A 56083-nucleotide genomic window follows, 5' to 3' on the forward strand; every position below is an offset into this window, starting at 1 on the left:
GGTGATCAGCAGTGCTGCTGGTAGCGATCGGCTCGGTCCTGCTCGGTCTCGCCCTGTCCTGGGCGGCCGTACGTCATCTCGCCGACCGGCTGCCGGCGCGCCGTCTGGTCCTGTTCACCGGCCCGCTGGGCGCGCTCTTCGGGGCGTACGTGACCCATGCCGCGCTGGGCCCCGGCCATCTGCTGGGGACGCTGGTGGGCGCCGTGCTGATCGGGGGCGTATCGCTGTCGCTGCTGCTGCTCCCAGCGGGCCGGCGCCGGCTGGCCGGCCGACCGCTCCCCTTCTGACCCGCGCCCGCGCACGGCACGAGCAGCACGCGGAGCCGATCGTCGAATGACGCACGAGGGGGAGGGCGCCAACCGGGCGGACGCGAGTCGGGCGGACGCCAGCCGCACGGACGCTGACCGAGCGGACACCGACCGGGCGGACCGGATGGGTCCGCCCGGTCGTGCCGGTCGCTTACGCGGCGAGGCCGAGGGCGGCCATCCGCTTGGTGTGCGCCTTGGTGATCCTGGTGAACATCGCCCCGACCGCCGCCAGGTCGAAGCCGTCGGCCACCCCGCCGACGAGCATCGTGGAGAGCGCGTCCCGCTCGGCGACGACCCGCTGCGCCTGGGACAGCGCCTCGCCCATCAGCCGTCGCGCCCACAGCGCGAGCCGGCCTCCCAGCCTCGGGTCGGCCTCGATCGCGGCCCGCACCTTCTCGACGGCGAAGTTGCCGTGCCCGGTGTCGTCGAGGACGGCGAGCACCAGCGCCCGGGTGTCCGAGTCGAGGTGGACGGCGACCTCCCGGTAGAAGTCACTGGCGATCGAGTCGCCCACGTACGCCTTGACCAGGCCCTCCAGCCAGTCCGACGGTGCCGTCTGGTGGTGGAAGTCGTCCAGCGCCTTCGCGAACGGCTCCATCGCCGCCGTCGGCTCCTCCTCGATCGCGGTCAGCCGGTCCCGCAGCCGCTCGAAGTGGTGGAACTCCGCGGACGCCATCTTCGCCAGTTCGGCCTTGTCCCCGAGCGTCGGCGCCAGCTTGGCGTCATCGGCGAGCCGCTCGAAGGCGGCCAGCTCGCCGTAGGCGAGCGCCCCGAGCAGGTCCACCACGGCGGCGCGGTACTGGGGGTCGGCGGACGCCGTGGCCCAGTCCTGGGCGGCGATCCCGGTGTGCTGCTCGGGTGCGGCGGCGTCCGCCGCACTCGCCTCGTCGGCGGAGTGGTCAGGGGCTTGGTCAGGCGTCTCCATGAACCGCACAATAGCCGCCCCCACCGGTGTCGTAAGGGGCCGGCGAGCCCGGCCCGCGGCTCGCCCGGGCCGGCGCCCGAACCCTGACGCACCCGGATTCCCGCGATTCCCACAAGATCGGCAGAACACCGGCCGACACAGATGCACGAATCCGGGGTACAGTGGTAATGCGCCTGCTGGGCGTTATGACAGTCGTGTGTCTGACTGCATGACGCGTTCGGCGGGCGATCGCAGTGTTTTGACTGAGGGATGAAGGATTTCGTTTCCTTAAGTGATCCTCGTGATCCTTCTGACCCCATGAGGATGCCCGGTCGGTGGCACGATCGGCTCCGAACCGACCGCCCTCGCCGCGGACCGTGCGCCATCTCGCGTATGTCCGCAGATGAGGGGCCCCCTCAGCGGCACGAGCGCTTCGAGCGACGGCAGTGGTCCCGCGCCATCGGCCAACCCGCGGCCGGCCAGCACTTTGGTGCGACATCCAGGTGCGGTACGACCCCCGTCGCTCGCCTCGCGCCGCGTCTCACAGAAGAGGCAACATCCTGACTACGCAGCACACGACTTTCCGGGATCTCGGAATCCTGGCGGAAACCGCCGAGGCGCTCGAAGCCGTCGGCATCGTGAACCCCTTCCCCATTCAGGAAATGACGCTCCCGGTGGCCCTCTCCGGCACCGACGTCATCGGCCAGGCCAAGACCGGCACGGGCAAGACGCTCGGCTTCGGCCTGCCGCTGCTGGAGCGCGTCACCGTCCCCGCGGACGTCGAGGCCGGCCGGGCGCAGCCCGCTGAGCTGACCGACGCTCCGCAGGCGCTCGTCGTCGTCCCCACCCGCGAGCTGTGCACGCAGGTCACCAACGACCTGCTGACCGCCGGCAAGGTGCGGAACGTGCGAGTGCTCGCCATCTACGGCGGCCGGGCCTACGAGCCGCAGGTCGAGGCGCTCAGGAAGGGCGTCGACGTGATCGTCGGCACGCCCGGGCGCCTGCTCGACCTGGCCGGTCAGAAGAAGCTCGACCTGTCGAAGGTCCGCGCGCTCGTCCTCGACGAGGCCGACGAGATGCTCGACCTGGGCTTCCTGCCCGACGTCGAGAAGATCATCCAGCTGCTGCCGGTGCGCCGGCAGACGATGCTCTTCTCCGCGACGATGCCGGGCGCCGTCATCGGGCTCGCCCGTCGCTACATGTCGCAGCCCACGCACATCCGCGCCACCGCGCCGGACGACGAGGGCGCGACCGTCGCGAACATCACGCAGCGCGTGTACCGCGCGCACTCGATGGACAAGCCCGAGATGGTCTCGCGCATCCTCCAGGCCAAGGGCCGCGGGCTGGCGATGATCTTCTGCCGTACGAAGCGGACCGCGGCGGACATCGCCGAGCAGCTGGCGCGCCGGGGCTTCGCCTCCGGCGCGGTCCACGGCGACCTCGGCCAGGGCGCGCGCGAGCAGGCCCTGCGCGCCTTCCGCAACGGCAAGGTGGACGTTCTCGTCTGCACCGACGTCGCCGCGCGCGGCATCGACGTCGAGGGCGTCACCCACGTCATCAACTACCAGTCGCCCGAGGACGAGAAGACGTACCTGCACCGGATCGGCCGCACCGGCCGCGCCGGGGCTTCGGGTACGGCGGTCACGCTGGTCGACTGGGACGACATCCCGCGCTGGCAGCTGATCAACAAGGCGCTGGACCTGAAGTTCCACGACCCCGTGGAGACGTACTCCACCTCGCCGCACCTCTTCGAGGAGCTGGACATCCCGGCGGGCACCAAGGGCGTCCTGCCGCGGGCCGAGCGCACCCGCGCCGGTCTGGCGGCGGAGGAGCTGGAGGACCTGGGCGAGACCGGTGGTCGCGGACGCAAGTCGGCCGCTGCCGCTCCCGCCGCGGTGACCGAGCGGCCGGCCAGGACGCGGACTCCGCGCCGTCGCCGGCGCACCCGGGGCGGCCAGCCCATGGACGCCGCTGCCGCGCAGGGCGCACCGGAGACCGCGGCCGGGGCGGACGCCCCGGAGGAGTCGGCCGCGGTGCGCACGCCGAGGCGTCGTCGCCGTACGCGCTCCGGCGCGGCCGGTGCGGTGGCGCCGGTGGCAGCGGAGTCCGTCGTCGAGACCGTCGTCGAGACTGCGGTCGAGACGGTCGAGGCCCCGGTGGAAGCCGCGCCGCGCCGTCGCCGTACGCGCACGGTCAAGGCCGAGGTTCCCGCGCCGGCCACGGCGCCGGAGGCCGAGGTCGCGACGGCCGCGGAGATCGTCGAGGTCGCCGAGGTCGCGGAGAAGCCCAAGCGGACCCGCAAGCGCGCGGTCAAGGCGGTCGAGACCGCTGCGGCCCCCGAGGTGACGGTCGTCGCCGAGGCTCCGGCCGAGGTCGCTCACGCGGTCGCGGTCTCGGAGAAGCCCAAGCGCACGCGCAAGAAGGTCACTGCTCCGGCCGTCACCGAGGCCCCTGAGGCCGAGGTCGTCGAGAAGCCGAAGCGGACCCGCAAGAAGGCCGTGGCTCCGGTCGCCGCCACCGCGGACGCCCCGGTCGCCGAGGCCGAGGTCAAGCCGAAGCGGACCCGTGCGCGCAAGACGGCGGCGTCCGTGGACGCCCCGGTCGAGGTCGTTGCCGACGTCGCGGCCGAGGTCGCGGCCGACGTGGTGGAGAAGCCGAAGCGGAAGCGGGCCGTCAAGGCGGTGAAGTCCGCCGCCTCGGTGGAGACCGCCGATGTCGCGGAGAAGCCCAAGCGGACCCGTACCCGCGCCGTGAAGTCGACGGCCACCGCGGCGGACGCCCCGGAGGCCGAGGCGAAGCCGAAGCGGACCCGTACCCGCAAGGCGGCGATCGCCCAGCCCGAGGGCTGATCCGGCGACGCCACCGGCGCACCAGCGCACCACCGACCGGCCCGGTCCCGCTCAGGGACCGGGCCGTCGGCGTTCCGCGCCGGCCCGACGCCCCGCCTCCGTTGGAGCGCCGTTAATCTCGAACGCATGAGCCGCCCATCGACTTTCGTGCCGCCCGCCTGCTCGCGCTCCCGGACCCTGCGCACGGCCCGCGGTGACTTCGCCGTGCTCGACGCCGTCCCCGAGGCGCCCGCGGGCGGCCACCGGGGAGCTGCGCTCCTGGTGCCCGGTTTCACCGGCAGCAAGGAGGACTTCATCGCCCTGCTCCAGCCGCTGACGGACGCCGGGTACCGGATCGTCGCCGTCGACGGGCGGGGGCAGTACGAGAGCACCGGGCCCGCGGATCCGCAGGCGTACGCCCAGGAGGAGCTGGCCCGCGACCTGCTCGCGCAGGCGGCGGCGCTCGCGGACGAGACGGGCGGCGGCCCGGTCCATCTGCTGGGCCACTCCTTGGGCGGCCAGATCTCCCGTGCCGCGGTCCTCATCGACGCGACGCCGTTTCGGACGCTGACCCTGATGTCGTCCGGGCCCGCGCTGATCAGCGAGGACCAGCGGACGAAGGTGCGGTTGCTGAGCGAGGCGCTGGCGTCGATGGACATGGCGCGGGTGTGGGAGGCGATCCAGACCCAGGAGACGCCGCAGGACGTGGACGTGGAGGGGGAAGCGGAGGGGAAGGCGGTCCGCGAGCACCTGCGGCAGCGCTGGCTGCGCCACAACCCCGTACAGCTGATCACGACGGGCCGTCAGCTGTCCGTGGAGCCGGACCGGGTCGCCGAGTTGGCCGCGGTGACGTCGCTGCCCAAGCACGTCCTGAGCGGTGAGCGGGACGAGGTGTGGCCGGTGGCGCTGATCGACGAGATGGCGGTACGGCTCGGCGCGCGCCGTACGGTCGTCGCGGGTGCCGAGCACTCCCCCAACACGGACCGCCCCGCGGAGACCGCTCGCGCGCTCTCCGACTTCTGGACCCACCACTGACCCTGCGCCGTGCCGCGCTTCTTTCGTGCGCCTGGACATGTCCGCCGTGACCCTGCGGGCAGGTTTGGTCGCTGCAGGCCGTGGTGGGCTTGTCGCACAGTTCCCCGGCGCCCCTAAACACCTCTGCCCCGGCCCGCAGGCGAATGACGGGGAGGCACAACAGGGGCGCGGGGAACTGCGCGACCAACCCCCACCGGCCGGTAGGGACCGATACTCCCTCAGGGAAACGGCGGCTCAGTCCAGGGACCAGCACGCCCGCAGGGCAAACGGCGGGCCGGGGCGTGGGCTAGTACTGGGCCTGGAGGTGTTGCCAGAAGCCGTCCCGCAGGGCCCTCCGTAGGGGCGCCTGGCCGCGTAGCGACGTCTTGAGCATCTGTTCCGCCTGGACCAGCAGGTCCTGGTCGACCGGCCCGGGCAGATACGGATGCCCGGGCAGCAGCTCCGCCATCGCCTCCCGGCCCCGCTCCCCCAGCCAGGTCGCCGCGATCTGTGCGCCCACGAAGCGGACCTCTTCGCGCGGGGGCGGCGGGGAGCCGTCGTGCTCGTACGTGGTGACGGCGCGGCGGTTGATGTACGGACGGCAGAAGTCGAGGTCGAAGGTGCGCTGGCTGTCGACCTCCCACAGCAGCGGCTCGGCCTGGTTGCTGCCGTCCGCCGACTCGATGCCCCACAGGTGGACCCGGGCGCCGTAGCCCTGCGCCGCCTCCACCGCCGAGACCAGGTCCTCGTCGCCGCCGACGAGGGCGGCGTCGCTGATGGCGCGGTGGCGGGCGAGCGACTCCAGATCGCCGCGGATCAGGGAGTCCACGCCCTTCTGCTGGTTGTTGGCGTTGAGGTTGCCCAGCCGCACCTTGACGTCGGGCAGTTCGGCGATGGACTGCTGCTCCGTGGTGTGGATGCGGCGGCGGGCGCCGTCGTACCAGTACACCCGCAGCAGTCGGCTGTCGGCGAAGATGCCGCGCGCCTTGTCGATGAACGCCTCGATGAGCCCTTCGGCGTCCAGGTCGAAGCAGCGCCGGTCCTCCGTGCCGGCCACCAGCAGCCCGGCCGCGGCGTACACGTACCCCGCGTCCACGAAGATGGCGTGGGTCGAGGGGGTCCGCGACACCTCGACGAGGACGCGCTGGAGGATCTCGTTGGTTCGGTCCAGCCGGGCTGCGAGGGCTGCGATCTCACTGGTTTCGTTCATACGGCGCCCATTCTCCCCCGACGCGCCCCGGCCCGCCCTGACCCGCCCCCCTGACCTGCACAAACCCCCCCAATACTTCGACACCTAAAAAGTTTCCTTAGCGTAGGGAATAATTGATGCGGCAACCCATGTTGACCATGACTGACTGCATCAGTTCTCCAGCAGGAGGATCAGGACGAAGGGAGAAGCCGTGCGCTTCGAGATCATGCGACTGGACGACGTCGACGGCACCGCCGTGGACAGCACGGTCGTGGACGCCGCCTCCGTCAACCGGATCGTGCAGCAGGCCGCAGCGACGGGCCAGCGCATCTACATCCGCCCAGCCGAAACGCCGGCTTCGTAGCTCGTTCGGAGCACCGAACGTGACCGTGCCCCCGCGGAACTCCGCGGGGGCACGGTCGTGTCCGGGGGCGGTGCCTCAGGCGCCCTGGACCACCTGGGTGACACCGTTGATGATCTGCTGGACGGCGATGGCGGAGAGCATCATGCCCGCGAGCCGGGTCACCAGCACCACGCCGCCGTCCTTGATCACACGGATGATCAGCAGCGAGTAGCGCATGCTCAGCCAGAGCACCGCGTGCATGACCAAGATCGCCGACCAGACCGCGACCTGTTGGCCGGCGGTGTCCGCGTTCTGCACGGCCAGGATCACCGAGACGATCGCACCGGGCCCGGCCAGCAGCGGCATGCCGAGCGGCACCAGCGCGACGTTCACGTCCTTCGTCTGCTTGGGCTCGTCCGTCTTGCCGGTGAGCAGGTCGAGCGCGATCAGCAGCAGGAGCAGTCCGCCCGCGATCATCAGCGCGGGCACGGACACGTGCAGGTAGTCGAGGATCTGCTGACCCACGAGGCCGAAGACGGTGATCACGCCGAAGGCGACGGCGACCGCCTGCCAGGCCATCCGGCGCTGCATCTTGGCGGGGCGCCCGGAGGTCAGCGCGAGGAAGATCGGGGTGATCCCGGGGGGATCCATGATCACGAAAAGGGTCAGGAAGAGGGAGCCGAAGACGGCGGCGTCGAACACGGTGGTGCCTAAGGAGTGCGAAGGGGGATAGGGGGAGGTACTGCAAGACAGCGGGAGCAATCAAGACGAGTTGCACGCCCGCGTGCGTGCGGAACCGAGGAATCGCCGCACCGAGGTGCCGGAGGTTCGGTTCAGCCTGCGCACGGACCGTGCGGAGGGGAGGAGGTGAGGGACGGCGCGGGGCGCGGTCCTACGCGGGGCTCCCACCCGCGCCCGGGACCGGGAACGCGCCCGTGGCCCGGCGCGTGATCTCGCCGTAGATCTCCGGGTCGGTGGTGAACTGCCCTAGGAGGACGTCCTTGCGGCTGCCGTGGTAGTCGCTGGACCCCGTGGTCAGCAGCCCGAGGTCCGCGGCGAGCGCGCGCAGCCGGGCGCGGGTGGGCCCGTCGTGGTCCACGTGGTCGACCTCGATGCCGTCGAGGCCCGCGGCGGCCAGCTCGGCGATGGCCTCTTCGGGGACCGTACGGCCGCGCTTGACGGCCGCCGGGTGGGCGAAGACCGCGACCCCGCCGGCCGCCTTGACCAGGCGCACCGCGGTGAACGGGTCGAGTTCGTGCTTGATGACGTGGGCCCGGCCGCCGTCGGCGATCCACTCTTCGGTGAACGCGTCGGAGACCGTCGCCACCGCGCCGACCTCCACCATCGCGGCGGCGACGTGCGGACGGCCCACGGTGCCGTCGCCGGCGATCCGGGCGACCTGCTCCCACTCGACGGGGACGCCCAGCTCCCGGAGCTTGGCGACCATGGCCTGCGCCCGCGGCACCCGGTCGTCGCGCAGCAGCTCGCGCTCGCGCAGCAGCTCGGGCTCTTCGGGGTCGAAGAGGTACGCCAGCAGGTGCAGGCTCACGCCGTCGAGGGCGCAGGAGATCTCGGCGCCGGTGACCAGGGTGAGCGGGCGGTCCAGGGCGGACAGCGCGGCGGTCGCCTCGGCGTGGCCGCGGGTGGTGTCGTGGTCGGTGAGCGCGACCACGTCGAGCCCCGCGGCGGCGGCGTTGCGCACCAGCTCGGCGGGGGTGTCCGTACCGTCCGACGCCGTGGAGTGGGTGTGCAGGTCGATGCGCACGCGGGACTCCAAGGGTGAGGCGGGTGGGACGGTCGGGACACGGGTCGGTTCAGTGTATCCGCCCCCGTCACCCGTAAGACCGAGTCGGCGCCCGCCCCGGGGCGGGCGCCGGGGAGCCTCCGCACCGCCTCCGGGCGGCCCTAGGAGAGCAGTCTCGGGGAGAGCGCGCCGCAGGGGACGAGTTCGACCTCGTCGCCGGCGTCCCGCAGGTCGGTGAGGACGAGTTCGTCGTACAACAGCAGTCCGGACCGCTCGGGCCAGACGATCGCCCACAGCCACAGCCCGCGCGCCTCGCCCGCGAAGACCGCGCGGTCGTCGGGTGCGGCGCGCACGTGCCACAGGGGGGTGGGGCGGCCGGCGGCGAGTATCTTCGCCTGGGGCGCCCGGTCGAAGTGGATGTGCGGGCCGGGGTCGGGGCCGTCGATGCCGGCGTAGCGCGCCCCGAGGCCCACCCCCAACTCCTCGGCGACCAGCAGCAGTTCACCGATGCCGCCGAGCGGGCCGGGACCGGAGCAGGCGACGGCGGTGGCCCGGCCGCCGCTGCGGTCGTCGCCCGCGTACGCGACGCCGGTGAAGAGCCAGCCGACCGGTAGCGGCCAGGGCATCCAGACGGGCACCCGGGCGCGGTGCACCACGACGCCAAGAGCTTCGACACTGGGCGGGATCACCGGCTGGAGCGGATGCACGGCGCCGTGGACGTCGCACTGCCAGGCGTCGGCGAAGAGTCCGGGCGCCCTGACCCGCCCACCGCACTTCGGGCAACTGGGTTCGCCCCTCATAGGGCACAACGGTCCTACCCGCCCGTCCCCACGTCAAGGACGATCACCCTTTCCGGCGTGTGCGCTTGCGATCGCTCCACACCAGGTGTACGAGCCGGGGTACGGGCTCAGTCCAGCGGCACCGACGCCCGCAGCGGGTCGCGCAGGTCGGTGCCGTGGCTCAGCCAGCGCTCTTGCAGCGCCTGGGCCCCGTGGACGCGCTTCCAGGCGGCCTCGTTCGGCGTCATCGGCAGCAGCGGCAGGAAGCGCACGGCGTCCAGGGGGGCGTCCAACTCCAGGTCGTCCACCAGGCCGCCGGCCTCGCCCACCAGCACCGACGTGAAGGGCGCGCCGGGCCACAGCGCCTCGCCGACGTCGAGGGAGGCTCCGGGGGCCACGACGACTCCTTCGACCTGGGGGGAGGCGGCGAGCACGGCGAGCGGGCGCAGCACCCGGTCGGTCTCCGCGAGCCCCGAGCGCACGGAGAGGACCAACTCGGCGCGCGGGCCCTTGACCGGGTCGGCGACGACCGCGGTGGGGTCGGCCATGGGGTGGGCGGACATGCCGAGCGTGGCGTACCGGACGATGCCACCGCCGGCACCGCCACCACCGGTGCCGTCGCCACCGCTGCCACCACTGCCACCGGTGCCGTCGCCGTGCGCGTCGTCACCACCGCCGCGCACGTCGTCGGCGCGGAAGCGGAGCACTTCGATGCGGTCCGTGCCGAGGAACGTCACCGCCGCGCGCGCGTCCGGCGCACCGAGCGCCGTCAGCAACCGCGCCTCGACCAGAGCGAGAACTTCTGCCATCCGGCGAGCATAAATCGCGTAGGGAACGGGCAAAGACACCTGTTGACCGTCAGTCGGCTGATAGTGTTGGCGGCTGGTCGGGACATCGGCGCGAAGGCGCCGCCCCGAAGGCGGGCACCAGCCCCGCCCTCCGGTCCCGGGCAGCTCGTCTCTCCCCTACGGGGGACCGGCTGGAGGAGGTGGGATCCACGGTGGATCGAAGTCGACCGTGTAGTACCAACCGCTCTTCCGCACGGCATCATCGCCTCTCCCGATGAGCTGACCCACGCACCGCACGTGATCCGCGGCCCCGTCCCGTACGTCCGCACCCGACGTCCGTACCGGGCGTCCCGTGGCGCACCGGCGACCGCACGGCGGAAGAGCACAGCGCCCCGCCTTTCCCCTGCTGTCTTTGCCTGTCTGTAGCGAACGCCGTCACCGCGCCCCCGCGGTGCCGCCCGCTTTGCGGACGTGAGGACCACGTCCCCATTCCGGGCTGTGCCACGCCACGCGCCCCGACGGCCCCTCCGTGAAGGAGCAAGCCGTGTCGATGATCCGTGACCTGCGCGCCGCCGTCCGTCCCTCGCTGCGCAAGAGCAGCGCGCCGTACGGCACGTACGACCCCGCCCACGACCCCTCCGCCTCCACCGCGGTCGTCGACTGCGCCGTCTACCGCGACGGGCGGCGCGTGACGAGCGAGACGTGTCTGACGCCGCGTGAGGCGATGCTGCGGGTGCGCGAGGACGGCGGCTTCGCGTGGATCGGGCTCCACGAGCCGACGGAGGAGGAGTTCGCCGGCATCGCCGCGGAGTTCGGCCTCCACCCGCTGGCCGTCGAGGACGCCGTCCACGCCCACCAGCGACCGAAGCTGGAGCGGTACGACGACACCCTCTTCACCGTCTTCAAGACGGTCCACTACGTGGAGCACGCCGAGCTCACCGCGACCAGCGAGGTCATCGAGACGGGCGAGGTCATGTGCTTCACCGGCCGGGACTTCGTGATCACGGTCCGGCACGGCGGCAAGGGCTCCCTGCGGGCGCTGCGGCACGGGCTCCAGAAGGACGAGGAGCTGCTGGCCAAGGGCCCGTCAGCGGTGCTGCACGCCCTGGCCGACCACGTCGTCGACGGCTACATCGCGGTCGCGGCGGCGATGCAGGACGACATCGACGAGGTCGAGATCGACGTCTTCTCCGCGCCCTCCAAGGGCAGCTCGCGCGGCACGGACGCCGGCCGCATCTACCAACTGAAGCGGGAGGTGCTGGAGTTCAAGCGGGCGGTGACCCCGCTGCTGCGGCCGATGCAGCTGCTCAGCGAGCGGCCGATGCGGCTGATCGACCCGGACATCCAGAAGTACTTCCGCGACGTCGCGGACCACCTCGCCCGCGTCCAGGAAGAAGTGCTGGGCTTCGACGAGCTGCTGAACTCCATCCTCCAGGCGAACCTCGCGCAGGCGACGGTCGCGCAGAACGAGGACATGCGCAAGATCACGTCGTGGGCGGCGATCATCGCCGTGCCGACGGCGGTGTGCGGGATCTACGGCATGAACTTCGACTACATGCCGGAGCTGGGCTGGAAGTACGGCTACCCGATGGTGCTGACGGCGATCGCCGTCATCTGCTTCACCATCCACCGCACGCTGAAGCGGAACGGCTGGCTGTAACCGCAAGGGGCGGCGGTAACGGCTGGCGGTAGGCTGCGGCCATGACACCGACGCAGCCGCAGCGGGCGGACCTGTCCGAGCTGTCCGACCTGGACGTGGCCCTCGCCGAGGAGGCCACCAAGAAGTCCGGGCTGGTGTGGGTACGCGGCGAGGGCGCGGGCGCGGATGCGGGCGCGCAGGAGCGGGCGTTGTGGCACGTCTGGCACGACGGCGCAGCGCACGTCGTGGGCGACGGCCCGCACGAGCAGCCGCTGCCGGGGCTCGTCGCCGGCGGGCGCGCGACCGTGACGGTGCGCAGCAAGGACAAGGGCGGCCGGCTGGTGTCCTGGACCGCGTCCGTACGCGAGCTCGAACCGCGCTCCGAGGAGTGGGAGTCGGCGGTCGCGGAGCTGAGGACGAAGCGGCTGAACGCGACGGACACGGAGGGGTTGCGGGAGGAGTGGGCGCGGGGGTGCCGGGTGCTGCGGCTGGAGGTGGCGGGGGTGGGTGCGGAGCTGCCGACGGGCTCGCTGGCGGAGGCGCCGCGCGCCAGCGCGGCGACGACGCGCGGCCCGCGCCCTGCGCCCCTCCCCAAACTCCTCCGCGGACGCGCCCGCGCCCGCCGCCCCTGACAACCTCGCCGTTCCCCTGCGGGCGCCACTGGTCTCTGCGGGTGCTCTGTGGTTGTTCGCGCAGTTCCGCCCCCTGTGCCCGCAGGGCACAGGGGGCGGAACTGCGTGAAGGGGTCAGTCGATGGACTTGGGGAGCGACTTGCCGTAGTCGACCGTCGCGGACTTCGGGGGCGCCTCCAGCGGGAAGTCCACCCCCCACTGCCCCAGCGTCAGCACACCCCCACCCCCCGCCCTCGCGAACTGCAGCGGATACGGCTCGCCCTCCAGCGAGACGTCCAGCACCCCGCCCGCTCCCTCCCCCGCCGAGACCTGGATCGTGCGGACGCCGCCGATCTTCGTGCGGTCGCCCTTGCTCAGTTCGCCCGTCATCCCGAGGAACCCGTCGAGCAGCGCGTCCTTGTCGGTGAAGCCGCGGAACTGGTCGTACGCCGGATCCCCCTCCGGGACCTTCACGTACTTGCCCTCAAGCTTCTCCACCGCCTCCGCGTCCGACTCGGAGGAGGGCGCCCAGAAGCCGGCGTCGGCCTTGAGGTAGAGGTCGTCGGCGACCCTCAGCAGCTCGAAGGTGTTCTCGCCGGCCGTCACGGACCCGGTGCCGCCGCCGTCCTTCAGCCGCATGTTCAGCTTGTACGTGCCGCCCTTGCTGACCAGCGTGCCCGACAGGCTCACCGACTCGGCCGTGTCCGCCGCCGCGCGCGCCCGGTTCTCGATCTCGGCGGCGGGGAGCTTGCCCAGGCCGTTCGTCCCCTTGTCCGGGTCTTCGCCCTCGCTGCACGACACGAGCCCTGCGGCGAGCCCCGCACTCAGCGCCGCGGCCACGACGGCCCGGCGCGCACGGGAGACGGGCGGGAGAAGAGCCACCTGCGCACTGCCTCTCATCTGCTTCGCATTGCTGCATGAGTACTGCTGGTAAAGGGGGGTGCAGAGCGCAGCGTACCCGTGCCGCGCGAGCGCTTCGGCAGCAGCCGTGCGCAGCCATACGGACGCCGAGCACCGGCGGAACGAAACGGTACGGGCTAGCCTGAAGCCCCCGAAAACAGGGAAAGGGGGCAGCATGGCGGCGAGCACCCCCCGCGTCTTCGTCTCCCACCTCGCCGGCGTGCCCGTCTTCGACCCCAACGGCGACCAGGTCGGCCGGGTCCGCGACCTCGTCGTCATGCTCCGGGTGGGCCGCCGGCCGCCCCGGCTCCTCGGCATGGTGGTGGAGGTGCTGACCCGGCGTCGGATCTTCCTCCCGATGACCCGGGTGACCGGCATCGAGTCCGGCCAGGTCATCACCACGGGCGTGGTGAACGTGCGCCGCTTCGAACAGCGCCCCACCGAGCGCCTGGTCCTCGGCGAACTGCTGGACCGCCGGGTGCACCTGGTGGAGGACGACGAGGAGGTGACCGTCCTCGACGTGTCGGTGCAGCGGCTGCCGGCGCGCCGCGAGTGGGAGGTGGACCGCGTCTTCGTCCGCCGGGGCCGGGGCGGGGCGCTGCGCCGCAAGGGGGAGACGCTGACGGTGGAGTGGTCCGCGGTGAGCGGGTTCCGGTTGGAGGAGGAGGCGCAGGGCGCGGAGAGCCTCGTCGCCACCTTCGAACGGATGCGCCCCGCCGACCTGGCCAACGTGCTGCACCACCTCTCCCCCAAGCGCCGCGGCGAGGTCGCGGCGGCCCTCGACGACGACCGGCTGGCGGACGTGCTGGAGGAACTGCCGGACGACGACCAGATCGAGATCCTGGGCAAGCTCCACCAGGAGCGGGCCGCGGACGTCCTGGAGGCGATGGACCCGGACGACGCGGCCGACCTGCTCTCCGAGCTGCCGGAGGACGACAAGGAACGGCTGCTGCGGCTGATGCGCCCGGACGACGCCGCGGACGTGCGCCGGCTGCTGTCGTACGAGGAGCGCACGGCGGGCGGGCTGATGACGACGGAGCCGATCGTGCTGCGCCCGGACGCCACGATCGCGGACGCGCTCGCCCGGGTGCGCCAGGAGGACCTGTCGCCGGCGCTGGCCGCGCAGGTGTACGTGTGCCGGCCGCCGGACGAGACGCCGACGGGGAAGTACCTGGGCACGGCGCACTTCCAGCGGCTGCTGCGGGACCCCCCGTACACCCTGGTCAGTTCGGTAGTCGACTCGGACCTGCCGCCGCTCGCACCGGACACCCCGCTGCCCGCGGTGACCAGCTACCTCGCCGCGTACAACATGGTCGCCGCGCCGGTCGTCGACGAGAGCGGTTCGCTGCTGGGCGCGGTGACGGTGGACGACGTGCTGGACCACCTGCTGCCGGAGGACTGGCGGGAGACGGAGTTCGAGGAGTCCGCCCTCAACGACGAGGCCCGGCAGACGGACGGGTCATGAGCGGGCGGGACGGGTCATGAGCGGGGACTACGGCCAGGGCGCCGACCGCGACCGCGGGGAGCAGAAGGAGCGGCCGTCGGTGCGCGCCCGCGCCCGTCTCGACCTGCCGCAGGTGCCGCGGCGCACCGTGCTGCCGGAGTACGACCCGGAGGCGTTCGGCCGACTGTCGGAGCGGATCGCCCGCTTCCTCGGCACGGGGCGGTTCATCGTCTGGATGACCGCGGTGATCATCCTGTGGGTGGTGTGGAACGTCTCCGCCCCCGGCTCGCTGCGCTTCGACCCGTACCCCTTCATCTTCCTGACCCTGATGCTCTCGCTCCAGGCGTCGTACGCGGCGCCGCTGATCCTGCTGGCGCAGAACCGCCAGGACCAGCGGGACCGGGTCACCCACGAGCAGGACCGCGAGCAGAACGAGCGCTCCATCGCGGACACCGAATACCTGACGCGGGAGATCGCGTCCCTGCGGATGGGCCTGGGCGAGGTCGCCACCCGCGACTGGATCCGCTCGGAGCTCCAGGATCTGGTGCGCGACCTCGGGGAGTTGCGCGAGTTGGACGAGCGGACGACCGTATTCCCGGGCGAGGCCCCTCCGGAGCGTGACGAAGGCGACCGCTGACGGCCTTTCCGGCGGCGGGAGCCCGCGCCGTACCATCTCCGTATGGCTACGGAAGACGCGGTGCTCGAAGCACTGGCGACGGTGAACGACCCGGAGATCAACCGACCGATCACCGAACTCGGCATGGTGAAATCGGTCGAGGTCGGGGCGGACGGCGCGGTCGCCGTCACGGTGTACCTCACGGTCTCCGGCTGCCCCATGCGCGAGACGATCACCAAGAACGTCACGGACGCGGTCGCCCGCGTCGACGGCGTCAGCCGGGTCGACGTCACGCTGGACGTGATGAGCGACGAGCAGCGGCGCGAGCTGGCGACGGCCCTGCGCGGCAACACCGCCGAGCGGGAGGTCCCCTTCGCCAAGCCCGGCTCGCTGACCAGGGTGTACGCGGTCGCCTCCGGCAAGGGCGGGGTCGGCAAGTCGTCGGTGACCGTGAACCTGGCCGCGGCGATGGCCGCGGACGGGCTGAAGGTCGGCGTGGTGGACGCCGACATCTACGGTCACTCTGTGCCGCGGATGCTGGGCGCCGACGGCCTTCCCACCCAGGTCGAGAACATGATCATGCCGCCGTCGGCGCACGGCGTGAAGGTGATCTCCATCGGCATGTTCACCCCGGGGAACACCCCCGTGGTGTGGCGCGGCCCGATGCTGCACCGCGCGCTCCAGCAGTTCCTCTCCGACGTCTACTGGGGCGACCTGGACGTCCTGCTGCTCGACCTGCCGCCGGGCACCGGCGACATCGCGATCTCCGTCGCCCAGCTCGTGCCGAACGCGGAGATCCTGGTCGTCACCACCCCCCAGCAGGCCGCGGCGGAGGTCGCGGAGCGCGCCGGCTCGATCGCGGTGCAGACGCACCAGAAGATCGTCGGCGTGGTGGAGAACATGTCCGGGCTGCCCTGTCCGCACTGCGACGAGATGGTCGACGTGTTCGGCACCGGCGGCGGCCAGAAGGTCGCGGAGGGGCTGACGAAGACGACCGGCGCGAACGTGCCGGTGTTGGGCGCCATCCCGATCGACGTACGGCTGCGGGAGGGCGGCGACGAGGGCCGGCCCGTCGTCCTCAGCGACCCGGAGTCGCCGGCGGGCGCGGCGCTGCGCTCGATCGCGGGCAAGCTCGGCGGCCGGCAGCGCGGGCTGGCAGGCCTGAGCCTCGGCATCACGCCCCGGAACAAGTTCTAGGACGGTCCACTTCACGTCGGCAGGGAGCCGGGGGCGTCGCTCATGCGGCGCCCCCGGTCCCGTACCGGGGCGTACGACGTTTTAGACGTACGGCGTCTCGGCCGTGTACGACGCGACGTCGGGCACGACCGAGAAGCCCAGGCCGTACGCGCTCATGCCGCGCCCGTACGCCCCGAGGTGCACCCCGGGAGGGCCCTCGGTGCCGCTGGTGCCGCTGGTGTCGCTGGTGGAGCCCGCCAGGACCCAGCCGAAGTCCGTCTCGCGGTAGTGGAAGGGCGTGGGCTCGCCGTTCACGGGCAGCGACAGCAGGGACCACTCCGGCCCGTCGAGGTCGTCGGCGAGGACGAACGCCGTCTCGGTCTGCTGGTCCAGCCAGTCGTCCCGCAGCGCGTGGTCGAGCTGGGGCGGCCAGGTGTGCGCCAGCAGCCCGGAGCCGGCGAGCCAGGCCGCGGAGGAGACCGTGGTGGCGTCCAGGACGCCCGTGCCGTCGCCGCTGCGGCGCACGGGGCTGGCGGCGAGCGTGACGACCACGGCGAAGCGCTCCCGCAGGGTGGCCGCGGCGTCCGACCGTATCGACGGCACGTCGCCGTGGCCCAGGGAGCCGTGCTGCACGACGCCGTCGGCCGCCGCGGCGACCTGCATCAGCCAGCGCGGCCCGGTGAACGCCTCGTCGAGCCCGTACCAGGGGAAGGACGCACGGGCGTAGTCGTCGAGGGTGCGCCGACCGTGGAAGGCCGGCTCCGGCCCGTCCGCGGTCTGGTCCGCCTCCCGACTCGTCGTCTCCATCTTCCCGGCCGCCTTCCTCCGTGTCCGAAGCCCGGAGCGGACCCGCCCCCCTCGGGCGTCCTCGCGTCCTGACAGATGGAGAGAATAACCACCCCGCTCCGACTACCAGGGATTGACCGGGGTCAGCGGGCGGATACGACCCGACTGCGGACGCGGGCGGGCCCGGGACCGCCCGGGCGGGGTACGACCCGCGGCATCCGGCGCAACGAGCGGGCCGGTCGGAGTGCGCGGAGGTCCGGGAGCGTCAGGGAACGTCCGGAAACGTCAGGTGACGTCGTCGAAGGGCGGACGCACGGTCTGCTCGGCCGGCTCGCGCTTCTTCAGCAGGTCCGGGGTGCCGGCCGGCTTCTTGAGCAGGTCGGGGGTGCCGGTGCCGGTGCCACTGCCGGTGGACTTCTTCAGCAGGTCCGGGGTGCCGTCGGACGGGCCGGCGACCGCGGCGGGCACGGACCGGTCGCGGTCGGAGTCCGCCGACTCGGTGCCGTTGACCGCGTCCGCGACCTCGTTCATCTCCTTGCGCAGGTCGAACGAGCTGCCCAGCTCCTTCAACTCCCGCAGCTCCTCGTTCTCGTTGAGGTGCTTGCGGATGAACGTCTTCGGATTCAGGTCCTCGAATTCGAAGTCCTTGAACTCCGGGCCGAGTTCCTCGCGGATGTCCTGCTTGGCGCTGTCGGAGAACTGGCGGATCTTGCGGAGCGTGCGGGTGACGTCCTGGATCACCTTGGGGAGCTTGTCGGGGCCGAAGATGAGCACGGCGAGCACGACGAGAGCCACCAGCTCCAGTACGCCTATGTCATTGAACACCCTGCTGCTCCTCGTGTTCTCCGTGGGCCGTGGGTCGAAACGGGTCCGGACCCGAACCACGGTACCCGGCGGAACTTCCGTGCGTCACGTGCCGGGACGCGGTGATCGCCGGCGCGGCGCGACGTACATCCGCTGTTCACGGGCCGTACGCCGGCCGGTGCACCGGCGCCGTGACCAGCGGGCCAGAGCCGGGCAGCGGACCAGCAGGGCAGCCGGTCGAGCAGCCAACCGGTCAGCCCGCTGATCAGCCGGCCGGTCAGCCCGCCGGTCAGCTGGCCTCGGAGGAGCCGAGCGTCAGCTTCTTCGTCAGTTCCTTGCCGTCGCGCTCGATGGTGAGCTCCAGCTCGTCGCCCGGGCGGTGTGCCCGGATCTTGACGATCAGCTCCTCGCCGCCGTTCACCTTCTGGCCGTCGACCTTCGTGATCACGTCGCCGGGCCGGATGCCGGCCTTGGCACTGGGGCCGTCGGGGACGACCGTGGGGCTGTCGTCCTTGTTCTTCTCGGCCACGCGGGCGCCGGCGCCGTTGTACTTCAGGTCCAGGTTGACGCCGATCACCGGATGGGTGGCCTTGCCGTTGTTGATCAGCTCTTCGGCGACGCGCTTGCCCTGGTTGATGGGGATGGCGAAGCCGAGGCCGATCGAGCCGGACTGGCCGCCCTTGGGGCCGTCGCCGGTGTCGGCGGCGCGGATGGCGCTGTTGATGCCGATCACCCGTGCTTTGGTGTCGACGAGGGGCCCGCCGGAATTGCCGGGGTTTATCGGGGCGTCCGTCTGGAGGGCGTTGACGTAGCTGACGTCGCTGCCGTCGCCGCGCTCGCCGCCGGCGGTGATCGGGCGCTCCTTGGCGCTGATGATGCCGGAGGTGACGGTGTTCTGGAGGTCGAAGGGGGCGCCGATGGCGACGACGGGGTCACCGACGCGGACGTTGTCCGAGTTCCCCAGGGGGAGTGGGGTGAGCCCGGAGACCCCCTTGACCTTGACGACGGCGAGGTCGTAGCCGGCGTCCTTGCCGACGAGGTCGGCCCGGGCGCTCTCGCCGCTGCTGAAGGTGATCGTGATCTCGCCGGAGCTGCCGGCGGGGTCGACGACGTGGTTGTTGGTGAGGATGTGGCCCTGCTTGTCCAGGACGAAGCCGGTGCCGGTGCCCTGCTCGCCGGCGCCGCTGACGTGCAGGGTGACCACGCTGGGCAGGGCGCTGGCGGCGATGCCGGCGACGCTGTCGGGGGCCCGCCCGCCGCTGTCCTTCGGAGCCTGGTCCAGCTCGATCAGATCGGTGCCGAACCCGCCGTTGCGCTCGGTGTACGAGCCGATGCCGCCGCCGATGACGCCGGAGACCAGGGCCAGCAGCACCGCGCCGGCCACCAGCGGCCCGCGACCGCCCTTGCGGCGGCCGGGGCCCCCGGGGTGGGTGAGCGGCGCCGCGGGCGCGCCGGAGGCCCCCGGGGCGCCCCACGGGTCGTACTGGAGCCACTGCGAGGCCGGCTGGGACCCGGCCTGCGTCGGCACGACGGGCTGCGGGGCCGTGGGCTGCGGGACCGCGGCCGGAACCGGGGCCGTGGGCTGCGGCGGCTGCAGTCCGTGCGGCGGTGGGGCGAAGCCCGCGCCGTCCGTCGTCGGCTGCGGGGCGGGGTGCGGCGGGGGCGGCGGCCCGGCTTCCGCGGCTGCCGGCGGAGCCGAGGCCGGCGGCGGGGGCACCGCCGTGCCGTGGGCGGGCGTCGGTACGGGCCGCTGTACGGGCGGGGCGGGCGCCCACGGCCCGGGGCCGCCGTACGGCGGGGTGCCGTACGCATCGGGCTCGTGCAGGGGCCGGGGCGGCTGCGCCGGGGCCCCCGGCTCCGGCACGGCCGCCGAGCCCGCGCCGGGCTCGGCCGGGACCGCGTCGACGGGCTGCCCGGGCTCCGGCGGCGAGGTGGGCTCGGGTGCCGCCGGCTGCTCCGTGGGCTCGGGGGGATTCCCCTGCCCCGCGCCGGGCCGGCTCCACCACTTCGCCTTGGGTCCGGTGGGCTTCCCGTCGTCCATGCTCTCCCCGCAAATGCCGATTTCGCGGCGCCCACGCGCACGCCTTCAGAGATTCAACCAGGTTTGCGAATCCCCTTGCAGGCCCTCTTTCGAGGGCGAGCGTCAGCGGGCGTGCTGTGGTCCGGGCCCCGGGGAGGGGGCGACCAGGTGCGTGGGCGAGGGCGTTGCCTGGACGGCTGGATCCGGAACGCTGGAGAGCTGGAGCGCGCTGCCCGTGGGGCGTATCAGCGGGGGCACCTTGAAGGCGGGGAACGCCGAGTACAGCACGGACCGGGAGGGGTGGGAGGCCAGGCCGAGCGGCGCCGGGGTGGCCAGCGGGACCAGACCCGACGTGGAGCGCTCCTCCGACCTCGTGGACCCCGTGCCTCCGCTTCTACGCCGCTCGTACTCCGCGGCGCGGGCCGCTGCGGCGGTGCTCGGGGCATTGGCTCCGGCGCCCAGGCCGCTGCCGGTGGTGGCGCCGCTCCCGGGGGTGCCGTTGGGCACGGGGGCCCGCAGCGGGGTGGTGCTGCCGCCCTGGCCGCCGGCCCGGGTGCCGGAGGAGGACGAGGACTCCAGCGGCAGCGAGGCGCCGAGGGCGATCGCCGCGAAGGACACCGCGCTGGCCGCGGCGAAGGCGAACCTACGGCCGCGCCAAAGCGAGCGGTCGGCGTCCTGACGCCCTACCTCATGGATCCGAAACCCTGTCGAGGGGGAAGGGGCGGGCGCAGGACCCCCGGGGAGCCCCGGGCCGTGGGCGGCCGGATGCGGCCCGGGAACGTATCCGAAGGATCCCGGGCGGCGTACGCCCGGTCTTCCCGCGGACGGGCTCAGCGCTCCGAAAAGGGCCTCTGCTTCCCCGACGCGCCCGCCGAAGGGGCCGCCGGTCTCGTCGTCCCCGGACCGGCCGAGCACGCCAGGGCCGCCCGGCAGCCCTTGGAGCCGCGCGAGCAGCCCTTCGGACGGCGGCGGCGGCGCGGCGTGCGCGAAGACGTCTTTGAGCCGGCGCTGGGCGTCGGCTTCGGCCTTGCAGCGGGGGCAGGTGGCGAGGTGGGCGAGGACCCGGTCCCGCGCGTCGTGTTTCAGCTCTCCGTCGACCAGGGCTGCGAGCCGGTCCCCGAGGTGCTGCTCGGCGGGGGTCGGCGAGATGGGGCTGGATCCGCTCACGCCGGCCCGCCCTCCCCTGCGAGCCCGACCGCCCCCACCAGGGCGCGCTGCTGCTCGGCGCGCGCCTCGGGCGAGCGGTGCTTCAGGGCCTTGCGCAGATGCGAACGGCCGCGGTGGATCCGACTGCGGACTGTGCCGAGCTTGACCCCCAGGGTGGCGGCGATCTCCTCGTACGACAGCCCTTCGATGTCGCAGAGGACCACGGCGGCGCGGAACTCCGGCGCGAGGGTGTCCAGGGCCTGCTGCACGTCGGCGTCGAAGTGGGTGTCGTTGAACGCCTGCTGCGGGGAGGGCTCGCGGCTGGGCAGCCGCTCCGCCGCGTCGTCGCCGAGCGAGTCGAAGCGGATGCGCTGCTTGCGGCGGACCATGTCCAGGAAGAGATTGGTGGTGATCCGGTGCAGCCAGCCCTCGAACGTGCCGGGGGTGTAGGTCGACAGGGAGCGGAAGACGCGGACGAAGACCTCTTGGGTCAGGTCCTCGGCGTCGTGCTGGTTCCCCGTGAGACGGTAGGCGAGGCGGTAGACGCGACCGCTGTGCGTGCTGACGATCTCCTCCCAGGAGGGGGGCGTCCACGCCTGCGATTCCGCATCCGATGCGAAGGTCGCGGTGGCTGCGGCGGTGGCGGCGGTGGAACGGTCAGCATTGTGGGTCACAAATTTCGGCTCACCCGGTGACCTGATGAGGAAGCGACGTAGCGCTCCCTTCCGATCCGCAGGTGCAGCCGCACCTCCCCTGTCGGCTCTGGTGGTGTCCAGCGGAGCCCCTACCATAGCCACTCCGTCCGTTAGCTCCGGATAAGAATCTTTACGCGAATTTGGATCCCGCTTACCTGCCCGATCCATCGGTCCCCCCGGTTTCTTCCTCCGAACGCTTCCCCGCCGGCCCCTCGCCCGCTCGTTTTCGGCATCGCCCCCGCGTGCCTTTCTTCTAACGCGCGGTCCCATCTGCGGGTTCCCACCCGCAGCGGATACAGTCAACGTCGCGTTCAACTACGGGGACAGGAGAGGCCCATTACCGCAAACCGGCAGACAAGCTGGGCGTTCGCCGACGCCTTTGTCGCCGAGGACGACGCGCTGCGCTGGGCCCGCGACCGGGCCCGGGACGCGGGCGTCCCCTCGGTGTCGCCAGGCACCGGCGCGGCGCTGCGTCTGCTGGCGGCCACGGCGGACGCGAAAGCGGTAGCGGAAATCGGCACGGGCACGGGCGTCTCCGGCGTCTATCTGCTCCAGGGCATGCGCCCGGACGGCGTGCTGACCACGGTCGACCTGGAGCCGGAACGCCAGCAGTTCGCCAAGCAGGCTTTCCAGGTGGCGGGATTCGCCAGCAACCGCGCCCGCTTCATTCCCGGGCGCGCCCTGGACGTGCTGCCGCGGCTCGCTGACGGAGGGTACGACCTCGTCTTCTGCGACGGCGACCGGCTGGAGTGCCTGGATTACCTCGCTGAATCGTTGCGCCTGTTGCGCCCCGGCGGGATCGTCTGTTTCGAGGGCGTCTTCGCCCGGGGCCGTACGGTCGACTCGGCGGCGCAGCCCGCGGAGGTGCTGCGGCTGCGGGAGCTGCTGCGCGCGGTCCGCGAGAGCCAGGAGCTGGTCCCGTCACTGCTGCCGGTGGGCGACGGCCTGCTGTGCGCGGTCCGCCGCGGCTAGGTCGTATCCGCAAAGTCCCGCGAGGTCCCGTACGCCAGTGCCGCGCCTTGGCTGGCGCGCTGGCGCCGTGGGTGCGTGTGCGGTCATGGCGTCTGTGGCCCGGTGGTGAGACCAACGCTCCCCCAGGGAAACGGGGGCTACGTCCAAAGGCACAGGGGCGCTCGCGGGACTTTGCGGACACGGCCTGGGGCCGTCTTACGGACCGCGTCCTGAGTGACGTCTGACACGTCACCGCCCCGGCACCTCACCAGGTGCCGGGGCGGTGATCCGGTCTCGGGGTGGCTCGCGCCTTGAACCCTCTCGAAGAGAGGTCCTAGCCGACGACCTTCTTCAGGGCGTCGCCGAGCGCGTCGGCCTCGTCCGGGGTCAGCTCGACGACGAGCCGACCGCCGCCTTCGAGCGGAACGCGCATGACGATGCCCCGCCCCTCCTTGGTCACCTCGAGCGGGCCATCGCCCGTCCGCGGCTTCATGGCCGCCATGCTCGTTCCCCTTCCTGAAACCAGCTCATCGTCTACCGACCTGCGCCCTGGGCAGGCGCTCGTCACGGCATCGAACACATTGCTTCCAGGTCATTATCCCGCATGGCGGGACCCGATGACCAACATCGGTCGGCATCGCTTAGGCAACGCGCTTTCCCAAAACCACCCAATTCGGCGATCCACCTGCAATACTCCGCCGGACCCCCGGGGCGGGACCGGCTCCGAACGCGGTCGGTGACCGCCGGAGGACTTCTTTGAGCCAGGTCACAGCGCGTACCCCTGTCCAGTGGATCTCCGCCGTGCTGAGCTGAGGCCCCGGGAGACCGGGAAGAAGGCACCAGCGACGCAGACGACGCAAGAGAGCCGCAAAGGGGACCCGAGATGGCCGACTCCGTGCTGTACGACGTGACCGACGGACTCGCGACGATCACGCTCAACCGGCCCGAAGCCATGAATGCGCTGAACGTCGAGACCAAGGTGGCGCTGCGGGACGCCGTACGGGCGGCGTCCGTCGACTCCGCCGTACGGGCCGTGCTGCTCACCGCCACCGGCCGCGCCTTCAGCGTCGGCCAGGACCTCAAGGAGCACGTGACGCTGCTGGAGGCGGACCGCGCGGCCGGCACGCAGCAGACCATGACGACCGTGCGCGAGCACTACAACCCGGTGGTGCGGACCCTGGCCACCATGCCCAAACCGGTCGTCGCCGGGGTGAACGGCGTCGCGGCGGGCGCGGGCCTCGGCTTCGCCCTCGCCGCGGACTACCGGGTCGTGGCGGACACCGCGAAGTTCACCACCGCCTTCGCGGGGGTCGCGCTCACCGCCGACTCCGGGGTGTCCTGGACCCTCCCCCGGCTCGTCGGCCCGAGCCGCGCGGCGGACCTGCTGCTCTTCCCGCGCACCCTGTCCGCCCAGGAGGCGTACGACCTCGGGATCGCCAACAAGGTCGTCCCGGCCGACGACCTCGCGGCCGAGGCGCTGGCTGCGGCCCGGGCCCTGGCGCAGGGGCCGACGGTGGCGTACGCGGCGATCAAGGAGTCCCTCGCGCACGCAGCGGCGCACTCGCTGGACGAGACCCTGGCCAAGGAGGACGAACTCCAGACGCGGGCGGGCGCGTCCGAGGACCACGCGATCGCGGTGCGGGCCTTCGTGGCGAAGGAGGCGCCCCGCTACGTGGGCCGCTGATCCGTCTGCCTCTGAGACCTCGCCGTTTCCCTGCGAGTGCGTTGGCCTTCTGCGGGTGCATCGTGGTTGTTCGCGCAGTTCCGCCCCCTGCGCCCTGCAGGCACGGGGGGGGGACCCCAGCGCCACCTGTTTCGCTGCCCCCGTCACTCGCCTGCGGGCTGGGGCGGAGGCATTAGGAGCGCTGGGGGTCCCCCCACGCCCTCTGGGCGTAGGGGGCGGAACTGCGCGACCAGCCACAGACGGGCCGCAGAGACCAAGGCACCCCGCAGGGAAGCGGCGGCTACGTCTAAAGGATCAGGGGCGCCCGCGGGCTACGCAGCCCTGGAGGTGGTCGTCGACCAGCCCGCACGCCTGCATCAGTGCGTACGCCGTCGTCGGGCCGACGAAGCGCAGGCCCTTCTTCTTGAGGGCCTTCGCCAGCGCGGTGGACTCGTCCGTCACCGCGGGGACGTCCGCGAGCGTCGCCGGCGCCGGGCGGGTCGCCGCGTCGGGCGCGTGCGACCAGATCAGCTCGTCCAGCTCGCCGGGCGCCCAGTCGACGAGCACCCGCGCGTTGGCGAGGGTGGCGTCCACCTTGGCGCGGTTGCGGATGATGCCCTCGTCCGCGAGCAGACGCTCTCGGTCGACCTCGGTGAACGTCGCCACCTCGGCGATCTTGAAGTCGGCGAAGGCGCGGCGGAAGCCCTCCCGGCGGCGCAGGATCGTGATCCACGAGAGGCCGGACTGGAACGCCTCCAGGCACAGCCGCTCGAACAGGGCGTCGTCGCCGTGGACGGCGCGGCCCCACTCGTCGTCGTGGTACGCGCGGTAGTCGTCGGTGGACAGGCCCCAGGGGCAGCGGAGCTTGCCGTCGGGCCCGGCCTGCGGGCCGCCGGCGGTCATCGGTCGCGCTCCTCGTCCGCGTCGCCGTGCGCCGGGGTGGGGGCCTTCGGCCCGGTCCCGTCCACCCGGTCCACGGGGTCCGTACGGTCCGCACCGTCCGCGCCCGGCTCGGCGAACATCTCCGGGCCGCCGACCGCGGTGGCCTTCGCGCCCGCGAGGGTGGCCTCCAACTCGGCGATCCGGGCGTCCCGCTCGGCGAGTTCCGCGCCGAGCCGCCCGAGGACGTCGTCCACGTCCGCCATCCGGTAGCCGCGCGGGGCGACCGGCAGCCGCAGCGCCTCCACGTCGGCGCGCCCGACCGGGCGGGTGGCCGGCAGCGGGTCCACCAGCTGCTCGGGGGCGACGTCCGGCAGGGCGGCGCTGTCACCGCCGCCGACCACGGCCAATGTGACCGCGCCGACGACCACGGCCATCGCGATGGCCAGGAACAAGAACACGAGCGACCCTCCCTGAGCGGAAACCGTCCCGTGCAGATCGTGCCACGACACGACGGACCCTAGGATCACAGCCGGACCATCGACGAGGGGAAAGAGCCGATGCTGCGGTTGGGAGAGCGTGCGTTTGACCGGCACGAGCCGGTGATCATGGCGATCGTGAACCGCACCCCGGACTCCTTCTACGACCGGGGCGCGACCTTCCGTGACGAGCCCGCGCTCACCCGCGTCGAGCAGGCGGTGGCGGAGGGCGCGGCGATCATCGACATCGGCGGGGTGAAGGCCGGCCCCGGCGAGGAGGTCACGGCGGAGGAGGAGATCCGGCGCACCGTGGGCTTCGTCGCGGAGGTGCGGCGGCGCTTCCCGTCCGTCGTCATCAGCGTCGACACCTGGCGGCACGACGTCGCCGAGGCGGTCTGCGAAGCCGGCGCCGACGTGCTGAACGACGCGTGGGGCGGGGTCGACCCCAAGCTCGCCGAGGTCGCCGCCCGGCACGACGTCGGGTTGGTGTGCACGCACGCGGGCGGGGTGGAGCCGCGGACCCGACCGCACCGGATCGCGTACGACGACGTCATGGCCGACATCCTCGGGGTGACGCTGGGCCTCGCGGAGCGGGCGGTCGCCCTCGGGGTGCGGCGCGACGGCATCATGATCGACCCGGGGCACGACTTCGGGAAGAACACCCGCCACTCGCTGGAGGCCACGCGCCGGCTGGACGAGATGGTCGACACCGGCTGGCCGGTGCTGGTCTCGCTCTCCAACAAGGACTTCGTGGGCGAGACCCTGGACCGGCCGGTGAAGGAGCGGCTGATCGGCACCTTGGCGACGACGGCGGTCTCGGCGTGGCTGGGGGCGCAGGTGTACCGGGTGCACGAGGTCGCAGAGACCCGGCAGGTGCTGGAGATGGTGCGCGCGATCAGCGGTCACCGCGAGCCGCGGGTGGCGCGCCGCGGCCTGGCGTAGCGCGATACGGCGTGCCGCGGGACGGCATGACGCAGAACGGCGCGAAGCCGGACGGCCGGGTGCGCGCACCCGGCCGTCCCGCCTCGTCGCTTCCCGTCAGCGCCCGGTCTCCTTGGTGACCAGGTTCACCGCTTCCTCGATGTCGTCCGTCACGTGGAAGAGCAGGGTGTCCCGCTCGGACGCCTTCCCCTGGGCCACGACGGTGTTCTTCAGCCAGTCGACCAGCCCGCTCCAGTACTCGGAGCCGAACAGCACGATCGGGAAGCGGGTCACCTTCCCGGTCTGGACCAGCGTCAGCGCCTCGAACAGCTCGTCGAGGGTGCCGAGGCCGCCGGGGAGCACCACGAACCCGGAGGCGTACTTCACGAACATCGTCTTGCGGACGAAGAAGTAGCGGAAGTTCACGCCGATGTCGACGTGCGGGTTGAGGCCCTGCTCGAAGGGCAGCTCGATGCCGAGGCCCACGGAGATGCCGCCGGCCTCCCGCGCGCCGCGGTTCGCCGCCTCCATCGCGCCGGGACCTCCGCCGGTGATCACCGCGAAGCCCGCGTCGACCAGCGCTTTGCCGATCTGGATGCCGGCCTCGTACTCGGGGGTGCCGGGCAGGGTGCGGGCGGAGCCGAAGACGCTGATCGCGCTGGGCAGTTCGGCGAGCGCGCCGAAGCCCTCGACGAACTCCGACTGGATCCGCATCACGCGCCAGGGGTCGGTGTGCACCCACTGCGAGTCGCCCTCGGTGTCCAGCAGGCGCTGGTCCGTGGTGCCGGCCTGGACCTGCTCGCGGCGCCGCAGCACCGGCCCCTGACGCTGCTCCTCCCAGTCGCGAGAACCTCCGGGGTTGCCCATGACCTGCTCCCTCCGCCGAACGTCGAACGTCGTTGCTCGCCCCAGCGTAAGTCGGTCGGCCCGTCAACCGGTCAACCAATCGGTTACGTCAACCCGTCAGCTGGTCAGCCACTGGCGCAACCGCTGTTCACACTGCGTGATGCGGTCGACGGCGACGTGCTCGTCGCGCTTGTGGGCGTACAGCGCGTCACCGGGCCCGTAGTTCACCGCGGGCACGCCGAGCGCGCTGAAGCGGGAGACGTCGGTCCAGCCGAACTTGGGCCGGGCCGTGCCGCCGACGGCCGTCATGAAGGCGACGGCGGCGGGGTGCGAGAGCCCGGGCAGCGCACCGCCCGAGTGGTCGTCGACGACGAATTCGTGGACGTCGCAGTCGGCGAAGACCTCGTGGACGTGGGCGAGGGCCTCCTCCTCGCTGCGGTCGGGGGCGTAGCGGTAGTTGACGGCGACGGTGCACTCGTCGGGGATGACGTTGCCGGCGACCCCGCCCTCGATGCGCACCGCGTTCAGCCCCTCGCGGTATTCGAGGCCGTCGATGACCGGGCGGCGCGGCTGGTAGGAGGCGAGGCGGGCGAGGATCGGCGCGACGGCGTGGATGGCGTTGCTGCCCATCCAACTGCGCGCGGAGTGGGCCCGCTCCCCCGTCGTCTTCAGCAGGACGCGCAGGGTGCCCTGGCAGCCGCCCTCGACCTCGGCGTCGGAGGGTTCGAGCAGGACGGCGAAGTCGCCGGCCAGCCACTCGGGGTGGGCGTCGGCGATCCGCCCGAGGCCGTTGAGGTGGGCGGCGACCTCCTCGTTGTCGTAGAAGACGAAGGTGAGGTCGCGGTTGGGCTCGGGGACGGTGGCGGCGATGCGCAGTTGGACCGCGACGCCGGACTTCATGTCGCTGGTGCCGCAGCCCCACAGCACTCCGTCGGAGTCGAGCCGGGAGGGGACGTTGTCGGCGATGGGCACGGTGTCGATGTGCCCGGCGAGGACCACCCGCTCGGAGCGCCCGAGGTGGGTGCGGGCCACCACGTTGTTGCCGTACCTGCCGACCGTGAGGTGGGGCAGGGTGCGCAGCGCCGTCTCGATGGCGTCCGCGAGGGGCTCCTCCGCCCCGCTGACGGAGGGGAAGTCGACGAGGGCGGCGGTGAGGGCGGGGCCGGCGAGCGTGAGATCGAGTGCGGTGGGCGACATACGGACGACCTTAGCGGCGCGCGGCGCGGTGCGGTCGACCGTCCGACGGGTGGCTGCGGCATCGGTTTTCGGCCGTCCACACGCCCGGGACCTGCGGAGACGGTTCTCCTAGTACGGTGTGCCTGTGTCCGAAACCGCCTCCTCCAGCCGGCGCGGTAGTCGCGCCGTGCGGGCCGCCGCCGGCTCTGCCGCGCTCCTGGCGCTGATCGGTTACGTCGTGTTGCAGCAGTCGACGGGGAGTTCGGTTCCCGGCTGCACGGTGCGCACCGCGCCCGGCGGGGGCGGCCCGACGTACGAGTTGAGTACGGAGCAGGCGGCGAACGCGGCGACTATCTCCGCGGTCGGCACCACGCGCGGGCTGCCCGAGCGGGCCGTCACCATCGCGCTGGCGACCGCGCTGCAGGAGTCGACGCTGTACAACATCGACCACGGCGACCGGGATTCGCTGGGGCTGTTCCAGCAGCGCCCGTCGAAGGGGTGGGGCACCCCCGAGCAGGTCATGGACCCGGTGTACGCCGCCGGGAAGTTCTACGAGGGCCTGGAGAAGGTGCCGGGGTACTCGCGGCTGCCGCTGACGGTCGCCGCGCAGAAGGTGCAGCGCAGCGGCTTCCCGCAGGCGTACGCGAAGCACGAGCCGAACGCGGCGCTGCTGGCCGCGGCGCTGACGGGGCGGTCGGGCGCGTCGCTGACGTGCACGCCGCGCGGCGGCGTCGAGGCGGCGGGCGATCCGGCGCGGGTGCGGAAGGAATTGACGCGCGCGTTCGGCCTCAAGGCGGCCGACGGGCCGGCCGACGGGCCGGCCGAGGGCGAGGCCGGCGGACCGTCGGGGGCAGCGGCCGAGGGCGGGGCCGGCCCGTCGGTGCTGTCGCTGCCGGTGCGTCCCGGGGCCCTCGGCTCGGGCGAGCAGCGCGGCTGGGAGCTGGCGCACTGGGCCGTGGCGCGCGCCGAGGAACTGGGCATCGAGGAAGTCGTGTTCGCCGGCCGGGTCTGGAGCGCGCAGAAGTCCGACGAGGGCTGGCGCAAGCACGGCTCGGGCGACTCGGCGCCGTCCCGTGCGGACGGGGCGACGGCGGCCGGCGCGGAGGTCCCGGGCGCCGGCGCGGCGCAGGAATCGGTGCGTATCCGACTCGCACGCTGATGCGAGCCGTCCCCCGCGGGGCGTAGTTCCGACGTGTCACTCCAATGGCCCCCGGTGGCGTGGGAGCACCGTACGGCCCTCCCGGGCGATCCCCTAGGGAACACCGGGAAGTGACGGTTCAGCACGGGGTCGAGCCCTGCGCCGTTTGCCCGTTTTCAGCCAGGGACGATTATGCGACGCATTGCCAACTCTTTGCCTTTGCGCACCGCAACTTCCCGGCCCCCCTGAGCGGTTGTCTGGGCAGCACGACCCCGTGCCTCCCGGTCCCAACCCCTCGTCTCAAGGAGCATCATGTCCCTCCCCCTGACCCGCCGGATCGCCCGTGCCGCGCTGCTCGTCGCGGCGGGCGCAGCCCCCGTGCTCGGTGCGGCCGGCTCCGCCGGCGCCGTGGACCTCGGGCAGGCCGCGCCGCTGGGCGGACTGACGGCGCTGGACGCGAACGGCGTCAGCGGCGCGGTCGACGGCGCGGCGCAGCAGACGACCGAGCTGGCCGGCGCGACGGGCGGCAAGGCCGTCGAGCAGACCGTCCCCGCCGCGGGCAAGGCGATCGGCGGAGCCGGCAAGAAGGCGGCCCCGGCCGCGCAGGAGACCGCGGGTGACGCCGCGGGCAGCGCGGGCGGCCTGCTCGGCGAGACCGCGGGCGCCGCGACCGACTCGCTCGGCAGCAGCGGCCTCGCCCCCGGCTCCCTGGGCGGCGGTCTGCCGACCCAGGGGCTGCCGCTCGGCTGACGGCGACCCGGCGGCAGCGGCCGGAAGGGCCCGGGAGCACTGCGCTCCCGGGCCCTTCTTCCGTCTGCGTACGGTCACGTACGCGTACGGTCTCGTACGCGTACGGCCAGCAGCTCCGCTACGCGGTCAGGCGCTTGACTGCCGCCGCCACGCGCTCGTCCGTCGCCGTGATCGCCACCCGTACGAAGCGCTCCCCCGCCGTCCCGTAGAAGTCGCCGGGGGCCACCAGGACGCCCAGCTCCGCGAGGTGCGCCACGGTGTTCCAGCAGGGCTCGTCGCGGGTCGCCCACAGGTAGAGGCCCGCCTCGCTGTGCTCGATCCGGAAGCCGTGGCCCTCCAGGGCCGCCCGCAGCGCGGTGCGGCGGGCGGCGTACCGCTGCCGCTGCTCCGCCACGTGGGCGTCGTCGCCGAGCGCCGCGATCGTGGCGGCCTGCACCGGGGCGGGGACCATCATGCCGCCGTGCTTGCGGATCTGGAGCAGCTCGCCGAGGACGGCGGCGTCACCGGCGATGAACGCGGACCGGTAGCCGGCCAGGTTCGAGCGCTTGGAGAGCGAGTGGACCGCGACGACGCCCTCGTACGCACCGCCGCAGACGTCCGGGTGCAGCACCGAGACCGGGTCGGCCTCCCACCCCAGCTCCAGGTAGCACTCGTCGCTGAAGACCAGGACGCCGTGCTCCCGCGCCCAGGCGACGGTCCGGACCAGCTCGTCCTTGCTCAGGACGCGACCGGTGGGGTTGGAGGGGGAGTTGAGCCAGAGCAGCTTCAGAGTGGCGGGGTCCAGCTCCGTGGGGTCGTCGTACGCGACGGGGGTCGCACCGCACAGCCGCGCGCCGACCTCGTACGTCGGGTAGGCGAACCGCGGGTGGGCCACCACGTCGCCCGGCCCCAGCCCGAGCTGGGTGGGCAGCCAGGCCACCAGCTCCTTGGAGCCGACGACGGGCAGCACGTTCGCGTGCGTCGCCCCGGCCGCGCCGAGCCGTCGCCCGACCCACCCGGTGAGCGCGTCGCGCAGGGCGGGGGTGCCCCACACCGTCGGATAGCCCGGGGAGTCCGCGGCGGCCGTCAGGGCGCGCTGGATCACCTCGGGGACCGGGTCCACGGGGGTGCCCACGGACAGGTCCACGATGCCGTCCGCGTGGGCCGCGGCCGTCGCCTTGTACGGCTCCAGCTTGTCCCACGGGAAGACGGGCAGGCGCGACGAGACGCGCGAGGCCCCGGAGGGGGCCGAGGGGGCTGACGGAGCTGCGGGCACGGGCTTTCTCTTTCTCGTACGTGCGGACGGGGGCACAGCGGGACGGGTGAGGCGGGAGGGGCCGAGGCGGGACGGGCCGAGGCGGGACGGGCGCAGCGGGAGAAACGCAACGGTCCCGTACGGACGTCGACCGTACGGGACCGGCAGGGATCGGCTCGCTCGCCGGCGGATCAGCCGTTCTGCGGCGGCAGCGCGGCGATGAAGGGGTGGTCCCGCTCGATCAGCCCGAGCTTGGAGGCGCCGCCGGGAGAGCCCAGCTCGTCGAAGAACTCGACGTTCGCCTTGTAGTAGTCCTTCCACTCCTCCGGGGTGTCGTCCTCGTAGAAGATCGCCTCGACGGGGCAGACCGGCTCACACGCACCGCAGTCGACGCATTCGTCCGGGTGGATGTACAAGGACCGGGAGCCCTCGTAGATGCAGTCGACGGGGCACTCCTCGATGCATGCCTTGTCCTTGACGTCGACACAAGGCTGCGCGATGACGTAGGTCACGCTGTCGTTCCTCCTCGGTAGGGCTCTTGGCTTGCGCGGGAGCGCGGCGTCGTCGATGCCCGCCCCTAGTATCTCCGTTCCTGGAGACGATCCGAACACGAGGGGCTCACAGAGCAGTGGAAATTGCCGGCGCCGGTCGCCTCAAAGTCCGTATTACACCTCTTGACGTGGGTAAACGGGTATCCATTAGACGATTTGTCGACCCCGCGGAGGGCGGTGGGGCGTTCACCGACACGGTAGGCGTTCTCACATCGTGGAACGAGGGTGTGCTGGTGATCACCCGGCGCGACGGGCGGTCCGTGCAGGTGCCCGAGGGGGAGCTCGCGGCGGGCAAGGTGGTGCCGGCCGCCCCGGCGCGGCGCCGCGGGCTGCCGGCCACGGACTTCCTGGAACTCACCAGGGTCTGCGCCCGGGCCTGGCAGCCGGTGGAGAGCGAACCGCTCGGCGAGTGGCTGCTGCGGGCCGCGTACCAGGCGGCGCCGGGCGGCCCCCGTTCCGGCACCGCCACCGGCTTCACCCGGCGGGCGAACTCGGCGCTGCCGCTCGGCGACCCCGGCGTCCCGCTCGACGAGGCGCTGACGCGGGTGCGCGGATGGTACGCGGAGCGGGGACTGCCGGCGTACGTGCAGGCCGCGACCGGCGCCGCGGGCACGCAGGAGGTGCTCTGCGCGGAGCTGGAACGGCGCGGCTGGCGGCGCGAGGTGTCCGCGGACGTACGGATCGCCGGCCTCGCGCCCCTCGGGGACCTGGACGCGGACGTGGCGCGGGTGACCCTCGCGCGCTCGATCGACGAGTTGGGGCCCGGCTGGCTGCGGCGCTACCAGCGGTCCGCGGAGCCCGGCGCGCACGTGCTGAAGGTGCTGGGCGGCGGCCCCTCGGTGTGGTTCGCGTCCGTGGCGGGCGAGGGCGCGGACGGGCGGGACGCACCGGCGGCGATCGGGCGCTGCGTGGTGGACGGCCGGTGGGCCGGCTTCATGGCGGTCGAGGTGGACCCGGCGCAGCGCCGCCGGGGGCTGGCCACGGCCGTGATGACCGCCCTCGCACGACGGGCCCTGGAGGAGGGCGCGTCGGCGGCCTGGCTCCAGGTGGAGGCGGACAACGCGGGCGCGGGCGCGCTCTACGAGGGCATGGGCTTCACCACGCATCACAGCTACCACCACTACCGCGCGCCGGAAGGCCCCCTCGATGCGTGACGAGCCGGACGGCCAGCGGGCGGACGGCCCTCTGGAGGCGTTCGCCGCGGAAGCCCGGGCCGAGCGGCCCGACCTCGCGCTGCTGTGCCTGCTGCTGGGGCAGGTGGCCGATCCGGCGCTGGACGACGCCGGGGTGGACGCGGCGCAGATCGAACTGGACCGGCTGGCGGGGCAGCTCCCGTACGGCCTGCACACGCCGCGCGCGTGGGCGACGGCGCTGGAACGGCTGCTCGGCGAGGAGCACGGCTTCCACGGCACCCCCGCCGACTACCGCCGGCTCGACTCCTCGCTGCTGCACAAGGTGTTGGAGCGGCGGCGCGGGCTGCCGATCCTGCTGTCGATCGTCTGGGTGGAGGTGGCCCGGCGGGCGGGGGCGCCGGTGTACGGGGTGGCGCTGCCCGGGCACTTCGTCGTCGGCTTCGGCCCGCCGGAGGACCAGGTGCTCGCGGACCCGTTCGCGGGCGGACGGGTGCTGACGGGCCCGGAAGCCGCGCTGATGGTGGCGGGCGCGACGGGGGTGCCGCCCGACGCCTCGACGCTGCGGCCGGCGCCGGTGCTGGAGGTGGTGGTGCGGGTGCTGAACAACATCCGGGCCTGGGCGACGGCCCGCCCCGAGCAGTCGGCGGTGGCCCTGTGGGCGGTGGACCTCGCGCTGGCCCTCCCCTCCCACCCGGCGCGACTGCGCTACGAGCGGGCGGAACTGCTGGTCCAGCGGGGGGAGTTCGTGCGGGGCGCGGCGGAGTTGGAGGCGTATGCGGAGGTGGTGGCGGGGGTGGAGCCAAGCACCGCGGAGACGCTGCGCTCACGGGCCCGCGCAGCCCGAGCCAGGCTCAACTAACGAGAGCGTCGGCCCCTGCGGGTGCGCTGGCGCGTGCGGCCCGGTGGTCGGCTGGGCGCGCAGTTCCTCCCCCTGTGCCCAGAGGGCGTGGGGGACCCCAGCGCCCCTAGACACCCCCGCCGTAACCCTGCGGAAGCGTTGGTCTCCGCGGACCGTGGGTGGCTGATCGCGCAGTTCCCCGCGCCCCTGATTCGCTGCCCTCGTGGCGTACCTGCGGGGCTGTGGGTGGCCCATCACGCAAGCCGCGACGGCGAGGGTCTTTAGGGGCGCGGGGAACTGCGCGACAAGCCCACCACCGGTCCGCGGAGACCGATGCTCCCGCAGGGGAACGGCGGGGGTGTCTAGGAGCGCTGGGGGTCCCCCCGTGCCCGCAGGGCACAGGGGGAGGAACTGCGCGCTCAGCCGACCACCGGGCCGCGGAGACCAACGCACCCGCAGGGAAACCGCGGGTGCGTTGTGGTGGCAGCGTGCGCAGCCCGCAGGGGGACGCAGGGGCGCGTCAGTCGAGGCTGATTTCTGCCGTGCGTTCCTGCTTCGTCTTGCCCCGCAGCGCCGGGCCCATCGCCTGGGCGATGTCGTCCGGGCCCAGCTGGTGCCGCTTCCCGTCGCCCTTCGTGATCATCACGCCCTGGAACGTACCGCCCACCAGCTCGGCGATCGCCTCCTTGTCGTAGACCTCCACCAGCTTCCCGTCGATCGCCTTCATCGACAGGATCTGCGGCAGCGACCGGTTCGGTCCGAAGTCGATCTTCTTGCCGCCCGCCTGGATCGTGATCAGCCCGGACATCGCGGGGTCGGCGAACTCCTTCTTCGCCCGGTCCAGCTCCGCCTGCGTGATCGACGGTTCGCGCTCGGCGACGGGCAGTTCGACCGTCTTCGGCTGCCCCTTCTCGACCTGCGCCCGGTACGCGTCCTTGACCATCAGCAGCGAGCGGTCCGCGTCCAGCGACTGGCCCGCCTTGCCGGGTACGAGGACGACCTCGCCCGGTTCGAACTTGATGGTGCCCTCGACCGCGGAGCCGGCGGTGCCGGCCAGGTCGGTGAGGGCGGCCCGGAGCTTCTCCTCGTCCACGACGATCACGGGCTCGGCGACGCGTTCGCCGCCGAACAGCGAGCCGATCACCGACACGGGGTTGTAGTCGCTGCCGGCCGCGTTGCGCACGGTCGTCTGGCTGTCGAGGGAGAGGCCCGCCTTGTCCGGGGCCAGTTCGACCTCCTTGCCGCCGACGGAGAGCTTCAGCGGGGCCGCCGCGCGCTTGCCGAGGGCGCCTTCGAGCTTGCCGACGGCCTGCTCGCGGGTGCCGCCGCCGATGTCGACGCCGAGGACGGTGGTGCTCTTCGGCACGTCGGAGTGGTTCAGCAGCAGACCGGCGCCGTAGGCGACGCCGACCGCGCCGACGGCGGCCACTCCGACGAGGACCAGCTTGGAGCGGCCCTTCTTCTTGACGGGCGGCGGCGCGGGGCGCGACGAGGGGGAGGAGGGCGACGCCGAGGGGCCCGACGGCTTCGACGGCGGCGTGGCCGCGCCGGGGGGCGCCGCCGCGGCACCGTTCGGCCCGGCGGGGAACCCGGAGGGCTCCGGCTTGACGACCGGCACGCCGCTGGTGAGCGTGTCACCGGAGACGTTGCCCCCGGGACCTGCGCCAGGACCCGCGCCGGGGGGCACGGGCGCGGGCTTCTGCGGCGTCAGCACGGCCGTGTCGTCGGACATCCGGGGCGCCCCGGGTGCACCGGGGCCGGCGCCCGGGGCGACCGGCATGGTGCCCTGCGCAGGACCCGTGGTGGGGCCCTGGGGCCCCTTCCGTCCCTTCGCCGGCGGGCGCACGCCCAACGGGGGCGTCTGCGGCCCCGGCGCCTGAGCCGGCGCGGAAGCACCCGCACCCGCACCGGCCGCGGCCGTGCCGCCCGCGAGGTCGCTCAGCGAACTCCGCGGCGGTGCGCCGGCGGAACCGTTCGCCCCGCCGGTCGTGGTGCCCGCGGTCGGGGTCCCGGGCGGGCCCGTGGGCACCCGCAGACCGGCGCCGTTGGTGCCGGACTTGCGCGGCGCGAACCAGTCGCTGGCAGGCTCCGCGCCAGCCGCGCCGCCGGCGTCGGGCCGCGGCTCGATGCCGGTGCCCATACCGCCACCGGCACCCGCCTGGGGCGCGGGTGCGGGCGGTGGGGCCGTCGCGTCGAACACCGGCATGGCCGCCGTGCGCTCGGCCTCGGCCTCCCCACCGGCGCCGGGCGGCGGCGCCGCGGACTCCGATTCGCTCACGGGCTTGCGCATCACCACGGGCGGAATGGGCCGCGACCCGGGGATGTTGATGCGGATTCGGGTGGTGATCGTCGTCTCGGTCTTGGGCTCGGACTTGGCCGCGTCCGGCTTCGGCTCACCGTCGGCACCGGCCGCCGCGCCGGCGTAGCGGCGCGAACCGTACGGCGGCGTCCCCGAGGGGTACGCGGCTCCGCCGCGCCCCTGAGGCCCGGAGGACGAACTGTCAGTTTCACGACTCAAAGCAGGATCTCCCGGTTGGCTTCGCCGCCCGCTTCTTACTGTGTTCCACGTGCTGAGGGCGGCTCGGCGGCGCGCACCACCATACTGGCCGTCGCTGACGCTCACCCCACGACTGTGGAAAGCCTCATTCCGACGGGTTCACAGGCGGGCGCCGTGCGGCCCGCAACATCGGGGGCCGTGCGCCGGGCCGGACTCTTCGCGGACCCACTCGATCGAGTCCCGCTCCTACCCCTCAAGTCGACCGGGACGGCCGCCCGGTTGCAAAGGACGCCCCAAGGTGGCACACATCACAGCCACCGCCATCCCGCCCAGGATGAAGAGCAGCGGCCCGATACCAGCGCCGAACAGCGCGTCGCCCTCCGGCCGTCCGATGCTGAGCAGCACGATCGCCACCAGCCAGCCGACGGCCGCGGACAGCACGCCGAGTTGGTTGCCCGTGGCCTCCCGCGCACCGTAGAAGAGGCCCGCGGACCCCAGGAGCGCGAGCAGCAACCCGGCCGGGAGCCAGGCCGCTTGCACCAGCGAACCCGCAATGCCGACGAGCGCGCCGAGGACGACGAGGCCGACGTACGCGGCGACGCGGCCCGGTCGGGGCCGGTGGGTCGTCCAGTCGCGGGCCAGACCGGCGCCGGGGCCCCCGCTCACGCCGACGCCGCCGCACTGCCGGAGCCACCGGCAATCCCGGCGAACAGGTCGTCCTCCCGCTGCCCGTCGGGCGCGCCCGAGCGGCCCTCGGCCAGCTCGAAGTACTCCGTGGTGAAGATCGGCTGCCCCAGGTCGTTGGAGAGCGCGAAGAAGGGCCCGTCCACGGCGATCTGGGTGGCGTGTGCGCGCATCGCCGCCGCCTTCTGCCCGACGTACGCGCGGCCGTCGATCTCCGCGGTGATGACGGAGTCGTCCACGACGCCCGGGATGTCGTCCAGCCCGGCCACCCCGGGGAACTCCACGCCCTGCGCCCGCAGCCGGGCGAAGCCCTCCTCGGCGACCGAGCGGGGCACCCGGGTCCAGTACACCTTGGCGACGGCCCAGGGCTCCCCGAGGTCGCGGCGGAAGGCCCGCTCCCCCGCCAACTCGACGGCGCGCATCGCGACCCGGTGGGCCTGGATGTGGTCGGGGTGCCCGTAGCCGCCGTTCGGGTCGTACGTCACCAGGACCTGCGGACGCACGGAGCGGATGACCTCGACGAGGTCCGGCGCCGCGTCGTCGACGGGGGTGCTCCAGAACGCGTTCTCGCGGCGGTTCTGCGGGAGCCCCATCATCCCGGAGTCGCGATAGCGCCCCTGCCCGCCCAGGAAGCGGTGGTCGGTGACGCCCAGCTCCTTCATCGCCGCGGCCAGCTCGCCCACGCGGTGGGCGCCGAGCGCGTCGTCGCGGTCGGCGGCGAGATGGGCGAGGTCGGGCGGAATGACCTCGCCCTCCTCGCCGAGCGTGCAGGTGACCAGGGTGACCCGCACGCCGTCGGCGGCGTAGCGGGCCATCGTGGCGCCGTTCGTGATCGACTCGTCGTCCGGGTGCGCGTGCACGAGGAGCAGACGACGGGTGGGAAGGTCCGTCATGCACACAGCCTACGAGGGAAGGCCGGACCGCCGCCGCGGAACGTGATCCTCCGGCCATCGGATCCGCTGGTCGGCGGTCCCGCCGGGCCGGGGGTGAAGCCGGGCCGGAGGTGAAGGGGACGTCCGGGGTCGAGCCGCCGGGGCGACGGCTCGTTCGGACGCCGGTGGTCGGACCGTCAGAACTTGAGGTCGCCGACCATGTCGGCCACGCTCGTCGTCAGGTCGGTGATCGTGGGCTCGAAGGACGAGCTCGCGAGAAAGAAACCGAACAACACGCAGACAACCGCATGCCCGCCCTTGAGCCCGGACTTCCGGATCAGCAGGAAGACGACGATCGCCAGCAGCACCACCGCCGAAATCGAGAGTGCCACGGCGGTTCACCTCCACAGAGACTCGGTCGGGACGGGCAGGTCGCACGTGCCAGATGGTTCCTACCCACCTCGCGCTACGGATCATAACTATCCACGCCCACGCATCGGTTGGTGCACGGCAGCACGCGGGGCGCACGCCCGCTAGGTTCGGTCACATGACCACGCGGAACAAGCTTTCTTTTCCCCGCCAGTTCGCTCGTACACAACGCTTTACTCTCGGTGCGCCCCGGGCGTTCACCATCGCACCGGACGGATCACGGGTGATCTTCCTGCGATCCGCGTCCCGGACCGATCCCGCGGGCGGGCTGTGGGCACTGGACCTGCCGGGTTCCCGAAATCCCGACAATACGGAGCAGGGCGCGGCTCCGCCGGCGGAACGCCTGGTGGCGGCCCCGGGCGCACTGCTCGGCGGCGCGGCGGAGCGGCTGTCGACGGCGGAGCGGGCCCGGCGCGAACGCAGTCGGGAGGGGGCCGCGGGCATCGTGGACTACGCCCTGGACGCGTCCGGCGAGTTGGTGGCCTTCGCGCTCTCCGGACGTCTGTTCGCCTCGGAACCGGCCACCGGAACGACCCGGGAACTGCCCGTGCGGGGACCGGTGATCGACCCCCGGCCCTCGCCGGACGGACGGTACGTGGCGTACGCGGCGGGCGGCGCACTGCACGTCGCCGAGGTGGCCGGCGAGGGCGACCGGGTTCTCGTCGCGCCCGAGGAGGACCGGATCTCCTACGGCCTCGCGGAGTTCGTCGCGGCCGAGGAGATGGGGCGCAAGCGCGGCTTCTGGTGGTCGCCCGACTCGGACCGGCTGCTGGTGGCGCGGGTCGACGAGCGGGAGGTGCGGCGCGCGTGGCTGTCGGACCCGGCGCACCCGGACCGGGAGCCGCAGTCCGTCGCGTACCCCTTCGCCGGCACGCCCAACGCGGACGTACGGCTCTTCCTGGTCGACCTGGACGGCGAGCGCACCGAGGTCGTCTGGGACCGGGCGCGCCACCCGTACCTCGCGCGGGTGCAGTGGTCGAGCGCCGGTGCGCCGCTGCTGCTCGTCCAGGCGCGCGACCAGAAGACCCAGCGGTGCCTCACCGTCGACACCGCGTCCGGGGCGACCCGGACCGTCCACGTCGACGAAGATCCAGATTGGCTGGATCTTTTCCCCGGGGTGCCGGACCGGGCGCCCGACGGACGGCTCGTCCGCATCGCCGACGAGGGCGGGGCGCGCGTACTGTGCGTCGGCGACCGGGTGTTGACCACGGCGGCGCTGCACGTGCGGGCGGTCCTCGACGTCGGCGACGACGACGTGCTGGTGACCGCGTCGGCCGGCGAGGAGGCGGCGGAGCCGGAGATCGGCGAGGTCCATGTGTACCGGGTCAACGAACTCGGCGTTGCCCGGGTCTCCGAGGGCCCGGGGGTGCACACCGCGGTCCGCGCGGGCGCGGTGACCGTGCTCGCGTCCGCGCGCCCCGACATCACGGGCTCGACCTTCCAGGTCCTGCGCGACGGCAAGTGCGTGGCCACGGTCGCCTCGTACGCCGAGCAGCCGGTGATCACCGCGCGGCCCCGGCTGTGCGAGGCGGGGCCGCGGCGCATCCCGTGCGCGGTGCTGCTGCCGACAGGCCACCGGGAGTCGGACGGCCCGCTGCCGGTGCTGATGGACCCGTACGGCGGGCCGCACGGGCAGCGGGTGTACGCGGCGCACCATCCGTACCTGACCTCGCAGTGGTTCGCCGACCAGGGCTTCGCGGTGGTCGTCGCGGACGGGCGGGGCACGCCGGGCCGCTCCCCCGCGTGGGAGAAGTCGGTCAAGGACCACCTGTTCCTGCACTCCGTCGACGACCAGGTGGAGGCGCTGCACGCGCTCGCCGCGACGTTCCCGCTGGACCTGGACCGGGTCGCCATCCGCGGCTGGTCCTACGGCGGTTCGCTGGCGGCGCTCGCCGTGCTGCGGCGGCCGGACGTCTTCCACGCGGCGATCGCGGGCGCGGCGGGCACCGACCATCGGCTGTACGACACGCACTACATGGAGCGGTACCTCGGGGACCCGAGGGAGCAGCCGGAGGTGTACGCGGCGAACTCGCTGGTGACGGACGAGGGGTTGAGCGGGGCGCAGGAGCCGGTGCGGCCGTTGATGCTGATCCACGGCCTGGCCGACGACAACGTGCTGGTCGCGCACTCCCTACGGCTCTCCTCGGCACTCCTTGCCGCGGGCCGCCCCCACGAGGTGCTCCCCCTGAGCGGCGTGACCCACATGACACCTCAAGAGGAAGTCGCGGAGAACCTCCTCCGCGTCCAGGTGGCGTTCCTCCAAAGGAGCCTCGCCCGCTGACCTCACGGGCGGGGGCGACCGGCCGGGGCGCGGTGGAAGGGCGTCCCGGCCGGGGACGGCACCCGCACGGCCGTGAGGAGAGCTTGGCGGGCGCGTATATCGGAACCGCGTCGGGCACGTTGCCCGGAGGTAAACGGGGTCACTCCCGGGGCGGTGACTCCGACGGCGGCTCCGGCGGCACCACCCGCCGCTCCTCCGCGAAGTGGCACGCCGACGGGTGCCGCGCCGGCCCCTCCTCCGCGTGGCGGAACTCCGCGGGGACCGCCAGCAGCGGCACCTCCAGCGCGCACCGCTCCTGCGCCTTCCAGCAGCGGGTGCGGAAGCGGCAGCCGGAGGGGATGTGCGCCGGCGACGGCACGTCCCCGTGCAGGATGATCCGGTCCCGGTGCTCGCGCGCATCGGGGTCCGGCACCGGCACCGCGGAGAGCAGCGCCTGGGTGTACGGGTGGGTGGGGTGGTCGTAGATCTCCTCGTCCCGGCCGAGTTCGACGACCCGCCCCAGGTACATCACCCCCACCCGGTCGGAGATGTGCCGCACCACGGACAGGTCGTGGGCGATGAAGACGTACGAGAGCCCGAACTCGTCCTGGAGCCGGTCCAGCAGGTTCACCACCTGCGCCTGGACGGAGACGTCCAGCGCGGACACCGGTTCGTCGGCGACGATCACCTCCGGCCGCAGCGCGAGGCCGCGCGCGATGCCGATGCGCTGCCGCTGGCCACCGCTGAACTGGTGCGGGTAGCGGTTGACGTACTCGGGGTTGAGGCCCACCACGTCCAGCAGTTCCTGCACCCGGCGCCGCCGGTCGCCCTTGGGGGCCGCCTCGGGGTGGATGTCGTACGGCTCGCCGATGATGTCGCCGACGGTCATCCTGGGGTTGAGCGAGGTGTACGGGTCCTGGAACACCATCTGGATGTTGCGGCGCACGGCCTTGAGGGCACGGCCGGACAGCTTGGTGATGTCCTCGCCCTTGTAGCGGATCGCGCCGGAGGTGGGGCGCTCCAGGTGCACCAGCATCTTGGCGAGGGTGGACTTGCCGCAGCCGGACTCGCCGACGATGCCCAGCGTCTCGCCCCGGTACAGGTCGAGGTCCACTCCGTCGACCGCGCGCACCGCGCCGATCTGCTTCTTGAACAGGACGCCCCGGGTGAGGGGGTAGTGCTTGACCAGGTCGCGCACCTCGATGATCGTCTCAGGCACCGGGGGCCTCCTCGCCCTGCCAGTCGCGCCGGCCGGCCAGGGTGTCCCGCCAGAAGTGGCAGGCGCTGTGCCGCCCCTCGCCCGCCTCGTACAGCGGCGGCTCGTCGGTGCGGCACACGTCGCGGACCAGCGGGCAGCGGGGGTGGAAGGCGCAGCCGGGCGGGACGGCCATCAGGTTCGGCGGCAGGCCGCTGATCGCGGAGAGCTCCTGGCCCTTGCGGTCCAGCCGCGGGATGGAGTCGAGCAGCCCGCGGGTGTAGGGGTGGGCCGGGGCCTTGTAGATGTCGTGGACGGGGGCGCTCTCCACGATGCGGCCGGCGTACATCACGGCGATGCGGTCGGCGACGTCCGCGACGACGCCGAGGTCGTGGGTGATCAGGACGAGACCCATGGCGTACTCGTCGCGCAGCTCCGCGAGCAGGTCCATGACCTGGGCCTGGACGGTGACGTCGAGCGCGGTGGTGGGTTCGTCGGCGATGATCAGCGCGGGTTGGAGGGCCAGCGCCATGGCGATCATGATGCGTTGGCGCATGCCGCCGGAGAACTGGTGCGGGTAGTCGCCGACGCGTTCGGCCGCGGCGGGGATGCCGACGCGCTCCATCAGCTGCACGGCCTTGGCCCGCGCCTCCTTCTTCTTCAGGCCGCGGTGGACGGTGAACATCTCGGCGAGTTGGGCGCCGACGCTGAGCACCGGGTTCAGCGCGGAGAGCGCGTCCTGGAAGATCATGGCGATGTCGGCGCCGCGGACCTTGCGGCGTTCGGCCTCCTCCAGCGCGAGCAGGTCCCGGCCGCGGAAGAGGACCTGCCCGGCGGTGATCTTGCCGGGCGGGGTGTCGAGGATGCCGAGGACGGCCTGGGCGGTGACCGACTTGCCGGAGCCGGATTCGCCGAGCACGGCCAGCGTCTCGCCCTCGTCGACGTGGTAGCTCACCCCGTTCACGGCCCGGGCGACGCCGTCGCGGGTGCGGAACTCCACGTGCAGGTCGCGTACTTCGAGCAGCATGCCGGCACTCCTCAGCGCAGCTTGGGGTCGAGGGCGTCGCGCACCGCGTCGCCGAGCATGATGAACGCCAGCACGGTGATCGCCAGCGCGCCGGCGGGCCACAGCAGCATGTGCGGGGCGTTGCGGATGTAGGGGGAGGCGGCCGAGATGTCGATGCCCCAGGAGACGGTGGGCGGTTTGAGGCCGACGCCCAGGTAGGACAGGGTCGCCTCCAGGGAGATGTACGTGCCCAGGGCGATGGTGGCGACGACGATGACGGGCGCGACGGCGTTGGGCGCGATGTGGCGCAGCAGGATGCGGGAGTTGGACGCGCCGAGGGCGCGGGCGGCGTGCACGTAGTCGTTCTGCTTGGCGGTGATGACGGAGCCGCGGGCGATCCGGGAGATCTGCGGCCAGCCGAGCAGCACCATGAAGCCGATCACGGGCCAGACGGTGGTGCTGGTGACGACGGAGAGCAGGACGAGTCCGCCGAGGATCACGGGGATGCCGAAGAAGATGTCGGTGAGCCGGGACAGCAGTGCGTCGCCGGCGCCGCCGAAGAAGCCGGCGAGGCCGCCGAGCACGGAGCCGAGGAGGGCGACGCCGAGGGTGGCGCAGATGCCGACGGTGACGGATGCGCGGGCGCCGTACACGGTGCGGGTGTAGACGTCACAGCCCTGGCCGTCGAAGCCGAAGGGGTGCCCGGGCTGGGAGCCCTCCTGGGACTTGGCGAGGTCGCAGTCGAGGGGGTTGCCGGAGGTGATGGCCTGCGGCCAGATCGCGATCACGATCAGGAAGAGGATGATCAGCGCGGAGACGATGAAGACGGGGTTGCGGCGCAGGTCGCGCCAGGCGTCGGACCACAGGCTGCGCGGCTTGCCCGCGGGTCCGGTGCCCAGCGGCCCTCCCGGAATCTTCTCCAGCGTGGCGCCTTCGGCCGTGGCGAGGTCCATGGTGCCGCCCGCGCCGGTCGGCGCGATGGCCCCGCCTTCGTCGAACCGCTCGGGTGGCTGCTCAGGCATAGCGGATCCTCGGGTCGAGTACGGCGTACAGCAGGTCGACGAGCAGGTTGGCGAGCAGGAAGACCAGCACCAGCACGGTCACGAAGCCGACCACGGTCTGGGTGTTCTGGCGCACGATGCCCTGGTAGAGCTGGTAGCCGACGCCGTGGATGTTGAAGATCCGCTCGGTGACGATGGCGCCGCCCATCAGCGCGCCGATGTCGGTGCCGATGAAGGTGACGACCGGGATGAGGGAGTTGCGCAGCAGGTGGTGGGTGACCACCCGGTGCCGCGGCAGCCCCTTGGCCTTGGCGGTGCGCACGTAGTCGGAGCGGGCGTTCTCGGCGATCGAGGTGCGGGTGAGCCGGGTGACGTAGGCGAGGGAGACGGAGGCGAGGACCAGACCGGGGACGATGAGTTCGTCCAGCGGCGCCCCGGGCGACACGGCGGGTTTGATGACGCCCCACTCGACGCCCAGCAGCAGTTGCAGGAGCAGTCCGGTGACGAAGGTCGGCACGGAGATCACGACGAGGGTGAGCAGCAGGACCCCGGTGTCGACGGGCCGGCCGCGGCGCAGCCCGGTGAGCACGCCGAGGGTGATGCCGATGACGATCTCGAAGGCGATGGCGACCAGGGTGAGCCGGATGGTGACGGGGAAGGCGTTCGCCATCAGCTCGGTGACGGGCTGCCCGTTGAAGGCGGTCCCGAAGTCCCCGGTGAAGACGTGGCCCATGTAGCTCAGGTATTGCTGCCACAGGGGCTTGTCGAGGCCGTACTGGGCGCGGAGTTGGGCGGTGGTCGCCGGGTCGCACTGGATCTGGCCGCAGAGTCCGGCGATGGGGTCGCCCATCACGTTGACCATGAGGAAGATCAGCAGGGTGGTGCCGAAGAAGACCGGGATCATCTGGAGCAGACGCCGGATCACGTAACGTCCCATGGGGGCTCCCGAGCGGCGCCGTCAGGCGACCTTGATCTGGTTGTAGACCGGGACACTGAAGGGGTTGAGCGCGACGTTCGAGACGCGCGGGGAGTAGCCGGCGCTGCCGTTCTGGTACCAGAGCGGGATCGCGGCCATCTGGTCGCGTACGACCTCCTCGGCCTGCTGGAACGTCCGGACGGCCTGCGCGGGGTCGGACTCGGCGTTCGCCTGGTCCACCAGCCGGTCGAAGTCCTCGTTGCTCCACTTGCCGTCGTTGGACGAGGCGCCGGTGTAGTAGAGCGGCTGGAGGAAGTTCTGGATGAGGGGGTAGTCCATCTGCCAGCCGGCGCGGAAGGGGCCGGACATCTTGGACTGGGTGATCTGGTTGCGGAAGTCGGCGAAGGTGCCGATGGGGTTGCCGACGCAGGCGCGGTCGTTGCCGAGCGCGTTGTTGATGCTGTTGCAGACGGCGTCGACCCACTCCTTGTGGGAGCCGGTGTCGGCGTTGTACGAGATCTTCATCGTGCCGCCGGGGATGCCGCCGCCCTCGGCGACCAGCTTCTTCGCCCTGGCGGGGTCGTAGGTGCAGGCGGCGCCGCACAGGGTCTCGCTGAAGCCGCCCTGGACGCCGAGGACCGGGGACGTCCAGTCCTTGGCGGGGGTGCGGGTGCCGCGGAAGATCCGGGAGGTGATCTCGTCGCGGTTGATGGCCATGGACAGGCCAGTGCGCATCTTGTTGCCCTGCGGGGTGTTCCACCGCTCGTCGTAGAAGGGGAAGGCCAGGGTCTGGATGATGCCGGCCGGGGTGTTGATGTAGCGGTCGCCGAGGTCCTTCTTGACGTTGCGCAGCTGGGCGGCGGGGACGTCGTCGACGAGGTCGAGGTTGCCGGCTACGAGGTCGGTGTAGGCGGTGTTGTTGTCGGTGTAGACCCGTAGGTCGACGCCGCCGTTGACGGGCTTGTCGGGGCCCGGGTAGCCGTCCCAGCGGCGCAGGGACATCTGGGAGCCGCGGACGTACGACTTCACGGCGTACGGGCCGTTGCCGACGGGTTTGGCGAGCCAGCCCGCGTGGTCGTCGTAGAAGGTCCTGGGCAGCGGGGCGAAGGCGTTGTAGCCGAGGGTGTCGGGCCAGGTGGAGAACTTCTGGCTGAGCTTGACGGTGAAGGTGCGCTCGCCGGTGACGGTCAGCCCGGACAGGGTGGTGGCGGTGGGTTCGCCGCTGGCCGGGTGGACCTGGTCGTAGCCCTCGATGTAGCCGAAGAAGTACGCGTTCTTCTGGTTGTTCTTCAGGTACGCGCCGTAGTTCCAGGCGTCCACGAAGGAGCGGGCGGTGACCTTCTCGCCGTTGCTGAAGGTCCAGCCGTCCTTCACGGTGACGAAGAACGTGGTGGAGTCGGTGGTCTCGATCTTCTCGGCGAGCATGTCGTCGGCGCGCCCGGTCTTCGGGTCGTACCGCTTGAGGCCGCGGAAGAGCAGGTCGAGGGCCTTGCCGCCCTGCACCTCGTTGGTGTTGGCGGGCTCCAGGGGGTTCTGCGGGTCGCCCCAGGAGGAGCGGACGACGCCGTCGGAGCCGCTGCCGAGGTCCTGCGCCCCGCCGCCGCAGGCCGTCAGGGTCGCCGCCGCAAGGGTGACGACCGTCGCGGCGACGATCCTGCTGGCGTGCACGGCTCCCCGCATCCGGTGCCTCCTCGGTCCTGGATCCCGCCGTCGTCTAGGACCGAATATCACCGCATAACGGGGCGCACCGCATGTCAGCTCACCCGAACGGTGGAGGTGTCACCCCCTGGGCACGGGCAGGGTGACCTCCCAGGTGTCCACCGCGAAGTACTGGCTCATGCCGTGCGCCTCGTACAGCCGCAGCGCGCCCGTCTCGTTGTCGGTGTCCACGCCGAGGCCGATCTGGTCGCGGCCGAGTGCGGCGTACGTGGCGAAGGCGTGCCGCAGCAGGAAGCCGCCGACGCCCTTCCCGCGCACCTGCCGGCGCACGCCCAGGGCGTTGATCCAGGCGTGGGCCTTGCGGTGGTTGGAGGTGACCAGGGCGGCGACGTCCTCGCCGTCCAGCGAGGCGATCCACAACATCGACCAGTCGACCAGCTCGCCGAGGTCGTCGAGCCACTTCTCGTACGAGCGGTCCTGGTGGTCGTAGTGGTCGGCGAAGGTCTCCTGGAGCAGGGCGTGCGCGATGCGGCGGTCGGCCTCGTCCTGACAGTCCCGCAGGGTCAGCCCGGGCGGCGGGGTGGGCTGCGGGTCCGTGTCCGGGGCGAGCTGGCGGGTCATCACGTAGTAGCGGCGGACCGGCTTCCAGCCGCGACGGCCGAGCATGGCGAGGTCCATGGTCGGGTTCACGTTCACGCTGAGGTGTACCACGGCCCGCTCGGCGCCGTTCTCCCCGGCCTTCTCGACGGCCCGCGCCTCCATGAGCGCCATGACCTCTTCGGCGAGGTCCTGGTGCTCCGGCAGCCCGTACTGGTCCATGTCGATGCGCTCGGCGGCGGAGTCGTCCCACAGCAGCCCGTAGACCACGAGTCGGTCGCCGACGAAGCCGAGCCAGGAGTTGCGCGGGAGGTCGGCGTCGGCGTGGGAGAGGTCGGCGCGCACGGAGACGAGGTCGGTCTCGGCGCGACCGACTTCGAGGATGTCGACGGCGTTGAGGAGGTCGGTGACGAGAGCGACGTCTTCGAGCGTGGCGGCCCGTACGTTATGCGCGTCCATCCCCCCACTGTGGGCGCCCCCACGCCCCCCCTCAACCGGTTTTCCCGACGCCCGGCCCCCGGGACCTCCTCGCCGTATCCCCGCGGGCACCTTGGTCCCTGCGACCCGGTGGGACTTGTTCGCGCAGTTCCTCGCGCCCCTGACAAACCCGCCGTAACCCTGCGGGCACGTTGGTCTCCGCGGGCACATTGTGGCTTGTCGCGCAGTTCCCCGCGCCCCTGATTCGCTACCCCCGTCTGTCATCTGCGGGATGCGCACGGGGTTTGCCCCTACGCCCGCAGGGCGTGGGCAATCAGGGGCGCGGGGAACTGCGCGAGCAACCACCCACCGGGCCGCAGAGACCAATGTGCCCGCAGAGGAACGGCGGGGATGTCCAGGGGCACAGGGGGCGGAAGCGACAAGCCACCCACCAGGCCGCAGCGACCAACGTGCCGCGGGGCTACGGCGAGTATGTCCAGGGGCGTCGCAACCGAGGACGCGAAACTACCCGGCAAGCCACCCACCAGGTCGCGGGGAACCACACGCGCACAAGGCGCGGCAGCGACGCCGTCACGCGACCCGCAGTGAGTTCGCCGACCCGCCCGGAGGGCAAACGGCCCCGGCGCGACGAATCGCGACCGGGGCCGGCCCGAACCACACCAGCGAGCTACTTCTGCTCGTCCTCCAGCGCCGCCAGCGCCGGGTCCAGCACGATGTCCTCCGCACGCGCCTCCGTCGACGGGTCCTCCGGGAAGTGGCACGCCGTCAGGTGCCCGTCCCTGTTCCCGTCCAGCTGCACCAACGGCGGCGCCTCCGTCGCGCACTTGTCCTGCGCCTTCCAGCACCGCGTGCGGAACCGGCAGCCGGACGGCGGGGCGATCGGCGAGGGCACGTCGCCGGCGAGGCGGATGCGCTCCTTCTTGTCCCCGTCGACGTCCACCTCCGGCACCGCCGACAGCAGCGCGTGGGTGTACGGGTGACGCGGCCGGTTGTAGAGGGAGTCGCGGTCGGCGACCTCCACCACCTTGCCCAGGTACATCACCGCGACGCGCTGCGAGAAGTGCCGCACCACGGCCAGGTCGTGCGCGATGAACACGAACGCGATGCCCAGGTCCCGCTGGAGGTCCTGGAGCAGGTTCACCACCTGCGCCTGGATGGAGACGTCCAGCGCCGAGACGGGCTCGTCCGCCACGATCAGCTTCGGTTCGAGGGCGAGCGCCCGGGCCACGCCGATGCGCTGGCGCTGACCGCCGGAGAACTCGTGCGGGAAGCGGTTGAAGTGCTCCGGGTTGAGCCCGACGAACTCCATGAGCTCGCGGACCCGCTTCTCCCGGCCGCCGGTCGGGTTGATCCCGTTGATCTCCATCGGGCTGGAGATGATCGTGCCGACCGTCTGCCGCGGGTTCAGCGAGGCGTACGGGTCCTGGAAGATCATCTGGATCTCGGACCGGATCGGCGCGAGCTGCTTGCGGCTCGCGTGCGTGATGTCCCGGCCCTGGTAGTTGATCTTGCCGCCGGTGGGTTCGAGGAGCCGGGTCAGCAGTCGACCGGTGGTCGACTTGCCGCAGCCGGACTCGCCCACCAGGCCGAGACTCTCGGCCGGGTAGATGTCCAGGTCGACGTTGTCGACGGCCTGGACGGCGCCCACGACCCGCTTGATCGGGAATCCGCCCTTGATGGGGAAGTGCTTGGTCAGCCCCTGCACCTGCATCAGCGGCTCGGACGACGTCCGGTCGCGCTGCTGCGGGGTCGCGTCGGCCGCCGCCGTGGTCTTGGTGTTCTCGCTCATGGTCATACCCCAGTCGCCGGGTCAGTCAGCCCAGGCGGGGCTGAATCCTCTCGATGAAAACCTGCTGCCGCGCGTCCGCCGGGATGTGGCACGCAGCCGCGCGCCCGTCCGGCAGCGGCGGACGCTCGCTCGTGCACCGGTCGCCGGCCACCAGCTCGACGTGGGCGCACCGCGGGTTGAACGGGCAGCCCGTCGGCGGGTTGAGCAGACTCGGCGGCGAGCCCGGGATGGGCTGCAGCGGTTCGTCCACCCCGGCCGACAGTCTCGGCATCGACCCGAGCAGACCCCAGGTGTAGGGGTGCTGGGGCTCCTTGAGCACCTGGCGCACGGAGCCCCGCTCCACGGCCCGCCCGGCGTACATCACCAGCAGGTCGTCGGCGGTGTTCGCGACCACGCCCAGGTCGTGGGTGATCAGGATGATCGCGGAGCCGAACTCCTGCTGGAGGTCCTTGAGCAGGTCGAGGATCTGCGCCTGGACCGTCACGTCGAGCGCGGTGGTCGGCTCGTCGGCGATCAGCAGCTGGGGGTTGCACACCAGCGACATGGCGATCATCGCGCGCTGGCGCATGCCGCCGGAGAACTGGTGCGGGTAGTCGTCCACCCGGGCCTTGGGGTCGGGGATGCCGACCTTGCCGAGCATTTCGATGGCCCGGTCCCGGGCCTCCTTCTTGCTCGCACCGGTGTGCTTGCGGAACGGCTCCGAGATCTGCCGGCCGATCGTGTAGTACGGCGACAGGGCGGTCAGCGCGTCCTGGAAGATCATCGCCATCTTGTTGCCGCGCAGCGTCTCCAGCTGCTTCTCCGACGCGCTCGTCAGGTCCTGGCCTTCGAGCTCGATGGAGCCGCCGATGGCGGTGTTCTTCCGGTTGTGCAGGCCCAGGATCGTCAGGTTGGTCACCGACTTGCCGGAGCCGGACTCGCCGACGATGCCGAGCGTCTTGCCGCGCTGGAGGTCGAACGAGAGCCCGTCCACCGCCTTGACGACGCCGTCCTCGGTGGAGAACTGGACACTCAGGTCGCGCACCGAGAGGAACGGCTTCGAATCGTTCGGAGCCGGAGCACCTTCGGTCTTGGTGAGAGTGGTCACGGTCGTTCTCCTAGGACAGGCGCACGCGCGGGTCGATGAGGGCGTACAGGGCGTCCACGATGATGTTGAAGAAGAGGATCAGGGCGGCGCTGAAGATCATCACGCCCATGGTGAGCGGCAGGTCCTTGTCGATGACCGAGTCGCGCGCCAGTCGGCCGAGGCCGGCGAGGCCGAAGGTGAGTTCGGTGACCATGGCGCCGCCGAAGAGCGCGCCGAGGTCGATGCCGAGGATGGTGACGATCGGGGTGAGCGAACCGCGCCAGGCGTAGCGGAAGAAGACGTACTTGCTCGACATGCCCTTGGCCCGGGCCGCGCGCACGTGCTCCTCCTGGAGCTGCTCGATCATCGTCGAGCGGGACATACGCGTGTAGTTGGCGGTGAAGATGACCGACATCACGCACCAGGGGATCAGCAGGCCCATGAACCAGCCGCCGATGTCCTCGGAGAACGGCACGTACTGGGGCTTGTCCAACAGGCCGGAGCTGTAGACGAAGATGCCCATCACGACCGGGCCGAGGAAGTAGATCTGCAGCGAGGACAGGACGAGCGAGCTGCCGCTGAAGAACTTGTCGACCGCGGTGCCGCGGCGCGCGGCGGCGATCATGCCGGCGCCCAGGCCGACGGTCAGGAAGACCAGGAGGCCACCGGCCGAGAGCGAGATCGTCAGCGGGAGGCGGTCGAGGATCGTGTCCCAGACCATCTGCTGGTTGTCGAAGGAGACGCCGAAGCAGGGGGCCGAGCAGTGACCGACCGCGAAGTCACGACCGGCGAAGATCCCGACCATGTAGTTCCAGAACTGCACGGGCACCGGGTCGTCGAGGCCGAGATTCTTGTGGATGACCTCAAGGGCGTCGGGGGTGCAGTTCTTTCCGCACGCCAGCAGCGCTGGATCCTGTGGGATGGCGAAGAACATGAAGAACGTGAACGCGCTGATCAGAAAGAGGATCAGGCCAGCGCCAAGCGTCCGACGAATGATGAATTGAAGCATGGCTGGTCGCTGCTCTCAGGACGGCGGCTTTGGGGGGTACGAACGGGAGGGCCCGCGCTCCGGGGGGTGCCGCACTGTTGTGTGCACCCCCCGGAGCCGGCCCGCGCGCTGGGCGGTGACTACTTCTTGAGGAAGAGGCGCGTCACGTCGATCGCGCTCAGCTCGTTGGAGTAGCGCGCTCCGCCGACGTTCGAGCCCTGGATCTGCAGCGACCGGGTGAAGTACAGCGGGGCAGCCGGGTTGATGCGCTCCACGATGTCGTGGTGCAGCGCGGTCCACGCCTTCTGGGCCTCGGCCGGGTCCGTGATCTTCTTGATCCGGGCGATCTCATCGTTGACCTTGGGGTCGTTGATGTGCGAGTAGACCGAGGAGCCGTCCTGCAGCTGCTTGCCGTCGTACAGCGGCGGGATGACGGTGGACGCCGCCGGCCAGTCCTGGCCCCAGCCGGTCATGTAGAGGTCGAGACCGTTGTTGACCTTGCCGACCTGCTCGTACCAGGTGGCGCCGTCGATCTCCTTCTTCTGGACGTTGAGACCGATCTTCTTCAGAGCGTTCTCGATGACGACCGACTGCTGCTGGCGCTTGGGGGTGTTGGCGTACGCGTAGGTGACCTTCAGGCCCTCGGCGTTCGCCTCCTTGATCAGCTTCTTGGCGGCCTCGATGTCACCGTTGGGCTTCTTGGCCTTGCCGAACGGGTCGTAGTCCTTCTCGAAGCCCGGCAGGGTCGGGGCGAGCAGACCGGTCGCGACCTCGCCGCCGTAGGCACCGCCGTCAGGCTGGAAGATGTTCTGGTTCGGCATCGCCAGGGTGATGGCGTCGCGGACCTTCTTGTCCTTCATCCGGTCGAGGTTGAAGTTCAGCTGCCAGACGTAGGGCTGGTAGCCCTGGATGGTGCGGGCCTTGGCCTTGGCGTCCGACATGACGTTGCGGACCTGGGTCGTGGCGACCGTGCCGGTCAGCTGGATGGCGTTGGCCGCCTCGCCGCGGTCGGAGTGGATCGCCTTGGTCTGGGCCTCGTCGTCCTGGTTGAAGGAGACGTTGAAGCCGTCCACGTACTGGTAGCGGACCGAGTCGGTCTTCGGGTCCCAGTTCGGGTTCTTGACCAGCTTCGCCGACTTGCCCGGCTTGAAGTTGGAGACGTCGAACGTGTACGGACCCAGGGAGACCGGCCCCATGTCGTACTTGTCCTTGGTGTCCGCCTTCTTGGGGACGATGGAGTAGCCGGTCATCGCCAGCGCCTGCGGGAGGTCCGGCTGGGCCTCCTTGAACTTGAAGATGACCGTCTTCGCGTCCGGGGTCTCCAGGACGTCGTCCGGCAGCTTGGCGCCCTTGTACGGGCCGTCCGGGAGCGCCTTGCGGTAGGTGGTGCCCTCACCGGAGAGCCACTGCTGGATGTAGAGCGGGCCGTCGGTGATGAACGGCGCGTACATGCGCTCGATGGTGTGGCGGACGTCCTCGGAGGTGATGACGTTGCCGGCGGAGTCCTTGATGCCGTCCTTGAGCGTGAACTTCCAGGTCTTGCCGCCGTCGGTGCTGGAGCCGGAGTCGGTGGCGATGTCGCCGACCACCGTCAGCTTGCCGTTCTCGTCCTCCTGGTACTGCGTCAGACCGCGGTGGATCAGACGGCCCAGCAGACGCGCGTCGCTGACGTAGCTCTGCGCCGGGTCGAGGTGGGAGAAGTCGTCCGCCTGGTAGATGGCGATGGTGCCACCGGGCTTGGCGCCCGGAATGGGGGCGGCGGGGCCGGTGGACGCCTTGGCGTCGCCGAAGCTGACGGCCGCGGACTGCTTGGCCGCGTCCTCCTTGCTCTTGCCCTTGTCCTTGGAGTCGCCGCCGTCGTTGCTGCCGCAGCCCGTGAGGGCCAGCGAGCCCGCCGCCAGGGCGACGACGACAGCGCGCGCCTTGCGCGTGCCAAAGATGCTCATGGTGATGAGACCTATCTGTCCGTAGTGATCCAACAGCGCCGACCGTTCGACCGGTCGACACCGGAGCCTGAGCGGCAAACTGTCCGCAGTGGGAGGGTCAGCGTCCCGACTTGGGGTCGAAGGCGTCCCGTACCGAGTCGCCCAGCAGGTTGAAGGACACGACGAAGACGACCATCGCGATACCCGGGAAGAACATGTACGCCGGGTCCTGCTCGTAGACGTCCGCACCGTTGGCGAACATCCGGCCCCAGTCGGGGGTGGGCTCGACGAACCCGACACCCACGTAGGAGAGGAAGGCCACCGAGAGAATCGTGGCGGGCAGCATCAGGGTGGCCTGCACGAGAATCGGTGTGACCAGGTTGGGCAGCAGTTCCTTGCGGATGATCCGCCAGGGCGAAGCCCCCGCGACCTTGGCCGCCTCCACGAACTCCCGCTCGCGCAGGGAGAGGGACGCGGCACGGATCAGCCGGGACAGGCCCATCCAGCCCAGGAACGAGAGCACCACGATGATCGCGGTGGCACGCAACCAGGTGGGAGTGGCGTCCTCGGGGCTGACGAAGGCAGCCGTGATGACGGGCATGGAGGCGATGAAGAACAGCTGGCTGGGGAAGCCCAACAGGAAGTCGGTGAACCGGCCGAGCCAGTAGTCGATCTTTCCGCCGAAGTACCCGCCGATCAGACCGATCAGCACGCCGACCGTCACCATGACGATGGTCGCCGCGAGCGCGGTGTAGATGGAGGTACGCATGCCGTACAGGAGCTGGGTGAACACGTCACGGCCCAGGATGGGCTCGATGCCGAACCAGTGGTCGCCGGTGACCCCGCCGAAGGTCCCGGTCGGAATGCTGAACTCGTCGAGCAGCTCGGGATTGTCCTGCCCGTAGAGCGTGTACGGGTTCTTGCCGTACACCTTGGCGATCACGGGCGCGAGGGCGGCGATGACGAAGAAGAAGATGACGATGCAGGCGGAGAGGACTCCGATGCGGTCACGCTTGAACCGTCGCCACATGAGCTGGCCGGGAGAGAGCCCGACGGGGTCCTTGGCCTGCGGCGCCGGGCTCTTGGGCTCGATCTCCGCGTCGTCCAGGACCACGGACGTCTGTGCGTCCTTGGTGTGCGCTGAGCTCGTCACGATCGCTCAGCCCCCATGGGGATCACTATCGCACGCACGACCCATTCGGCGCTTATGGCACCACGCATGGGGTCCTCCTCATGAGTTCACTTGTCACTGCATAAGGGACACGTCGAGTTACGCGGTACGCCGACACCCCTGACGGCGATCGCACCCAAGTGCCCCGAGTGTGCTCGTGAGTCGGCGCTCCCCACAGCGCATGACCCGTTGACCCGAGCTCAGTGAAGCCAACTATTGGGTAAGTTCACGCCGTAAACCACACTTAAAGCATCTCGTTTTGGCAACATCAGTCAGCCCTTGAGGCCCAAAATTCGGACAAAGGGATCGCAGACAGACACCCCCGAAACGGACTGTTAATACAGGTTTCCGGTGAGCTACGCCCGATAGTCGGACAGCCTCGGTAGGAAAACCTGTTGACGCCCGGCCCCTGATCGGGCTTCAGTCACCCAGTCTTCCACCCCCCGGACATCAGCAAACGGCTCGGGCGACCCCAACTTGCGGGGTCGCCCGAGCCGTTTACTTTGTTGTGATATGTCCGTTACGCCACTCGTGGTCGATCCGCCGGGCCGTAGGCGGGCCCGGCGGGGTGGACCGGCAGGGGCGAAAATCAGCCGTGCTTGGCGCGAGAGGCCGCGCGGGCGCGCTCCCGGGCGTCCAGGTTCACCTTGCGGATGCGAACGGACTCCGGGGTCACCTCGACGCACTCGTCGTCCCGGCAGAACTCCAGCGACTGCTCCAGCGAGAGCTTGCGCGGCGGCACGATCGCCTCGAAGGAGTCGGCCGAGGAGGAGCGCATGTTGGTGAGCTTCTTCTCCTTGGTGATGTTCACGTCCATGTCGTCGGAGCGGGAGTTCTCGCCGACGATCATGCCCTCGTAGACCTCGGTGCCCGGGTCGACGAAGAGGACGCCGCGCTCCTGGAGGTTGGTCATCGCGAAGGCGGTGACCGCGCCGGAGCGGTCGGCGACCAGCGAACCGTTGTTGCGGGTGCTCAAGGTGCCGAACCAGGGCTCGTGGCCCTCGTGGATGGAGTGGGCGATGCCCGTGCCGCGGGTGTTGGTCAGGAACTCCGTACGGAAGCCGATCAGACCGCGGGAGGGGACCACGAACTCCATGCGCACCCAGCCGGAACCGTGGTTGGACATGTTGTCCATCCGGCCCTTGCGGACGCCCATGAGCTGGGTGACGGCACCCATGTGCTCCTCGGGCACGTCGATCGTCATCCGCTCGACGGGCTCGTGGACCTTGCCGTCGACGTCCTTGGTGACCACCTGGGGCTTGCCGATGGTCAGCTCGAAGCCCTCGCGGCGCATCTG

52 protein-coding genes (1 of these 52 only partly in view) are annotated in these 56083 nt (G+C 71.7%); 17 read left to right on the forward strand and 35 right to left on the reverse strand.

What is annotated here, in order from left to right:
- Nucleotides 1–11 precede the first annotated feature (11 nt).
- The gene (locus ABZ842_RS01225) at nucleotides 12–287 is read left to right on the forward strand and encodes a hypothetical protein (protein WP_361529562.1); all 276 of its coding nucleotides are present in this window, start codon (nucleotides 12–14) and stop codon (nucleotides 285–287) included.
- A 172-nt stretch (nucleotides 288–459) separates the two neighbouring features.
- Here the strand turns inward: ABZ842_RS01225 and ABZ842_RS01230 are convergent, their stop codons facing one another.
- A complete protein-coding gene (locus ABZ842_RS01230; RefSeq protein ID WP_361529565.1) occupies nucleotides 460–1233 on the reverse strand; it encodes a ferritin-like fold-containing protein in 774 nt (257 codons plus the stop codon).
- A gap of 641 nt (nucleotides 1234–1874) precedes the next feature.
- Here ABZ842_RS01230 and ABZ842_RS01235 point away from each other — a divergent pair.
- Together ABZ842_RS01235 and ABZ842_RS01240 are read left to right on the forward strand one after the other, a co-directional pair.
- A complete protein-coding gene (locus ABZ842_RS01235; protein WP_361529568.1) occupies nucleotides 1875–4061 on the forward strand; it encodes a DEAD/DEAH box helicase in 2187 nt (728 codons plus the stop codon).
- A gap of 126 nt (nucleotides 4062–4187) precedes the next feature.
- Nucleotides 4188–5075 (forward strand): alpha/beta hydrolase, encoded by an 888-nt coding sequence (locus ABZ842_RS01240; protein WP_361529571.1) that lies wholly within the window; start codon nucleotides 4188–4190, stop codon nucleotides 5073–5075.
- 286 nt (nucleotides 5076–5361) lie between these two features.
- On the opposite strand, the gene ABZ842_RS01245 is transcribed toward ABZ842_RS01240, so the two are convergent.
- The gene (locus ABZ842_RS01245; RefSeq protein WP_361529574.1) at nucleotides 5362–6264 is read right to left on the reverse strand and encodes an NYN domain-containing protein; all 903 of its coding nucleotides are present in this window, start codon (nucleotides 6262–6264) and stop codon (nucleotides 5362–5364) included.
- 190 nt (nucleotides 6265–6454) lie between these two features.
- Here ABZ842_RS01245 and ABZ842_RS01250 point away from each other — a divergent pair, with 190 nt between their 5' ends.
- Nucleotides 6455–6607, forward strand: coding sequence for a hypothetical protein (locus ABZ842_RS01250; RefSeq protein ID WP_361529577.1), 153 nt, complete (start codon nucleotides 6455–6457; stop codon nucleotides 6605–6607).
- Between the two features lie 75 nt (nucleotides 6608–6682).
- Here ABZ842_RS01250 and ABZ842_RS01255 read toward each other — a convergent pair whose 3' ends face one another.
- The 4 genes from ABZ842_RS01255 to ABZ842_RS01270 form a co-directional block, all read right to left on the reverse strand.
- The gene (locus tag ABZ842_RS01255) at nucleotides 6683–7288 is read right to left on the reverse strand and encodes a MarC family protein (protein WP_361529580.1); all 606 of its coding nucleotides are present in this window, start codon (nucleotides 7286–7288) and stop codon (nucleotides 6683–6685) included.
- Nucleotides 7289–7478: 190 nt separating this feature from the next.
- Nucleotides 7479–8351: a PHP domain-containing protein gene (locus ABZ842_RS01260; RefSeq protein WP_361529583.1), complete on the reverse strand. Its 873-nt coding sequence runs from the start codon at nucleotides 8349–8351 to the stop codon at nucleotides 7479–7481.
- A 140-nt stretch (nucleotides 8352–8491) separates the two neighbouring features.
- The gene (locus ABZ842_RS01265) at nucleotides 8492–9130 is read right to left on the reverse strand and encodes a DUF6758 family protein (RefSeq protein WP_361529586.1); all 639 of its coding nucleotides are present in this window, start codon (nucleotides 9128–9130) and stop codon (nucleotides 8492–8494) included.
- A 107-nt stretch (nucleotides 9131–9237) separates the two neighbouring features.
- Nucleotides 9238–9918 (reverse strand): suppressor of fused domain protein, encoded by a 681-nt coding sequence (locus tag ABZ842_RS01270; protein ID WP_361529589.1) that lies wholly within the window; start codon nucleotides 9916–9918, stop codon nucleotides 9238–9240.
- 523 nt (nucleotides 9919–10441) lie between these two features.
- Between ABZ842_RS01270 and ABZ842_RS01275 the strand changes: the two genes are divergently transcribed.
- Both ABZ842_RS01275 and ABZ842_RS01280 read left to right on the forward strand, forming a co-directional pair.
- Nucleotides 10442–11557: a magnesium and cobalt transport protein CorA gene (locus ABZ842_RS01275; RefSeq protein WP_361529592.1), complete on the forward strand. Its 1116-nt coding sequence runs from the start codon at nucleotides 10442–10444 to the stop codon at nucleotides 11555–11557.
- A 41-nt stretch (nucleotides 11558–11598) separates the two neighbouring features.
- Entirely contained in the window at nucleotides 11599–12168 is a 570-nt protein-coding gene (locus ABZ842_RS01280) for a hypothetical protein (protein ID WP_361529595.1), read from the forward strand.
- A 114-nt stretch (nucleotides 12169–12282) separates the two neighbouring features.
- Here the strand turns inward: ABZ842_RS01280 and ABZ842_RS01285 are convergent, their stop codons facing one another.
- Nucleotides 12283–13047: a hypothetical protein gene (locus ABZ842_RS01285; protein ID WP_361529598.1), complete on the reverse strand. Its 765-nt coding sequence runs from the start codon at nucleotides 13045–13047 to the stop codon at nucleotides 12283–12285.
- Nucleotides 13048–13222: 175 nt separating this feature from the next.
- Between ABZ842_RS01285 and ABZ842_RS01290 the strand changes: the two genes are divergently transcribed.
- Genes ABZ842_RS01290 through ABZ842_RS01300 form a run of 3 tightly spaced genes read left to right on the forward strand, consistent with a single transcriptional unit; the run spans nucleotide 13223 to nucleotide 16304 of the window.
- Nucleotides 13223–14512 (forward strand): CBS domain-containing protein, encoded by a 1290-nt coding sequence (locus tag ABZ842_RS01290; RefSeq protein WP_361529601.1) that lies wholly within the window; start codon nucleotides 13223–13225, stop codon nucleotides 14510–14512.
- A 16-nt stretch (nucleotides 14513–14528) separates the two neighbouring features.
- The gene (locus ABZ842_RS01295) at nucleotides 14529–15128 is read left to right on the forward strand and encodes a DUF1003 domain-containing protein (protein WP_361529604.1); all 600 of its coding nucleotides are present in this window, start codon (nucleotides 14529–14531) and stop codon (nucleotides 15126–15128) included.
- 42 nt (nucleotides 15129–15170) lie between these two features.
- Complete coding sequence (locus ABZ842_RS01300; RefSeq protein ID WP_361529607.1) at nucleotides 15171–16304, forward strand: Mrp/NBP35 family ATP-binding protein; 1134 nt, start codon at nucleotides 15171–15173, stop codon at nucleotides 16302–16304.
- A gap of 81 nt (nucleotides 16305–16385) precedes the next feature.
- Here the strand turns inward: ABZ842_RS01300 and ABZ842_RS01305 are convergent, their stop codons facing one another.
- From ABZ842_RS01305 to sigE, 5 genes are all read right to left on the reverse strand, one after another.
- Entirely contained in the window at nucleotides 16386–17090 is a 705-nt protein-coding gene (locus tag ABZ842_RS01305) for a hypothetical protein (RefSeq protein ID WP_361529610.1), read from the reverse strand.
- Nucleotides 17091–17354: 264 nt separating this feature from the next.
- Nucleotides 17355–17894, reverse strand: coding sequence for a sec-independent translocase (locus ABZ842_RS01310; protein ID WP_361529613.1), 540 nt, complete (start codon nucleotides 17892–17894; stop codon nucleotides 17355–17357).
- Nucleotides 17895–18162: 268 nt separating this feature from the next.
- The gene (locus ABZ842_RS01315) at nucleotides 18163–19914 is read right to left on the reverse strand and encodes a trypsin-like peptidase domain-containing protein (RefSeq protein WP_361529616.1); all 1752 of its coding nucleotides are present in this window, start codon (nucleotides 19912–19914) and stop codon (nucleotides 18163–18165) included.
- A 102-nt stretch (nucleotides 19915–20016) separates the two neighbouring features.
- The gene (locus tag ABZ842_RS01320; RefSeq protein ID WP_361529619.1) at nucleotides 20017–21060 is read right to left on the reverse strand and encodes a zf-HC2 domain-containing protein; all 1044 of its coding nucleotides are present in this window, start codon (nucleotides 21058–21060) and stop codon (nucleotides 20017–20019) included.
- Nucleotides 21057–21830 carry an RNA polymerase sigma factor SigE gene (gene sigE, locus ABZ842_RS01325; protein ID WP_361529622.1) on the reverse strand — a complete coding sequence of 258 codons (774 nt, stop codon included), beginning with the start codon at nucleotides 21828–21830 and terminating at the stop codon, nucleotides 21057–21059. Before sigE ends, ABZ842_RS01320 begins: the two co-directional genes overlap by 4 nt.
- A 174-nt stretch (nucleotides 21831–22004) precedes the next feature.
- Between sigE and ABZ842_RS01330 the strand changes: the two genes are divergently transcribed.
- Nucleotides 22005–22706 (forward strand): O-methyltransferase, encoded by a 702-nt coding sequence (locus ABZ842_RS01330; protein WP_361529990.1) that lies wholly within the window; start codon nucleotides 22005–22007, stop codon nucleotides 22704–22706.
- A 313-nt stretch (nucleotides 22707–23019) separates the two neighbouring features.
- Here the strand turns inward: ABZ842_RS01330 and ABZ842_RS01335 are convergent, their stop codons facing one another.
- Nucleotides 23020–23187 carry a DUF3117 domain-containing protein gene (locus ABZ842_RS01335; RefSeq protein WP_003966491.1) on the reverse strand — a complete coding sequence of 56 codons (168 nt, stop codon included), beginning with the start codon at nucleotides 23185–23187 and terminating at the stop codon, nucleotides 23020–23022.
- A 381-nt stretch (nucleotides 23188–23568) separates the two neighbouring features.
- On the opposite strand from ABZ842_RS01335, the gene ABZ842_RS01340 reads away from it, so the two are divergent.
- On the forward strand, nucleotides 23569–24369 hold the full coding sequence (locus ABZ842_RS01340; protein ID WP_361529625.1) for an enoyl-CoA hydratase-related protein: 801 nt from the start codon (nucleotides 23569–23571) through the stop codon (nucleotides 24367–24369).
- Nucleotides 24370–24663: 294 nt separating this feature from the next.
- Here the strand turns inward: ABZ842_RS01340 and ABZ842_RS01345 are convergent, their stop codons facing one another.
- Nucleotides 24664–25251 carry a DNA-3-methyladenine glycosylase I gene (locus ABZ842_RS01345; RefSeq protein WP_361529628.1) on the reverse strand — a complete coding sequence of 196 codons (588 nt, stop codon included), beginning with the start codon at nucleotides 25249–25251 and terminating at the stop codon, nucleotides 24664–24666.
- On the reverse strand, nucleotides 25248–25688 hold the full coding sequence (locus tag ABZ842_RS01350) for a hypothetical protein (RefSeq protein ID WP_361529631.1): 441 nt from the start codon (nucleotides 25686–25688) through the stop codon (nucleotides 25248–25250). Before ABZ842_RS01350 ends, ABZ842_RS01345 begins: the two co-directional genes overlap by 4 nt.
- Before the next feature lie 99 nt (nucleotides 25689–25787).
- Here ABZ842_RS01350 and folP point away from each other — a divergent pair, with 99 nt between their 5' ends.
- Complete coding sequence (gene folP, locus ABZ842_RS01355) at nucleotides 25788–26648, forward strand: dihydropteroate synthase (protein ID WP_361529634.1); 861 nt, start codon at nucleotides 25788–25790, stop codon at nucleotides 26646–26648.
- A 96-nt stretch (nucleotides 26649–26744) separates the two neighbouring features.
- Here the strand turns inward: folP and ABZ842_RS01360 are convergent, their stop codons facing one another.
- Nucleotides 26745–27494 (reverse strand): TIGR00730 family Rossman fold protein, encoded by a 750-nt coding sequence (locus ABZ842_RS01360; RefSeq protein ID WP_361529637.1) that lies wholly within the window; start codon nucleotides 27492–27494, stop codon nucleotides 26745–26747.
- A 96-nt stretch (nucleotides 27495–27590) separates the two neighbouring features.
- Nucleotides 27591–28670: a succinyl-diaminopimelate desuccinylase gene (dapE, locus tag ABZ842_RS01365; RefSeq protein ID WP_361529640.1), complete on the reverse strand. Its 1080-nt coding sequence runs from the start codon at nucleotides 28668–28670 to the stop codon at nucleotides 27591–27593.
- Between the two features lie 124 nt (nucleotides 28671–28794).
- Between dapE and ABZ842_RS01370 the strand changes: the two genes are divergently transcribed.
- Both ABZ842_RS01370 and ABZ842_RS01375 read left to right on the forward strand, forming a co-directional pair.
- The gene (locus ABZ842_RS01370) at nucleotides 28795–29808 is read left to right on the forward strand and encodes a hypothetical protein (protein WP_361529643.1); all 1014 of its coding nucleotides are present in this window, start codon (nucleotides 28795–28797) and stop codon (nucleotides 29806–29808) included.
- A gap of 291 nt (nucleotides 29809–30099) precedes the next feature.
- The gene (locus ABZ842_RS01375; RefSeq protein WP_361529646.1) at nucleotides 30100–30537 is read left to right on the forward strand and encodes an ATP-binding protein; all 438 of its coding nucleotides are present in this window, start codon (nucleotides 30100–30102) and stop codon (nucleotides 30535–30537) included.
- Between the two features lie 118 nt (nucleotides 30538–30655).
- Here the strand turns inward: ABZ842_RS01375 and dapC are convergent, their stop codons facing one another.
- Nucleotides 30656–31792, reverse strand: a complete 1137-nt coding sequence (gene dapC, locus ABZ842_RS01380; protein WP_361529649.1) for a succinyldiaminopimelate transaminase — start codon at nucleotides 31790–31792, stop codon at nucleotides 30656–30658.
- Nucleotides 31793–31962: 170 nt separating this feature from the next.
- A complete protein-coding gene (fdxA, locus tag ABZ842_RS01385; RefSeq protein ID WP_003985062.1) occupies nucleotides 31963–32283 on the reverse strand; it encodes a ferredoxin in 321 nt (106 codons plus the stop codon).
- A 116-nt stretch (nucleotides 32284–32399) separates the two neighbouring features.
- Between fdxA and ABZ842_RS01390 the strand changes: the two genes are divergently transcribed.
- On the forward strand, nucleotides 32400–33476 hold the full coding sequence (locus tag ABZ842_RS01390; protein WP_361529652.1) for a GNAT family N-acetyltransferase: 1077 nt from the start codon (nucleotides 32400–32402) through the stop codon (nucleotides 33474–33476).
- On the forward strand, nucleotides 33469–34314 hold the full coding sequence (locus ABZ842_RS01395) for a transglutaminase-like domain-containing protein (protein ID WP_361529655.1): 846 nt from the start codon (nucleotides 33469–33471) through the stop codon (nucleotides 34312–34314). The genes ABZ842_RS01390 and ABZ842_RS01395 overlap by 8 nt, the downstream gene beginning before the upstream one ends.
- A 499-nt stretch (nucleotides 34315–34813) precedes the next feature.
- Here ABZ842_RS01395 and ABZ842_RS01400 read toward each other — a convergent pair whose 3' ends face one another.
- The 4 genes from ABZ842_RS01400 to ABZ842_RS01415 all read right to left on the reverse strand — a co-directional run bounded on the left by ABZ842_RS01400 (nucleotide 34814) and on the right by ABZ842_RS01415 (nucleotide 38738).
- The gene (locus tag ABZ842_RS01400) at nucleotides 34814–36811 is read right to left on the reverse strand and encodes a hypothetical protein (protein ID WP_361529658.1); all 1998 of its coding nucleotides are present in this window, start codon (nucleotides 36809–36811) and stop codon (nucleotides 34814–34816) included.
- Nucleotides 36812–37036: 225 nt separating this feature from the next.
- Nucleotides 37037–37456, reverse strand: a complete 420-nt coding sequence (locus ABZ842_RS01405; protein ID WP_361529661.1) for a DUF6113 family protein — start codon at nucleotides 37454–37456, stop codon at nucleotides 37037–37039.
- Nucleotides 37453–38367, reverse strand: a complete 915-nt coding sequence (gene mshB, locus ABZ842_RS01410; RefSeq protein WP_361529664.1) for an N-acetyl-1-D-myo-inositol-2-amino-2-deoxy-alpha-D-glucopyranoside deacetylase — start codon at nucleotides 38365–38367, stop codon at nucleotides 37453–37455. Before mshB ends, ABZ842_RS01405 begins: the two co-directional genes overlap by 4 nt.
- Nucleotides 38368–38543: 176 nt before the next feature.
- On the reverse strand, nucleotides 38544–38738 hold the full coding sequence (locus ABZ842_RS01415; RefSeq protein ID WP_361529667.1) for a hypothetical protein: 195 nt from the start codon (nucleotides 38736–38738) through the stop codon (nucleotides 38544–38546).
- A 155-nt stretch (nucleotides 38739–38893) separates the two neighbouring features.
- On the opposite strand from ABZ842_RS01415, the gene ABZ842_RS01420 reads away from it, so the two are divergent.
- Nucleotides 38894–41056: a prolyl oligopeptidase family serine peptidase gene (locus ABZ842_RS01420; protein WP_361529670.1), complete on the forward strand. Its 2163-nt coding sequence runs from the start codon at nucleotides 38894–38896 to the stop codon at nucleotides 41054–41056.
- Between the two features lie 139 nt (nucleotides 41057–41195).
- Here the strand turns inward: ABZ842_RS01420 and ABZ842_RS01425 are convergent, their stop codons facing one another.
- The 12 genes from ABZ842_RS01425 to typA form a co-directional block, all read right to left on the reverse strand.
- Nucleotides 41196–42254 carry a dipeptide ABC transporter ATP-binding protein gene (locus ABZ842_RS01425; protein ID WP_361529673.1) on the reverse strand — a complete coding sequence of 353 codons (1059 nt, stop codon included), beginning with the start codon at nucleotides 42252–42254 and terminating at the stop codon, nucleotides 41196–41198.
- The gene (locus tag ABZ842_RS01430; protein WP_361529676.1) at nucleotides 42247–43257 is read right to left on the reverse strand and encodes an ABC transporter ATP-binding protein; all 1011 of its coding nucleotides are present in this window, start codon (nucleotides 43255–43257) and stop codon (nucleotides 42247–42249) included. Before ABZ842_RS01430 ends, ABZ842_RS01425 begins: the two co-directional genes overlap by 8 nt.
- A gap of 11 nt (nucleotides 43258–43268) precedes the next feature.
- On the reverse strand, nucleotides 43269–44258 hold the full coding sequence (locus tag ABZ842_RS01435; RefSeq protein ID WP_361529679.1) for an ABC transporter permease: 990 nt from the start codon (nucleotides 44256–44258) through the stop codon (nucleotides 43269–43271).
- On the reverse strand, nucleotides 44251–45174 hold the full coding sequence (locus tag ABZ842_RS01440; RefSeq protein ID WP_361529682.1) for an ABC transporter permease: 924 nt from the start codon (nucleotides 45172–45174) through the stop codon (nucleotides 44251–44253). Before ABZ842_RS01440 ends, ABZ842_RS01435 begins: the two co-directional genes overlap by 8 nt.
- A 21-nt stretch (nucleotides 45175–45195) precedes the next feature.
- Entirely contained in the window at nucleotides 45196–46833 is a 1638-nt protein-coding gene (locus tag ABZ842_RS01445; RefSeq protein ID WP_361529685.1) for an ABC transporter substrate-binding protein, read from the reverse strand.
- 99 nt (nucleotides 46834–46932) lie between these two features.
- Entirely contained in the window at nucleotides 46933–47868 is a 936-nt protein-coding gene (locus ABZ842_RS01450; protein WP_361529688.1) for a GNAT family N-acetyltransferase, read from the reverse strand.
- Nucleotides 47869–48514: 646 nt separating this feature from the next.
- Complete coding sequence (locus ABZ842_RS01455) at nucleotides 48515–49636, reverse strand: dipeptide ABC transporter ATP-binding protein (RefSeq protein ID WP_361529691.1); 1122 nt, start codon at nucleotides 49634–49636, stop codon at nucleotides 48515–48517.
- Nucleotides 49637–49661: 25 nt separating this feature from the next.
- A complete protein-coding gene (locus tag ABZ842_RS01460; protein ID WP_361529694.1) occupies nucleotides 49662–50723 on the reverse strand; it encodes an ABC transporter ATP-binding protein in 1062 nt (353 codons plus the stop codon).
- Nucleotides 50724–50733: 10 nt separating this feature from the next.
- The gene (locus tag ABZ842_RS01465) at nucleotides 50734–51711 is read right to left on the reverse strand and encodes an ABC transporter permease (protein ID WP_361529697.1); all 978 of its coding nucleotides are present in this window, start codon (nucleotides 51709–51711) and stop codon (nucleotides 50734–50736) included.
- A 119-nt stretch (nucleotides 51712–51830) separates the two neighbouring features.
- Complete coding sequence (locus ABZ842_RS01470) at nucleotides 51831–53636, reverse strand: ABC transporter substrate-binding protein (protein ID WP_361529700.1); 1806 nt, start codon at nucleotides 53634–53636, stop codon at nucleotides 51831–51833.
- Between the two features lie 97 nt (nucleotides 53637–53733).
- On the reverse strand, nucleotides 53734–54708 hold the full coding sequence (locus ABZ842_RS01475; RefSeq protein ID WP_361529993.1) for an ABC transporter permease: 975 nt from the start codon (nucleotides 54706–54708) through the stop codon (nucleotides 53734–53736).
- A gap of 667 nt (nucleotides 54709–55375) precedes the next feature.
- On the reverse strand, nucleotides 55376–56083 hold the end of the coding sequence (gene typA / locus ABZ842_RS01480) for a translational GTPase TypA (protein ID WP_361529703.1). The gene runs 1194 nt beyond the window's last position; the window shows 708 of its 1902 coding nt (coding positions 1195–1902); its start codon lies beyond the right edge, outside the window — the gene reads right to left on this strand; its stop codon occupies nucleotides 55376–55378.

Origin of the sequence: Streptomyces sp. NPDC047315 (assembly GCF_040643215.1) — a bacterium.
GTDB lineage: Bacteria > Actinomycetota > Actinomycetes > Streptomycetales > Streptomycetaceae > Streptomyces.

Excerpts from the sequence above, each read along its gene's own strand:
- ABZ842_RS01240 (WP_361529571.1), top strand. The coding sequence starts at position 4,188 with ATGAGCCGCCCATCGACTTTCGTGCCGCCCGCCTGCTCGCGCTCCCGG.
- folP (WP_361529634.1), top strand. The coding sequence starts at position 25,788 with ATGCTGCGGTTGGGAGAGCGTGCGTTTGACCGGCACGAGCCGGTGATC.
- ABZ842_RS01270 (WP_361529589.1), bottom strand. The coding sequence starts at position 9,918 with ATGGCAGAAGTTCTCGCTCTGGTCGAGGCGCGGTTGCTGACGGCGCTC.
- ABZ842_RS01285 (WP_361529598.1), bottom strand. The coding sequence starts at position 13,047 with ATGAGAGGCAGTGCGCAGGTGGCTCTTCTCCCGCCCGTCTCCCGTGCG.
- ABZ842_RS01375 (WP_361529646.1), top strand. The coding sequence starts at position 30,100 with ATGTCCCTCCCCCTGACCCGCCGGATCGCCCGTGCCGCGCTGCTCGTC.
- ABZ842_RS01345 (WP_361529628.1), bottom strand. The coding sequence starts at position 25,251 with ATGACCGCCGGCGGCCCGCAGGCCGGGCCCGACGGCAAGCTCCGCTGC.
- ABZ842_RS01435 (WP_361529679.1), bottom strand. The coding sequence starts at position 44,258 with ATGCCTGAGCAGCCACCCGAGCGGTTCGACGAAGGCGGGGCCATCGCG.
- ABZ842_RS01230 (WP_361529565.1), bottom strand. The coding sequence starts at position 1,233 with ATGGAGACGCCTGACCAAGCCCCTGACCACTCCGCCGACGAGGCGAGT.
- ABZ842_RS01335 (WP_003966491.1), bottom strand. The coding sequence starts at position 23,187 with ATGGCGGCCATGAAGCCGCGGACGGGCGATGGCCCGCTCGAGGTGACC.
- ABZ842_RS01420 (WP_361529670.1), top strand. The coding sequence starts at position 38,894 with ATGACCACGCGGAACAAGCTTTCTTTTCCCCGCCAGTTCGCTCGTACA.
- ABZ842_RS01295 (WP_361529604.1), top strand. The coding sequence starts at position 14,529 with ATGAGCGGGGACTACGGCCAGGGCGCCGACCGCGACCGCGGGGAGCAG.
- ABZ842_RS01340 (WP_361529625.1), top strand. The coding sequence starts at position 23,569 with ATGGCCGACTCCGTGCTGTACGACGTGACCGACGGACTCGCGACGATC.
- ABZ842_RS01450 (WP_361529688.1), bottom strand. The coding sequence starts at position 47,868 with ATGGACGCGCATAACGTACGGGCCGCCACGCTCGAAGACGTCGCTCTC.
- ABZ842_RS01360 (WP_361529637.1), bottom strand. The coding sequence starts at position 27,494 with ATGGGCAACCCCGGAGGTTCTCGCGACTGGGAGGAGCAGCGTCAGGGG.
- ABZ842_RS01465 (WP_361529697.1), bottom strand. The coding sequence starts at position 51,711 with ATGCTTCAATTCATCATTCGTCGGACGCTTGGCGCTGGCCTGATCCTC.
- ABZ842_RS01265 (WP_361529586.1), bottom strand. The coding sequence starts at position 9,130 with ATGAGGGGCGAACCCAGTTGCCCGAAGTGCGGTGGGCGGGTCAGGGCG.
- ABZ842_RS01445 (WP_361529685.1), bottom strand. The coding sequence starts at position 46,833 with ATGCGGGGAGCCGTGCACGCCAGCAGGATCGTCGCCGCGACGGTCGTC.
- ABZ842_RS01430 (WP_361529676.1), bottom strand. The coding sequence starts at position 43,257 with ATGCTGCTCGAAGTACGCGACCTGCACGTGGAGTTCCGCACCCGCGAC.
- ABZ842_RS01455 (WP_361529691.1), bottom strand. The coding sequence starts at position 49,636 with ATGAGCGAGAACACCAAGACCACGGCGGCGGCCGACGCGACCCCGCAG.
- mshB (WP_361529664.1), bottom strand. The coding sequence starts at position 38,367 with ATGACGGACCTTCCCACCCGTCGTCTGCTCCTCGTGCACGCGCACCCG.
- ABZ842_RS01300 (WP_361529607.1), top strand. The coding sequence starts at position 15,171 with ATGGCTACGGAAGACGCGGTGCTCGAAGCACTGGCGACGGTGAACGAC.
- sigE (WP_361529622.1), bottom strand. The coding sequence starts at position 21,830 with ATGGTAGGGGCTCCGCTGGACACCACCAGAGCCGACAGGGGAGGTGCG.
- ABZ842_RS01235 (WP_361529568.1), top strand. The coding sequence starts at position 1,875 with ATGACGCTCCCGGTGGCCCTCTCCGGCACCGACGTCATCGGCCAGGCC.
- ABZ842_RS01440 (WP_361529682.1), bottom strand. The coding sequence starts at position 45,174 with ATGGGACGTTACGTGATCCGGCGTCTGCTCCAGATGATCCCGGTCTTC.
- dapE (WP_361529640.1), bottom strand. The coding sequence starts at position 28,670 with ATGTCGCCCACCGCACTCGATCTCACGCTCGCCGGCCCCGCCCTCACC.
- ABZ842_RS01470 (WP_361529700.1), bottom strand. The coding sequence starts at position 53,636 with ATGAGCATCTTTGGCACGCGCAAGGCGCGCGCTGTCGTCGTCGCCCTG.
- ABZ842_RS01290 (WP_361529601.1), top strand. The coding sequence starts at position 13,223 with ATGGCGGCGAGCACCCCCCGCGTCTTCGTCTCCCACCTCGCCGGCGTG.
- ABZ842_RS01305 (WP_361529610.1), bottom strand. The coding sequence starts at position 17,090 with ATGGAGACGACGAGTCGGGAGGCGGACCAGACCGCGGACGGGCCGGAG.
- ABZ842_RS01315 (WP_361529616.1), bottom strand. The coding sequence starts at position 19,914 with ATGGACGACGGGAAGCCCACCGGACCCAAGGCGAAGTGGTGGAGCCGG.
- ABZ842_RS01245 (WP_361529574.1), bottom strand. The coding sequence starts at position 6,264 with ATGAACGAAACCAGTGAGATCGCAGCCCTCGCAGCCCGGCTGGACCGA.
- ABZ842_RS01395 (WP_361529655.1), top strand. The coding sequence starts at position 33,469 with ATGCGTGACGAGCCGGACGGCCAGCGGGCGGACGGCCCTCTGGAGGCG.
- ABZ842_RS01280 (WP_361529595.1), top strand. The coding sequence starts at position 11,599 with ATGACACCGACGCAGCCGCAGCGGGCGGACCTGTCCGAGCTGTCCGAC.